This window comes from Vibrio sp. 10N.222.54.A3 (assembly GCF_041474095.1).
GTDB lineage: Bacteria > Pseudomonadota > Gammaproteobacteria > Enterobacterales > Vibrionaceae > Vibrio > Vibrio crassostreae_C.
In genome coordinates this window covers 1-45,578 of record NZ_JBFRTN010000039.1, presented here as the reverse complement: position 1 = coordinate 45,578, position 45,578 = coordinate 1, and the positions used below count along the sequence as shown (strand labels likewise).

General features: G+C 45.4%; 43 protein-coding genes and 1 riboswitch. Of the genes, 12 read left to right on the top strand and 31 right to left on the bottom strand.

The window, feature by feature from the left end:
* Positions 1-44 precede the first annotated feature (44 nt).
* The 23 genes from glmU to AB4507_RS09355 all read right to left on the bottom strand — a co-directional run bounded on the left by glmU (position 45) and on the right by AB4507_RS09355 (position 20,239).
* Entirely contained in the window at positions 45-1,406 is a 1,362-nt protein-coding gene (glmU, locus tag AB4507_RS09465; RefSeq protein WP_065676899.1) for a bifunctional UDP-N-acetylglucosamine diphosphorylase/glucosamine-1-phosphate N-acetyltransferase GlmU, read from the bottom strand.
* 182 nt (positions 1,407-1,588) lie between these two features.
* On the bottom strand, positions 1,589-2,011 hold the full coding sequence (locus tag AB4507_RS09460; protein ID WP_004735742.1) for a F0F1 ATP synthase subunit epsilon: 423 nt from the start codon (positions 2,009-2,011) through the stop codon (positions 1,589-1,591).
* Between the two features lie 18 nt (positions 2,012-2,029).
* Entirely contained in the window at positions 2,030-3,433 is a 1,404-nt protein-coding gene (gene atpD, locus AB4507_RS09455; RefSeq protein ID WP_048610850.1) for a F0F1 ATP synthase subunit beta, read from the bottom strand.
* A gap of 34 nt (positions 3,434-3,467) precedes the next feature.
* Positions 3,468-4,334 carry a F0F1 ATP synthase subunit gamma gene (gene atpG, locus AB4507_RS09450; RefSeq protein ID WP_016794171.1) on the bottom strand — a complete coding sequence of 289 codons (867 nt, stop codon included), beginning with the start codon at positions 4,332-4,334 and terminating at the stop codon, positions 3,468-3,470.
* Between the two features lie 48 nt (positions 4,335-4,382).
* Entirely contained in the window at positions 4,383-5,924 is a 1,542-nt protein-coding gene (atpA, locus tag AB4507_RS09445) for a F0F1 ATP synthase subunit alpha (RefSeq protein ID WP_102321083.1), read from the bottom strand.
* Positions 5,925-5,937: 13 nt separating this feature from the next.
* Entirely contained in the window at positions 5,938-6,471 is a 534-nt protein-coding gene (atpH, locus tag AB4507_RS09440; RefSeq protein ID WP_010433233.1) for a F0F1 ATP synthase subunit delta, read from the bottom strand.
* A 15-nt stretch (positions 6,472-6,486) separates the two neighbouring features.
* Complete coding sequence (gene atpF, locus AB4507_RS09435; protein ID WP_136977451.1) at positions 6,487-6,957, bottom strand: F0F1 ATP synthase subunit B; 471 nt, start codon at positions 6,955-6,957, stop codon at positions 6,487-6,489.
* Positions 6,958-7,016: 59 nt separating this feature from the next.
* A complete protein-coding gene (atpE, locus tag AB4507_RS09430; protein ID WP_004411110.1) occupies positions 7,017-7,274 on the bottom strand; it encodes a F0F1 ATP synthase subunit C in 258 nt (85 codons plus the stop codon).
* A gap of 48 nt (positions 7,275-7,322) precedes the next feature.
* On the bottom strand, positions 7,323-8,120 hold the full coding sequence (gene atpB, locus AB4507_RS09425) for a F0F1 ATP synthase subunit A (protein ID WP_017058797.1): 798 nt from the start codon (positions 8,118-8,120) through the stop codon (positions 7,323-7,325).
* Between the two features lie 8 nt (positions 8,121-8,128).
* Positions 8,129-8,518: a F0F1 ATP synthase subunit I gene (locus AB4507_RS09420; protein WP_010433210.1), complete on the bottom strand. Its 390-nt coding sequence runs from the start codon at positions 8,516-8,518 to the stop codon at positions 8,129-8,131.
* A 191-nt stretch (positions 8,519-8,709) separates the two neighbouring features.
* On the bottom strand, positions 8,710-9,591 hold the full coding sequence (locus AB4507_RS09415; RefSeq protein ID WP_017063024.1) for a ParB/RepB/Spo0J family partition protein: 882 nt from the start codon (positions 9,589-9,591) through the stop codon (positions 8,710-8,712).
* 23 nt (positions 9,592-9,614) lie between these two features.
* Positions 9,615-10,388, bottom strand: coding sequence for a ParA family protein (locus AB4507_RS09410; RefSeq protein WP_029235097.1), 774 nt, complete (start codon positions 10,386-10,388; stop codon positions 9,615-9,617).
* Positions 10,389-10,402: 14 nt separating this feature from the next.
* Complete coding sequence (gene rsmG / locus AB4507_RS09405; protein ID WP_017058801.1) at positions 10,403-11,035, bottom strand: 16S rRNA (guanine(527)-N(7))-methyltransferase RsmG; 633 nt, start codon at positions 11,033-11,035, stop codon at positions 10,403-10,405.
* On the bottom strand, positions 11,035-12,930 hold the full coding sequence (gene mnmG, locus AB4507_RS09400) for a tRNA uridine-5-carboxymethylaminomethyl(34) synthesis enzyme MnmG (RefSeq protein WP_017058802.1): 1,896 nt from the start codon (positions 12,928-12,930) through the stop codon (positions 11,035-11,037). Before mnmG ends, rsmG begins: the two co-directional genes overlap by 1 nt.
* 482 nt (positions 12,931-13,412) lie before the next feature.
* Positions 13,413-13,847, bottom strand: coding sequence for an FMN-binding protein MioC (gene mioC / locus AB4507_RS09395; RefSeq protein WP_017058804.1), 435 nt, complete (start codon positions 13,845-13,847; stop codon positions 13,413-13,415).
* Positions 13,848-13,897: 50 nt separating this feature from the next.
* Positions 13,898-15,259: a tRNA uridine-5-carboxymethylaminomethyl(34) synthesis GTPase MnmE gene (gene mnmE / locus AB4507_RS09390; RefSeq protein ID WP_029235098.1), complete on the bottom strand. Its 1,362-nt coding sequence runs from the start codon at positions 15,257-15,259 to the stop codon at positions 13,898-13,900.
* A 130-nt stretch (positions 15,260-15,389) separates the two neighbouring features.
* On the bottom strand, positions 15,390-17,012 hold the full coding sequence (yidC, locus tag AB4507_RS09385; protein ID WP_017058806.1) for a membrane protein insertase YidC: 1,623 nt from the start codon (positions 17,010-17,012) through the stop codon (positions 15,390-15,392).
* Between the two features lie 2 nt (positions 17,013-17,014).
* The gene (gene yidD, locus AB4507_RS09380; protein WP_004735802.1) at positions 17,015-17,272 is read right to left on the bottom strand and encodes a membrane protein insertion efficiency factor YidD; all 258 of its coding nucleotides are present in this window, start codon (positions 17,270-17,272) and stop codon (positions 17,015-17,017) included.
* The gene (gene rnpA, locus AB4507_RS09375; protein WP_017055478.1) at positions 17,239-17,562 is read right to left on the bottom strand and encodes a ribonuclease P protein component; all 324 of its coding nucleotides are present in this window, start codon (positions 17,560-17,562) and stop codon (positions 17,239-17,241) included. The genes yidD and rnpA overlap by 34 nt, the downstream gene beginning before the upstream one ends.
* Before the next feature lie 45 nt (positions 17,563-17,607).
* Positions 17,608-17,742 carry a 50S ribosomal protein L34 gene (gene rpmH / locus AB4507_RS09370; protein WP_004735800.1) on the bottom strand — a complete coding sequence of 45 codons (135 nt, stop codon included), beginning with the start codon at positions 17,740-17,742 and terminating at the stop codon, positions 17,608-17,610.
* A 206-nt stretch (positions 17,743-17,948) separates the two neighbouring features.
* Positions 17,949-18,686, bottom strand: a complete 738-nt coding sequence (locus AB4507_RS09365; RefSeq protein WP_017063027.1) for an amino acid ABC transporter ATP-binding protein — start codon at positions 18,684-18,686, stop codon at positions 17,949-17,951.
* Complete coding sequence (locus tag AB4507_RS09360) at positions 18,683-19,354, bottom strand: amino acid ABC transporter permease (RefSeq protein WP_372182573.1); 672 nt, start codon at positions 19,352-19,354, stop codon at positions 18,683-18,685. The genes AB4507_RS09365 and AB4507_RS09360 overlap by 4 nt, the downstream gene beginning before the upstream one ends.
* Before the next feature lie 135 nt (positions 19,355-19,489).
* Complete coding sequence (locus tag AB4507_RS09355) at positions 19,490-20,239, bottom strand: amino acid ABC transporter substrate-binding protein (protein ID WP_009848135.1); 750 nt, start codon at positions 20,237-20,239, stop codon at positions 19,490-19,492.
* Positions 20,240-20,550: 311 nt separating this feature from the next.
* Here AB4507_RS09355 and dnaA point away from each other — a divergent pair, with 311 nt between their 5' ends.
* The 5 genes from dnaA (at position 20,551) to AB4507_RS09330 (ending at position 27,661) form a co-directional block, all read left to right on the top strand.
* Positions 20,551-21,972 (top strand): chromosomal replication initiator protein DnaA, encoded by a 1,422-nt coding sequence (dnaA, locus tag AB4507_RS09350; protein WP_017058808.1) that lies wholly within the window; start codon positions 20,551-20,553, stop codon positions 21,970-21,972.
* Positions 21,973-22,053: 81 nt separating this feature from the next.
* Positions 22,054-23,154: a DNA polymerase III subunit beta gene (gene dnaN, locus AB4507_RS09345; protein WP_017058809.1), complete on the top strand. Its 1,101-nt coding sequence runs from the start codon at positions 22,054-22,056 to the stop codon at positions 23,152-23,154.
* A gap of 53 nt (positions 23,155-23,207) precedes the next feature.
* Positions 23,208-24,287 (top strand): DNA replication/repair protein RecF, encoded by a 1,080-nt coding sequence (gene recF / locus AB4507_RS09340; RefSeq protein WP_017058810.1) that lies wholly within the window; start codon positions 23,208-23,210, stop codon positions 24,285-24,287.
* A 17-nt stretch (positions 24,288-24,304) separates the two neighbouring features.
* The gene (gyrB, locus tag AB4507_RS09335) at positions 24,305-26,722 is read left to right on the top strand and encodes a DNA topoisomerase (ATP-hydrolyzing) subunit B (RefSeq protein WP_017058811.1); all 2,418 of its coding nucleotides are present in this window, start codon (positions 24,305-24,307) and stop codon (positions 26,720-26,722) included.
* A gap of 504 nt (positions 26,723-27,226) precedes the next feature.
* Positions 27,227-27,661 (top strand): Hsp20 family protein, encoded by a 435-nt coding sequence (locus AB4507_RS09330; protein ID WP_009848140.1) that lies wholly within the window; start codon positions 27,227-27,229, stop codon positions 27,659-27,661.
* 106 nt (positions 27,662-27,767) lie between these two features.
* Here the strand turns inward: AB4507_RS09330 and AB4507_RS09325 are convergent, their stop codons facing one another.
* The 4 genes from AB4507_RS09325 to glyQ all read right to left on the bottom strand — a co-directional run bounded on the left by AB4507_RS09325 (position 27,768) and on the right by glyQ (position 34,549).
* Positions 27,768-29,018, bottom strand: coding sequence for a valine--pyruvate transaminase (locus AB4507_RS09325; protein WP_017058812.1), 1,251 nt, complete (start codon positions 29,016-29,018; stop codon positions 27,768-27,770).
* 254 nt (positions 29,019-29,272) lie between these two features.
* On the bottom strand, positions 29,273-31,360 hold the full coding sequence (locus tag AB4507_RS09320) for an alpha-amylase (protein WP_372182572.1): 2,088 nt from the start codon (positions 31,358-31,360) through the stop codon (positions 29,273-29,275).
* Positions 31,361-31,562: 202 nt separating this feature from the next.
* Positions 31,563-33,629, bottom strand: coding sequence for a glycine--tRNA ligase subunit beta (gene glyS / locus AB4507_RS09315; RefSeq protein ID WP_017071788.1), 2,067 nt, complete (start codon positions 33,627-33,629; stop codon positions 31,563-31,565).
* A gap of 2 nt (positions 33,630-33,631) precedes the next feature.
* The gene (gene glyQ / locus AB4507_RS09310; RefSeq protein ID WP_017058815.1) at positions 33,632-34,549 is read right to left on the bottom strand and encodes a glycine--tRNA ligase subunit alpha; all 918 of its coding nucleotides are present in this window, start codon (positions 34,547-34,549) and stop codon (positions 33,632-33,634) included.
* 210 nt (positions 34,550-34,759) lie between these two features.
* Positions 34,760-34,876, top strand: a riboswitch (yybP-ykoY riboswitch).
* A 93-nt stretch (positions 34,877-34,969) separates the two neighbouring features.
* Between glyQ and AB4507_RS09305 the strand changes: the two genes are divergently transcribed.
* Positions 34,970-35,527: a TMEM165/GDT1 family protein gene (locus AB4507_RS09305; protein ID WP_004739245.1), complete on the top strand. Its 558-nt coding sequence runs from the start codon at positions 34,970-34,972 to the stop codon at positions 35,525-35,527.
* A gap of 147 nt (positions 35,528-35,674) precedes the next feature.
* Complete coding sequence (locus AB4507_RS09300) at positions 35,675-35,929, top strand: hypothetical protein (protein ID WP_017058818.1); 255 nt, start codon at positions 35,675-35,677, stop codon at positions 35,927-35,929.
* Positions 35,930-36,012: 83 nt separating this feature from the next.
* Here the strand turns inward: AB4507_RS09300 and tusA are convergent, their stop codons facing one another.
* On the bottom strand, positions 36,013-36,264 hold the full coding sequence (gene tusA, locus AB4507_RS09295) for a sulfurtransferase TusA (protein ID WP_004736675.1): 252 nt from the start codon (positions 36,262-36,264) through the stop codon (positions 36,013-36,015).
* 149 nt (positions 36,265-36,413) lie between these two features.
* On the opposite strand from tusA, the gene AB4507_RS09290 reads away from it, so the two are divergent.
* Positions 36,414-36,599, top strand: a complete 186-nt coding sequence (locus AB4507_RS09290; protein WP_004736674.1) for a hypothetical protein — start codon at positions 36,414-36,416, stop codon at positions 36,597-36,599.
* A gap of 156 nt (positions 36,600-36,755) precedes the next feature.
* The gene (locus AB4507_RS09285; protein ID WP_004736673.1) at positions 36,756-37,697 is read left to right on the top strand and encodes a LysR family transcriptional regulator; all 942 of its coding nucleotides are present in this window, start codon (positions 36,756-36,758) and stop codon (positions 37,695-37,697) included.
* A 135-nt stretch (positions 37,698-37,832) separates the two neighbouring features.
* Here AB4507_RS09285 and AB4507_RS09280 read toward each other — a convergent pair whose 3' ends face one another.
* The 3 genes from AB4507_RS09280 to fadB all read right to left on the bottom strand — a co-directional run bounded on the left by AB4507_RS09280 (position 37,833) and on the right by fadB (position 42,417).
* Positions 37,833-38,813: an MDR family oxidoreductase gene (locus tag AB4507_RS09280; protein WP_017058820.1), complete on the bottom strand. Its 981-nt coding sequence runs from the start codon at positions 38,811-38,813 to the stop codon at positions 37,833-37,835.
* Positions 38,814-39,055: 242 nt separating this feature from the next.
* Complete coding sequence (fadA, locus tag AB4507_RS09275; protein ID WP_017058821.1) at positions 39,056-40,219, bottom strand: acetyl-CoA C-acyltransferase FadA; 1,164 nt, start codon at positions 40,217-40,219, stop codon at positions 39,056-39,058.
* Between the two features lie 26 nt (positions 40,220-40,245).
* A complete protein-coding gene (fadB, locus tag AB4507_RS09270) occupies positions 40,246-42,417 on the bottom strand; it encodes a fatty acid oxidation complex subunit alpha FadB (RefSeq protein ID WP_372135609.1) in 2,172 nt (723 codons plus the stop codon).
* A 227-nt stretch (positions 42,418-42,644) separates the two neighbouring features.
* Here fadB and AB4507_RS09265 point away from each other — a divergent pair, with 227 nt between their 5' ends.
* Genes AB4507_RS09265 through hemG form a run of 3 tightly spaced genes read left to right on the top strand, consistent with a single transcriptional unit; the run spans position 42,645 to position 45,298 of the window.
* The gene (locus AB4507_RS09265) at positions 42,645-43,268 is read left to right on the top strand and encodes a YigZ family protein (protein ID WP_372182570.1); all 624 of its coding nucleotides are present in this window, start codon (positions 42,645-42,647) and stop codon (positions 43,266-43,268) included.
* 34 nt (positions 43,269-43,302) lie between these two features.
* Entirely contained in the window at positions 43,303-44,760 is a 1,458-nt protein-coding gene (locus tag AB4507_RS09260) for a TrkH family potassium uptake protein (RefSeq protein ID WP_008223210.1), read from the top strand.
* A 10-nt stretch (positions 44,761-44,770) separates the two neighbouring features.
* Entirely contained in the window at positions 44,771-45,298 is a 528-nt protein-coding gene (hemG, locus tag AB4507_RS09255) for a menaquinone-dependent protoporphyrinogen IX dehydrogenase (RefSeq protein ID WP_017058824.1), read from the top strand.
* Positions 45,299-45,578 lie beyond the last annotated feature (280 nt).

The following is a 45,578-nucleotide window of genomic DNA, read 5'->3' as shown; positions in this document are numbered from 1 at the left end:
CGGTACTACTGACTTTCATTTAAATCATCTTATTTGTTAAGAGACTACTTTTTCTTAGTCGGACGCTGCCAATCTGCAATCTTACGTTCTTTCGCACGGCTGATAACCAGCTCATTTTCAGAAACATCGCGCGTTACTGTAGAACCAGCACCAACGGTAGCACCATTACCAATCGTAACAGGCGCTATTAATTGACTATCTGAACCAACGAATACGTCGTCGCCAATGATGGTCTTGAACTTATTCGCACCATCGTAGTTACAAGTAATTGCACCCGCACCCACGTTTACGCGCTGACCAATTTCAGCATCGCCTAGATACGTTAAGTGGTTCGCTTTAGAACCTTCACCAAGGCGAGTGTTCTTCACTTCGACAAAGTTACCAACGTGCGAGTTATTACGCATATCAGCACCAGGACGTAGACGAGTGAAAGGACCAACCGTACAGTCTTCACCGACCGTTGCACCTTCGATCACGCTGTATGGGCGAACGATGGTGTTGTCATCAATCTCGCAGTCTTTCAATACACAACCAGTGCCGATAATCACGTTGTCGCCAATGCTTACGCTGCCTTCGATGATAACGTTAGTGTCAATCTCAACGTCCATACCGCACTGCAGCTCACCACGTAGATCAAAGCGGCTTGGGTCGCGCAGCATTACGCCTTGCTTCAATAACTTGTCGGCTTGCTCAGCTTGGTAAGCGCGCTCTAGACGAGCCAGTTGAGAGCGGTCGTTTACGCCTTCCACTTCAATTGGGCTTACTGGGTGTACCGCTTCAACTGCACGACCTTCGTCGTGAGCCGCTGCGATAACGTCAGTCAGGTAGTATTCACCCTGTGCGTTGTCGTTACTTAGGCCAGACAACCAGCGCTTCAGATCGCCACCAGTCGCCACCATAACGCCAGTGTTGATCTCTTTGATAAGCTTCTGCTCATCCGTTGCATCTTTCTGTTCAACGATAGCCACAACAGGACCATTACGACGAATAATACGTCCGTAGCCCATTGGGTTGTCTAACACGACAGTAAGTAGCGCGATGCCACCGTTTGGTTGAGCGTCTAATAGGTTTTCAATGGTTTCAGGTGAGATCAGTGGAACATCACCATATAGCACCAATACTTTTTCATCATCAGCGAAATGTGCAGATGCTTGATCCACAGCGTGGCCTGTGCCGAGCTGCTCAGCTTGCAGTGCCCAGTTTACAGATTCTTCAGCTAGAGTAGCCTTCATCTGATCACCACCGTGGCCGTAAACCAGGTTGATGTTTTGAGCGCCTAGACCATTACATGTATCGATAACATGCTTCACCATTGGCTTACCCGCAAGTGTGTGCAGAACCTTTGGTGTGTTTGAATACATGCGAGTGCCTTTGCCCGCCGCGAGAATTACCGCGCTAAACTTCATTGTAAACCTATCCAACGTTATTTTTATTAAGCCGATATTGTAACCGTTTTTGGCCAAAAAATTAAATCGCAATAACCATTTAACCAGTAGTGATACGTAAAAGAAGCATTTTTGAGAATCTAAAAATGCAAAAAGGCGACCCTTAGGTCGCCTTTATCTCAGAGTCTATAATCTTAAAAAGATTAACGACGCTGTTTTGTCAGTTCGATAACTCGTAACTGAGCAATGGCTTTAGCCAGTTCACCGGCCGCTTGTGCGAAGTCTATGTCGCCATGCTGATTTTGGATATTCTCCACAGCCTTGCGTTTAGCTTCTTCCGCCTTTGCTGCGTCTAGCTCTTCACCACGGATAGCTGTATCAGCCAGTACAGTCGCTGTACCAGGCTGAACTTCTACCATACCACCAGAAACATAAATGATTTCTTCGTGGCCGTGCTGCTTAACAATACGCACCATACCAGGCTTGATAGCGGTCAGCAGTGGAGTATGACCATGGAAAATACCAAGCTCACCCTCACTACCGGTCACCTGAAACGTCTCAACAAGGCCTGAGAAAATTTGTTTCTCTGCACTTACAACGTCTAGGTGAAAGGTTATTGCTGCCATATCGCCTCCTAGTTAGCCTTATAGCTTCTTAGCATTCTCGATAGCTTCGTCAATTGCACCACAGTACATGAACGCTTGCTCTGGAATGTCATCGTATTCACCAGATAGAAGACCTTGGAAGCCACGTAGAGTCTCTTTAAGAGGTACGTAAACGCCTGGGTCACCTGTAAATACTTCCGCTACGTGGTAAGGCTGAGTTAGGAACTTCTCAATCTTACGAGCACGAGATACAACTTGCTTATCTTCTTCAGATAGCTCGTCCATACCTAGGATAGCAATGATATCTTTCAGCTCTTTATAGCGCTGAAGAGTAGACTGAACGCCACGAGCGATGTCGTAGTGCTCTTGTCCAACTACCAATGGATCCAGTTGACGTGAAGTAGAATCTAGCGGGTCGATCGCTGGGTATAGACCCATAGATGCGATGTTACGGTTAAGTACAACCGTTGCATCCAAGTGAGCGAACGTTGTTGCTGGAGACGGGTCAGTCAAGTCATCCGCTGGTACGTATACCGCCTGTACAGACGTGATAGAACCAGATTTAGTTGACGTGATACGCTCTTGTAGAACACCCATTTCTTCAGCTAGTGTAGGTTGGTAACCTACCGCAGAAGGCATACGACCTAGAAGTGCTGATACTTCAGTACCTGCTAGTGTGTAACGGTAGATGTTATCAACGAACAGTAGAACGTCACGACCTTCGTCACGGAAGCGCTCTGCCATTGTTAGACCAGTCAGTGCAACACGTAGACGGTTACCTGGTGGCTCGTTCATCTGACCGTAAACCATCGCTACTTTTGATTCTTCAGGTTTTTCGATGTTTACAACACCTGCTTCCTGCATCTCAAAGTAGAAATCGTTACCTTCACGAGTACGCTCACCTACACCTGCAAATACAGATAGGCCTGAGTGTTGAAGTGCGATGTTGTTGATAAGTTCCATCATGTTAACGGTCTTACCTACACCAGCACCACCGAATAGACCGATTTTACCACCCTTAGCGAATGGACAAATCAAGTCGATTACTTTAACACCAGTTTCTAGAAGAGCTGTCTCGTTAGACTGCTCTTCGTAGCTTGGAGCTTCACGGTGAATGGCGTAATGCTCTTCAGCACCAATCTCGCCACACTCATCAATCGCGTCACCTAGGACGTTCATGATACGACCCAATGTCTTAGTACCTACTGGTACTGAGATTGGAGCGCCAGTATTTTCAACTGTCAAACCACGACGTAAACCATCAGAGCTACCCATTACGATTGCGCGAACTACGCCACCGCCAAGTTGTTGCTGAACTTCAAGAACTAGACGTTCTTGTACTTCATTAACATTCAGAGCGTCGTATACACGAGGTACTTCACCCTGTGGGAACTCTACGTCGACTACCGCACCGATGATCTGTACGATCTTACCTGTAGCCATCGTTAATCCTCTAACTATTTAGTTTTACCTAAGCTTAAACCGCAGCTGCGCCTGAAACGATCTCAGAAAGTTCTTGTGTAATCGCCGCTTGACGCGCTTTGTTATACACAAGTTCTAAGTCATCAATAATGTCACCAGCGTTATCTGTTGCTGATTTCATTGCAATCATTCGAGCCGCTTGCTCACAAGCAAGGTTCTCAACCACACCTTGGTACACTTGAGATTCGACATAGCGAACCAATAGTGCATCTAGTAGTGGTTTTGGCTCGGGCTCATAAATGTAGTCCCAAGAATGACTGCGTTTCATTTCTTCGCTGTCTGATTTAGGCAAAGGAAGTAATTGATCGATCGTTGGTTCTTGAACCATAGTGTTTTCAAACTTGTTGAACACTACGAACAGGCGATCTAATTCGCCTTCATCATATTTCTTCAGCATAACGCTTACAGAGCCAATCAAGTCTTCAAGGCTTGGACGATCGCCCAGACCAGAAACTTGAGCTGCTACTTTCGCGCCGCTGTTGTTGAAAAATGCTGTCGCTTTTGAACCTACAATTGCAAGTTCAACGTCAGCACCTTTCTCAGACCAATCTTTCATGTCGTTCATGGCTTTTTTGAACAAGTTAATGTTCAAACCACCACAAAGACCACGGTCTGTAGAAACGATGATGTAACCAACACGTTTGGCTTCACGTTCCTCAAGATAAGGATGCTTATACTCGAGGCTACCATTAGCCAAATGACCGATCACTTTACGCATTGTTTCTGCATATGGACGAGTAGCTTCCATTGCGTCTTGAGAACGACGCATTTTTGAAGCTGCTACCATTTCCATTGCTTTCGTAATCTTCTGTGTGCTTTTAACACTACCGATTTTATTACGTATCTCTTTTGCGCCGGCCATCGTTACTCTCCGTTAATGGTATGAGGTGGCCCTAAGACCACCTACCAATTACCAGGTCTGGGTTGCCTTGAAATCGTCAACAAGCTTCTTCAGCTCAGCTTCGATTTCTTTATTGAAAGCACCCGTTGTGTCGATCTGTGTTGCTAGATCGGCATATTGACCACGAGCAAACGACAGTAAAGCAGCTTCAAAGTCTAGAACTTTAGAAAGTTCAACGTCTTGAAGGTATCCACGCTCTGCAGCGAAGATTACTAGAGCTTGGTCAAATACAGACATAGGAGCGTATTGCTTCTGCTTCATCAGTTCTGTAACTTTTTGACCGTGGTCTAGCTGCTTCTTAGTCGCTTCATCAAGATCCGAAGAGAACTGAGCAAATGCTGCAAGTTCACGGTATTGAGCTAGAGCAGTACGGATACCGCCAGATAGCTTCTTGATGATTTTAGTCTGCGCCGAACCACCTACACGAGAAACTGAGATACCAGGGTCAACAGCTGGACGTACGCCCGCGTTGAATAGCTCAGTTTGTAGGAAGATCTGACCATCGGTAATCGAGATTACGTTCGTCGGTACGAATGCAGATACGTCACCAGCTTGCGTTTCGATGATAGGAAGAGCAGTTAAAGAACCCGTCTTGCCTTTCACTTCGCCTTTAGTGAATTCTTCTACGTAGTGTTCGCTTACACGAGCAGCACGCTCTAGTAGACGAGAGTGAAGGTAGAAAACATCACCAGGGAACGCTTCACGACCTGGTGGACGCTTAAGCAGTAGTGAGATCTGACGGTAAGCGACAGCTTGCTTAGATAGATCATCATAAACAATCAGTGCATCTTCACCGCGATCACGGAAGTATTCACCCATCGCACAACCAGCATACGGTGCAAGGTATTGCAGCGCTGCAGATTCAGAAGCCGATGCAACAACAACAACAGTGTTTGCTAGTGCGCCGTGCTCTTCTAGTTTGCGAACTACGTTAGCGATAGTCGACGCTTTTTGGCCGATTGCAACGTAGATAGAGAAAATACCAGAATTTTTTTGGTTAATAATCGCATCGATCGCCATCGCTGTTTTACCAGTCTGACGGTCACCGATAATAAGTTCACGCTGACCACGACCGATAGGGATCATTGAGTCAACTGACTTGTAACCAGTTTGAACAGGTTGATCTACCGATTTACGGTCGATTACACCTGGTGCGATAATTTCTACAGGCGAAGTCAATTTCGCATCAATAGGACCTTTACCATCAATTGGCTCACCTAGCGTGTTTACCACACGACCAAGCATTTCAGGACCTACTGGTACTTCGAGAATACGACCCGTACCTGTAACTTTCATGCCTTCCTGTAGGTCAGCATATGGGCCCATTACAACAGCACCAACCGAATCACGGTTCAAGTTAAGTGCTAGCGCGTAACGGCCACCCGGTAGTTCAATCATTTCACCTTGCATCACGTCCGCTAGGCCGTGAATGCTAAGGATGCCATCGCTTACCGAAACGATAGTACCTTCATTGCGAGCTTCACTAACAACGTCGAAAGATTCAATACGTTGTTTAATTAGATCGCTAATTTCAGTGGAATTAAGTTGCATGCTCCAATCCCCATTAAGACTGCAATGCATCGCTCAGGCGGTCTAAACGACTGCGCGCTGAGTTATCGATGACTAGGTCTCCGGCTCGAATAATAACTCCACTAAGTAGAGTCTCATCTATACTGCAATTCAGCTGAACTTTGCGCGCAAGGCGCAGTTCCAATTTGCTGATAATGCTTGTGCGTTGTTCTTCAGAAAGTTCAACAGCTGAAGTAACTTCAACGTCGATCTCTTTCTCATACTCTTTTTTGAGTATAAAGAACTCTTTACAAACATCAGGAAAAGCCATTAAGCGGCCATTCTCTGCCATCACTTTAATTAAGTTCTGGCCGAATTCATCAAATTGTTCGCCACAAATTACAATGAATACTTCAGCTAATTTTTCAGCAGTCATAGAACCGCTTAATAAATTGTGAACATCATCATTTTGTGCCACTTCGGCAGCAAAAGTAAGCATTTGACCCCATTGGTCTAGCTCACCTTTATCTACCGCAAAGTCAAACGCTGCTTTAGCATAGGGGCGTGCGATTGTAGTCAAATCAGACATATACAGCCCCTTGCTTTAAAGTTTTGCAGTAATGTTGTTAAGAAGATCATCGTGTACATCTTTATCGATTGTACGCTCAAGGATTTTCTCAGCACCAGCTATAGCCAGAGTTGCGACTTGTTTGCGCAGGTCATCACGGGCACGTGTACGCTCTGCTTCAATTTCTGCTTCCGCTTGCGCTAAGATTTTCTGGCGTTCTGCCTGAGCTTCTTCGCGTGCTTCATCAATAATTTGAGCTTTACGTTTGTTTGCCTGATCAATAACCTCAGTTGCAGTGCGCTTTGCTTCTTTCATTTGCTCAGAAGCGTTGGCTTGTGCCAGGTTCAAGTCTTTAGCAGCGCGTTCAGCGGCTACAAGACCGTCAGCAATTTTTTTCTGACGCTCTTCAATTGCTTGCATGATTGGTGGCCATACATATTTCATGCAGAACCAAACAAACATAGAAAAAGCAATTGCTTGACCTAACAGAGTTGCGTTCATATTCACAACAGCTACCCCTCGTTAAGAATCAACTACAAAAATTTAATTAACTAATTAACAGTTAATTAGCCTGCTAGTTGACCAACAAATGGGTTAGCAAACGTGAATAGTAGTGCGATTACGATACCGATCATTGGAACAGCATCCAGTAGACCAGCGATGATGAACATCTTAACTTGTAGCATTGGAGCCATTTCAGGTTGACGCGCAGCGCCTTCTAGGAATTTACCACCAAGAATAGCAAAACCAATTGCAGTACCTACGGCACAAAGACCAACAATAATAGCAACAGCGATTGCTGAAAAACTTAGTACAGTTTCCATTTACGTTCTCCGATTAACATTAATAGTTAGAATAAAACTTAAAAATTTTTAGTGATCGCCATCTTCATGGGCCATTGATAAATAAACAATTGTTAACATCATGAAAACAAATGCTTGAATCAAAATAACCAAGATATGGAAGATAGCCCAAGGTAGAGAGCCTACCCATTGTAAATACCACGGTAGCATTGCCGCACAAAGAATGAATACAACCTCACCTGCGAACATGTTACCGAATAGACGCATACCAAGTGATAGAGGCTTCGCGAGTAGCGATACCACTTCAATCAGTAGGTTAAACGGGATCATGATTGGGTGATTAAATGGATGTAAAGCAAGTTCTTTGGCGAATCCACCTAAGCCTTTTACTTTGATGCTGTAGTAGATCATCAGAGCAAAAACACCTAAGGCCATTGACATGGTTATATTAACATCAGCTGAAGGAACCACTTTCAAATAAGGGATACCTAGCCAATGCTCCGCAGGATATGGTAAGAAATCGATAGGCACTAAGTCCATCAAGTTCATTAAAATAATCCAGCAGAATATAGTCAGTGCTAATGGAGCAATCAGAGGGTTGCGGCCATGGAAAGTGTCTTTAACGTTGCCATCAACGAATTCAACTACCATTTCAACAAAACACTGAAGCTTACCAGGTACACCTACTGTTGCTTTCTTAGCGACTGAGCGAAAAACCCAAAGGAATAACATCCCTGTCAACACCGAAAAAAACAGACTGTCTATATGTACGTTCCAGAAACTTGTCTCCTCTACAAGACCAAACTTAGCTAAAGAAAGGTTTTGTAAGTGGTGCTCAATGTATCCGGATGCTGTTGGCGCAGCCATAACTCATCCTATTTTTTATTGTTAATGAAAAGCACTGGCGCAAAGATATTAATACCTAGAACCAGTAAATAGGTCAGTTTGAGGGGAATTAATTCCACCTGCATATACATGTAGACAATAGAGAATAGTAGAACTGTGATAAGGATCTTTAGTGCTTCACCTGCATAGAACGACGCCGCAACTAACTTAGTTGCGCGAGCTCCACAAAATAGGAAAGCACACACACAAAAAACCACATTCGCGATGACAAAAATACCGCCACCAACCAATGCAGCAAAACCCCAATCAGGATTAACAGCTAAACCTAACCCTATCGCCACTAATATAACCGCGCTAAGCTCGATCAATAACATTTGCTTTGCAAGCACTCGTCCTGGTCTTGCTAACGCCGCTACCATGTATTCGTTCCTCTTTAAGCCCACTTTACCACTCGCTTAAAAGCGTGCTGAGAAATTGGCGAAAATTATACGTTCAGCCAAATTGATTGCAATAATAATGCAGCAATCATTTACATTTCTGTATACAAACCGACAACTTTTGTAAGAAATTACTTGTTTATTACATAATTGACCTAAATCAATTATCTCATTTAGTACTCTAGTTTAGCAATAAGTTGCTCTAATTTGTGAGGCTCATCAAGAGTAATTGTCACTTTTGACTTACCGCTAACAGAACGAGTAACTGAAACGTTTGCTTGCAATTTTTCCGTGAGTCTTCGTGAAAGTTCGATGGCCTCAGTGTCTTCGGGCTTCGATTCCGCTTCAACGTCTGGTTTTAAGCACTTTTTGACAAGTTGCTCAGTTTGACGCACGGTCATTTTTTTGGTTGCTGCAGTATTCGCTGCCTCAACCTGGGTAACACCTTCAAGCGCAAGCAGTGCTCTAGCATGCCCCATTTCTAGTTGTTTACTGGAAACTAAACCTTTTACTTCATTTTCGAGCTGATTTAGACGTAATAAGTTACTAACGGTAGCTCTGGATTTACCAATCACATCGGCGACCTGCTGATGTGTCAGTGAAAACTCGTTCTGCAAGCGCTCTAGCGCTTGTGATTCTTCGATAACATTCAGATCTTCACGTTGAATGTTCTCGATCAATGCCATCGCAATCGCGGCCTTGTCTTCTACTCTCTTGATCAAGCATGGAACTTGTTTAAGACCAGCTTGACGAGCCGCTCTCCAACGACGTTCACCTGCAATAATCTCAAACTGGTCGTGCGCCAATGGGCGAACTACGATCGGTTGGATAATGCCTTGAGATTGAATTGATGCTGCCAGCTCTTCTAGCGCTTCAGGCGCAATATCCTTACGCGGTTGATATACACCAGGCTTCAAGCAACCAACAGCCAGTTCAATAAGCTCACCATCAGCCGACAACGCCTGACTATGAGAAGCAACTTGCTGTTTTTCACGAGCCAATGAGCTAGTTGCAAGCAATGCATCTAGCCCTTTTCCTAAACCACGCTTAGACATTGAGCGAATTCCTTTGGTTGGACCTATACTGGGACTTCTTCACGACGCAACATTTCGCCAGCAAGAGCAAGGTAAGCCTTAGCTCCTGCGGAATATTTGTCGTAGTACATAGCTGGCTTGCCGTGACTCGGGGCTTCTGCCAGACGCACATTTCTAGGGATCACAGTTCGGTAGACTTTGCTACCAAAGTGTTTTTTGAGTTGATCAGATACTTCGTTCGATAAGCGGTTGCGAGGATCGTACATAGTACGCAGAAGACCTTCGATCTTCAGGTTCTCGTTTACAACAGCCGCTAGCTTACTGATGGTATCCATCAATGCAGTCAAACCTTCCAAAGCAAAGTATTCACATTGCATAGGAACCAATACGGAGTCGGCCGCAGCCATCGCGTTGATTGTAAGAAGGTTTAATGAGGGCGGGCAATCAATAAAGATGAAATCATAGTTATTGCGAATGGGTTCGAGTGCGTTTTTTAAACGAACTTCACGAGCAAACACTTCCATCAGCTTGATTTCTGCCGCAGTAACATCACCGTTCGCGGCGATGAGGTCATAATTGCCAGATGTACTCCGGCAAACCACCTCATCAAATGGGGTGTCTTCAACCAACAAATCGTAAGCTGTTGCTTCAACTTGATACTTGTCGACACCGCTCGCCATAGTGGCATTACCTTGAGGATCGAGGTCAACAACCAATATCTTGCGTTTTGTTGCCGCCATTGATGCTGCTAAATTAATGCAAGTTGTTGTTTTTCCTACGCCACCCTTCTGGTTGGCAATTGCTACGATTCTACCCACTATGGCCTCGCTGATTATCCCTGACGCGATAAAGTAACTAGATGACGCTCTCCATCAAGCTCTGGCACTTGCAAAGCTTTAATGTCTGTCACTGAACACCATTCAGGTAACAGGTCGATTTCGTCTCTAGGATGTTGTCCCTTAAGAGCCAAAAATACACCGGATTGCTCTTTAGGTAAATGGTGACACCACTCTACCATGTCTGTCATTGACGCAAATGCACGACTGAGCACTGCATCAAACTTTTCTTCTGGTTGAAATTCTTCAACGCGACTTTGAACCGGTACCACGTTGTCGATACCCAGCTCATGAATCACCTGTTTGATAAAACGAATACGCTTACCTAGGCTGTCTAGCAAGTAAAACTCGCAGTCTGGATTCATGATTGAGAGCGGAATCCCAGGAAGACCAGGTCCCGTACCCACATCGATAAAGCGCTTACCTTGTAAGTGAGTGCTAACAATGATGCTATCTAAGATATGTTTCACCATCATTTCTTGTGGGTCACGAACTGATGTTAGGTTATAAGCTTTGTTCCACTTGTTCAGTAACTCAACGTAGCCAACCAACTGGCCACGTTGTTTTTCAGATACTTCAAGTTCAGTCTGGCCAATAAGGTGATCCAGTTTTTCGCGTAAAGCGCTCATTATGCTTCCTCACCTTTTTTCAACAGGCCGTGTTTTTTCAAGTAAACCAACAGAATTGAGATTGCTGCAGGTGTGATACCTGAAATTCGCGAAGCAATACCAATTGAGTCAGGCTTAGCTGTCGTTAGTTTAAGAACCACTTCGTTAGAAAGTCCTTTTACCTTGCTGTAATCGATATCAGCAGGCAGTTTGGTGTTTTCATGACGCAGTGATTTTTCAATTTCGTCTTGTTGACGCTGAATGTAACCATCGTACTTCACTTGGATCTCAACTTGCTCAGACGCTTGTTGATCTTCCAGTGCAGGACCAAAACGATCCAATGCGGTTAACTGTGAATAAGTCATTTCAGGGCGACGAAGAAGATCTTCACCGCTCGCTTCACGAGACATTGGTGTTTTCAGAATTTGGTTCAGTTGATCAATATCTTCAGATTTTGGATTAATCCAAGTCTCTTTCAGACGTTGACGCTCCTTCTCCATGTTTTCCATCTTCTCGTTGAAACGAGCCCAACGAGCGTCATCAACAAGGCCAAGTTCACGCGACTTTTCAGTCAAGCGGATATCGGCGTTGTCTTCACGAAGCAGCAGACGGTATTCCGCGCGAGACGTAAACATGCGGTAAGGTTCTTTGGTACCCATGGTAGATAGGTCGTCGATAAGCACGCCCATGTAAGCTTGGTCACGACGTGGACTCCAGCCTTCTTTGCCTTGAGTAAACAAACTTGCATTCAGACCGGCCATCAAGCCTTGTGCAGCCGCTTCTTCATAGCCAGTGGTACCGTTGATTTGACCCGCAAAGAATAGACCTTTGATAAACTTAGTTTCGTAAGTCAGCTTAAGGTCGCGAGGATCAAAGAAATCGTACTCAATCGCATAGCCAGGGCGAACGATATGAGCATTTTCAAAGCCCTTCATCGAACGAACAATTTGAACCTGTACATCAAACGGCAGACTGGTAGAGATACCATTCGGGTATAGCTCGTGAGTCGTTAGACCTTCTGGCTCAATAAAAATTTGGTGACTGTTCTTGTCAGCAAAACGCATTACTTTGTCTTCAATCGAAGGGCAGTAACGAGGGCCAATGCCTTCAATCACACCCGCGTACATAGGGCTGCGATCAAGGTTGGCACGAATTACGTCATGCGTATTTTCATTGGTATGCGTGATGTAACATGGAATTTGACGAGGTTGTTGAGCTCGGCTGCCCATGAACGAGAAAACAGGCGTCGGGTTATCACCGTGCTGAACCTCAAGCTCAGAAAAATCAACGCTACGCGCATCGATACGAGGAGGAGTACCTGTTTTCAGGCGATCAACTCGGAATGGAAGATCACGAAGACGGTCAGCCAGTGCGATCGATGGTGGATCACCAGCACGGCCACCTGAAGAACTTTCCATACCAATATGGATCTTGCCGCCTAGGAATGTGCCCACAGTCAGAACCACAGCGCTTGCGCGGAACTTAAGGCCCATCTGCGTTACCACACCTACCACTTGATCCTGTTCAACGATCAAGTCATCAACCGACTGTTGGAACAAAGTCAGGTTTGGCGTGTTTTCAAGAACGTTACGAACAAAGGCTTTGTACAGTGCGCGGTCAGCTTGTGCACGAGTAGCACGAACCGCAGGGCCTTTTGATGCGTTCAATGTTCTGAACTGAATACCTGCATGATCAATAGCTTGCGCCATTAATCCACCCATTGCATCGACCTCTTTTACCAAGTGGCCCTTACCGATCCCGCCAATGGCTGGGTTACAAGACATTTGTCCTAGTGTATCGATATTATGAGTAAGTAATAACGTACTTTGACCAGTACGTGCAGATGCGAGTGCGGCTTCCGTTCCTGCATGGCCACCACCAACAACGATGACGTCAAATTTTTCGTGATAAAGCATGAACCGACCTCAGGTATTCAAACGTTTTCTAGATTGATAAAAAGGAGCGATATTCTACCTGTTTTCATAGCCTGAGAAAACGTTTTTGGGATTTTTCGAAAAAGCTGTTTTTAATTAATATAGATAAGATCTTTAAGGAGATCTTTTATTAGATCTATTATTAGGATCGAGGGTATCTGTGGATAAGTCGGAAATGATCAACGAGATCATGGATCTTTTTTGGATCAAATGATGTGATCTAACTTTGATCAGGATGAGGATTAGCTGGGATCAAAATGGCTACTTATTCACAGGAGGAAATTAGCCTAAAACTTGTTATTTGGATAACTATAGGTTAATCACCGTATATGTATGATCTTATCCACAGCAGAAATTGAAAATAGATCGCTAATTTTCGATGTTTTTGAAAAAAAGTTATTCACAATCACGATGTTCAGAGACAAAAAAAGCGGCATAAGCCGCTTTTTGAGAGAGGAGAGAGGTTAAAACTGGTCGCTATGATCGTTGAACCAAGCTTCTGCTGCGTCTTCTGGTACCGGAGTTTCCAATACATCGATGGTAAAACAGTCAGAAATAGGCTGAGCACCGAGCTCTTTCATCTGGCTGTGGACTGATTTTCCCGCCAAACAGAAGGTATCGTAACTCGAATCACCAAGCGCCACGACAGCAAAGCGAACCGGGCTTAAATCTGGAGATTGCTGGGTCAATGCGTCGATAAACGGCTTAATATTATCTGGAAATTCACCCGCACCATGAGTTGAAGTCACCAGCAACCAAAAGCCTTGTTGGGGAATATCATCGAATTCAGGCTGATTATGAAGGGTGATCTCGTGGCCTTGCTCTTCAAGAAGATCATTAAGGTGATCGCCAACGTACTCTGCACCACCTAAGGTGCTGCCTGTAATAATGTGGATCATTAAGCTGTCCTTACTAAAGAAAAAGGCCAGCATGAGCCGGCCTTTAAAGGTTATTTACCAATACAGAAAGAGGTGAAGATACGGCCGAGTAGGTCATCGGAACTGAATTCACCAGTAATCTCGTTAAGGTGTTGCTGCGTTATACGCAGTTCTTCTGCCAAGATTTCCCCTGCCATATAGCCTTCGAGCTGTTGCTGGCCAATATCTAGATGCTCAGATGCGCGTTCTAGGGCATCTAAGTGGCGACGACGTGCCATGAAGCCACCTTCATTGCCACCAGCAAAGCCCATGCAATCTTTTAAGTGATTACGTAGTGCATCAACGCCTTGTCCCGTCTTTGCTGATAGTCGAATCAGAGTTGGATCATTAACATGGCAAATCCCGAGATCTTCACCGGTTTGATCGGCTTTGTTACGAATCACGGTCATTCCGATGTTATTCGGCAGACGATCAACGAAATCTGGCCAGATATCTTTCGGGTCGGTTGCATCGGTAGTGGTGCCATCGACCATAAATAAAACGCGATCGGCTTGAGCAATTTCTTCCCAAGCGCGTTCAATACCGATTTTTTCGACTTCATCCGAGGCTTCACGCAGGCCTGCGGTATCAATAATGTGCAGTGGCATACCATCAATATGGATATGTTCACGAAGTACATCACGGGTTGTACCTGCAATATCAGTCACAATCGCGGAGTCTTTACCCGATAATGCATTCAGTAAGCTCGACTTACCGGCATTAGGACGACCTGCAATCACCACCTTCATACCTTCACGCATGATGGCACCTTGATTGGCTTCTTGGCGAACCGCTTCGAGGTTGTCGATGATAGCTTGTAAGTCAGCACTTACTTTACCGTCAGCAAGGAAATCAATCTCTTCTTCTGGGAAGTCGATAGCGGCTTCAACATAGATGCGTAAGTGAATCAGAGAGTCCACCAGCGTATTAATGCGTTTCGAGAACTCACCTTGCAACGATTGCAGAGCTGATTTCGCCGCTTCTTCTGAACTGGCATCAATGAGGTCAGCAATCGCTTCTGCTTGGGTTAAATCCATCTTGTCGTTCAAGAAGGCACGCTCCGAGAACTCACCTGGGCGTGCTGCGCGTAGCCCTGGAATAGCGAGGATGCGCTTGATGAGCATATCCATTACCACAGGACCACCGTGGCCTTGCAGCTCTAAAACGTCTTCACCGGTAAACGAGTGCGGGTTAGGAAAGTAAAGCGCGATGCCTTGGTCTAGCTCTAAACCATCGTGAGATTTAAAAGGGGTGTACTCAGCGTAACGTGGTTTCAGTACTTTGCCGGTAACTTCAAGCGCAACTTGGGCTGCTTGTGGGCCTGAAACGCGAATAATACCGACGCCGCCACGGCCGGGTGCAGTCGCTTGAGCAACAATCGTATCTGTAGTCATAGTTGTGCCTGCTAGCATGTGAAAGCCAAAAAGGGGCGCTCACGATTAATCAATTAGCTGAATTGTAATCAGCTAAAAACAAAAAGGCGACCTTTTGGTCGCCTTTCTTTGTCTCTTTCTATTATCGAACTTACTTAGAATGTAAGCCTTTCTTTTCCAGCGCGCGGTAGATAAGCGTTTGCTGAATCAGAGTTACGATGTTCGATACTAGCCAGTATAGAACCAGACCTGAAGGGAAGAACAGGAAGAAGAATGTGAACATAACCGGCATAAAGGTCATGATCTTCTGCTGCATTGGATCCGTTACAGTTGTCGGGCTCATCTTCTGGATTAGGAACATTGAAGCACCCATCAGAAGTGGCAAGATGTAGTATGGGTCTTGTGCTGAAAGGTCAGTAATCCAACCGAAGAACGGTGAGTGACGCAGTTCAACAGACTCCATTAGTGCCCAGTATAGCGAAATGAAGATAGGCATTTGCAGAAGGATAGGTAAACAGCCACCTAGTGGGTTTACTTTCTCTTTCTTGTAAAGCTCCATCATTTCTTGGCTCATGCGTTGACGGTCGTCGCCGATACGCTCACGCATTGCAGTCAGCTTAGGCTGAAGCATACGCATTTTCGCCATAGACGTGTACTGAGCTTTCGTTAGTGGGTACATAGCACCACGAACGATGAAAGTTAGACAGATGATTGCCAGACCCCAGTTCACAACGATGCCTTGAATGAACGAAAGCAGAGTATGAAGTGGTTTAGCAATGAACCATAACCAACCGTAGTCAACTACTAGGTCTAGGTTAGGTGCAACAGCAGCCATTTGGTCTTGAAGTTTAGGACCAACCCAAAGCGTTGCTTTGAAGTTTGCTTCGTCGCCAGTAGCGATGGTTTTGTTCGGCATGCGAACACCGATGTCGCCAAGGTTACCAATTACACGAGTGTAAAGGTTGCTGCCTGCTTCGTCGCGTGGGATCCATGCACTTGCAAAGTAGTGCTGAATCATCGCTGCCCAACCTTGACCGTTTGCTAGGTTAAGAGACAGGTTGCGATCTTGCATGTCGTCGAAGCTGTATTTTTTGTAACGCGTATCTTCCGTAGAGTAAGCACCACCACGGTAAGTTGGCATTGTTAGGCTACCGCCGTCATCCATTACGTTCTGACGCAGGTGAGCGTACATGCCGAATGTCGCGTTGTTACCAGAGTTGTTGACTACATCGTATTCAACATCCATTGCGTAGCTGCCACGCTTAAGGATGAATGTTTTCGTGTAATCAAGGCCGTTCGCTTGGTAAGTCATCGGGATGCGTAGTTCATCCTGACCATCAGCAAGCGTGAAGCTGTCTGCTGAAACTGTGTAGCTTGGGCGGTTTGTGCTGCTTAAATCGATACCTTGAGGACCCACTAGACCGCTTTGTGCGATAAATTGGTGACCTGGTTCGTTTTTAAGAAGAACAAACGTATCTTCAGAATCGAACTCAGCAGAGTAATCGTTTAGGTTTGCTTTAACGACATCACCACCAACCGTATCAATTGACAGAGTCAGTACATCAGTTGTTACTGTGATAGTTTTAGCAGAAGAAGCAACTTGACCAGGAGCCGGGTCTAGATCATCTGCATAAGATGGCGCTGGTAGGGTGCTGCCAGATTGTGCCTGCTCAACCGCTTGTGGTGCTGGATTCTGAGCTACGTTCCATTGTTGGAACAGTAGGAAAGAAACCAAAGCCAATGCGATTAACAGGATATTACGTTGAGAATCCATCGTTATTTATCTCTGTCTTGTTTTTGGACTGGTGGAACGGGGTCAAAGCCCCCTTCGTTCAAAGGATGGCATTTTAATAGACGTTTGCCTGATAACCAACACCCTTTTACAAAACCGTGAGCTTTCAACGCTTCTATCGCATATAAAGAGCAGGTTGGAGTAAATCGGCAGCGTGGGCCGATGAGTGGACTAATAAACCATCTATAAAAATAGATGGGTATTAGCGCTATCCACGCGAAGGGCGAGACAGGCGAAGCCATAATTTGTCGAGTAGCTTGAACATTTCTTCATTGCTTAAATCTTGCGCGCTCTTCTTAGCGATTACAACAAAATCTTTGTTAGGAAGTTTGTGTTGAGTGTTACGAAAGCTTTCACGAGTAAGACGCTTGAATCGGTTACGACCCACGGCGGTTTTAATCTGCTTTTTCGGAACGGCTAATCCAAGACGAGGATTTGAAAGAGAGTTATTTCGGGCAATGATGGTGAAATGAGGGGAGCCAGCTCGATGAGCTTGCTTGAAGACATTTTGATAATGTTCGGGAGTTAACAAGCGTAACTCCCGACCGAAGGCTAGCTTATTCAAAATAATCAAAGATTACTTAGAAAGACGCTTACGGCCTTTTGCACGACGTGCATTGATTGTTGCGCGACCGTTCTTAGTAGCCATGCGAGCACGGAAACCGTGAGTACGCTTACGCTTTAGAACTGTAGGTTGAAAAGTGCGTTTCATTGTAATTACCTTACTGATCAGTAGTTTTAGGTTTTTGTTAAACCCGGCGTGGGCATTTTTTCTCTTCTTTATATAAGAAAGGAAAACCGACGCCTCTCAACAAAGAGGCGGAATTGTAATCACTGTCACAAAAAGTGTCAATGATTGGGTTAACTAAAATTCCGGTCGGGGGATTATACGTAGAATAACTAAAATCACAAGGATCCTTAGTCGATCCCAACCTTATTTAAGAATTTTTTTAATTTAGGATCCTGTGGATTACCAAAAATATCCTGTGGAGATCCCTGCTCGATAATATGACCGTCAGCCATGAAGATCACTCGGTCTGCGACCTCTCTCGCGAACTGCATTTCATGGGTAACCACCAGCATGGTTTGATGCTGATTTGCCAGTTTTTTCATTAGGTTAAGCACTTCGCCAACCCACTCAGGATCGAGCGCTGAAGTCGGCTCATCAAACAGTAAAAGCTCGGGTTGTAGTGCCATTGCACGGCCAATACCCACCCGTTGTTGCTGGCCACCAGAGAGCGCGGCTGGGTAGCTATCACCTTTGTCACCTAAGCCAATATCATCAAGTATTTGTTGTGCTTTTTCATGGGCTTGCTGTTTTTTCCAACCACGAACGGTAATTAAACCTTCAGCAATATTCTGTCTCGCGGTTTGGTGAGCGAACAGTGCATAGTTTTGGAACACAAAACCGGTCTTACGACGCAGTGCAAGCACCTCTGCCTTAGTGTGTTTCTGAGTATCAACCTTGATATCATCAATCGAAATCGTGCCTTGATCGGCTTGCTCTAGAAAATTCACACAACGCAGTAGGGTAGATTTACCCGTACCACTTGAACCTATGATGACAATTATCTCACCTTGTTTGATTTCTAGGTCGATCCCTTTCAAAACTTCGGTGTCACCAAACTGCTTGTGGATACTTTGTAATTTGATCATCGTACATACGCCTTATTCAGTTTCACTTCGGCCCAAATTTGAATACGAGTGAGGATAACCACCACGCCCCAGTAAATCAGTGCGACTGCTAAGAAAGCCTCGAAGAAGCGGAAACTTGAAGAAGCCTCCATCTGAGCTTTAGCCATGATTTCGGCGACACCTAGGGTGAAGGCAAGTGAAGTCGACTTGATCATATCGATGAAGTAGTTCATCAACGACGGCAGTGCCACGCGAGTTGCTTGCGGTAAGATCACTCGGCGCATCGCTTGGCTGGTTGTCATACCGACCGAAAGGCTGGCTTCCATCTGGCTGCGATCAATACCGATAATCGCGGCACGAATACTTTCTGCCATATACGCGGCAAAGTGCAGGGTTAAGCCAATCACAGCGGCGCTGAAGGCATCCAACCCAACCATCCACGGGAAGACTTGTGGTAAGCCGTAATAAAGGAGGAACAGCTGCACCAACAGTGGTGTGCCTCGGAAGAAGCTAATGTACAGCTGGCTCAGTTGGTCGAGCACTGAGATTTTGAATACACGAATATTCGCCAGTATCAGAGACAGGATCAGAGCAAAGAACAAGCCCCAAATCGCCATCTCCATGGTGGTGCCGAGATACTTTAACAGTATCGGCAACAGCTCTAGCATGTAATTAAAGTCAAATCCCATAATCTATCTCGTATTTTTATTGGCAGTGTTGTTCTATATGTAAGTACTGTTGTATCAGGTTTTTTAATCAGTGCACAAAAGCAAAAAGCCCACCGCTGTATAAAGCAGTGGGCCTTGAATGGAGAAAGTGAGTAATTACTTCTGAGTAATGTCCGCACCAAACCATTTCTGAGAGATACTTTCTAGCGTACCATCTGCGCGCATTGCTGCTAATGCTTCATTTACTTCTGCTTGCAGTTTTTTGCCGTTATCGTTGTCGACGAAAGGCCAAGCGTTTTCAATTGTTTCGAATGGCTGACCTGCTAGTTGTAATGGTAGACCAGTCTTCTTGATAAGCTCTAGTGCTGATAGGCGATCCATTACGAATGCATCGGCACGACCCAGTGCCACGTCATGTTCAATACCTGTATCGTAGGTTTTTACATTGATCTTGCCATCTTTGTCGTAGCTGCGAAGCAGTTGTTCAAAGTTTGAGCCTAGGTTTACCGCAACCGTCTTGCCATCAAGGTCTTCGATGCCTTTAATGCTGTCATTACCTTTACGAACGGTAATTTGTGCGCCGTCTACTACGTATGGGTCTGCGAATAGGTATTTCGCTTTACGTGCATCCGTCATTGTAATTTGGTTTGAAATGGTATCGATGCGACCCGTTTCAAGAAGACCAAACAGACCAGAGAAGTTTGCCGTTACGTATTCAACCTTGTAATCGTTACGCTTACCGATCTCATCCCATAAATCCACTTCAAAACCCTGTAGCTGGTCTTGTTTAACGAACGTAAACGGGAAATAGCGACCAGACATGCCGACTTTAACTTCAGTCGCAGCTTGAACAGTAGCAGCAGAGAGTGCGATAGCCGCAATTGCAGCCTTAATCCAGTTATTCATTTGGTAACTCCTTATATTTATGGGTTTGGATGTTACTGGGAAAATGCTCACTAGAATAAATAACCAGATGTTATTAACCATAACCAGATTGAATTCCCGATTTGGGGATAACTAGCAAGGATCCGGGCATAAGTGGATCATTGTGTGAGTAAATTAGGGGCAAGATGTGTGGATCCACCGATAAATTACAAATTTATTGTGAATAACTTGGATCTTATTCACTGGATCTGTGATCAATTGCTGGTGATCTGACTTATCAACAGGTAAAATTAGCGGTCATTTCATATTACTTTAAATAGAGTGAGGGCACCGTGTCATCTTCGCTTTGGTTGCAGTGTTTGCAACAGCTTCAAGAAGAGTTACCAGCTACAGAATTCAGTATGTGGGTTCGTCCGTTACAAGCGGAACTCAATGACAATACTCTAACTCTATTTGCACCGAACCGTTTCGTACTCGATTGGGTTCGTGATAAGTATCTAAATAGCATTAACCGTCTGCTGCAAGAATATTGCGGTAACGATATCCCACATCTTCATTTTGAAGTGGGAAGCAAGCGTGTGATTGCACCAAAGCCTGCGACACCGACACCAACTCAGACTCGCACTGCAGCTGATGTGGCCGCTGAGTCATCAGCACCTGCGCAATTACAAGCTCGCAAACCTGTCCATAATATCTGGCGTGATGAAGAGCCTGTCGCGGTTGACTTGAATCACCGCTCAAACGTGAACCCAAAACATAAGTTCAATAACTTTGTTGAAGGTAAGTCGAACCAACTCGGTTTGGCTGCGGCACGTCAGGTTTCTGATAACCCAGGTACAGCCTACAACCCGTTGTTCCTATACGGCGGCACTGGTTTAGGTAAAACGCACTTGTTGCATGCGGTGGGTAACGCCATTGTTGATAATAAGCCGAATGCGAAAGTGGTTTACATGCACTCAGAGCGTTTTGTTCAGGATATGGTAAAGGCTCTGCAAAACAACGCGATCGAAGAATTTAAGCGCTACTACCGTAGTGTTGATGCATTGCTTATCGATGACATCCAATTCTTTGCTAATAAAGAGCGTTCTCAAGAAGAGTTCTTCCATACCTTTAACGCGCTGCTTGAAGGCAATCAACAGATCATCCTAACGTCTGACCGTTATCCAAAAGAGATCAACGGGGTAGAAGATCGTCTTAAATCTCGTTTCGGCTGGGGTTTGACGGTAGCGATTGAGCCACCAGAGCTTGAGACACGTGTTGCGATCTTGATGAAGAAAGCCGAAGACCACCAAATTCACCTTGCGGATGAAGTGGCGTTCTTTATTGCCAAGCGTCTACGCTCTAACGTTCGTGAACTGGAAGGCGCATTGAACCGTGTTATTGCGAATGCAAACTTCACTGGCCGCCCGATCACGATCGACTTCGTGCGTGAAGCACTGCGTGACCTACTTGCACTGCAAGAAAAACTGGTCACTATTGATAACATTCAAAAGACAGTAGCCGAGTACTACAAAATCAAAGTCGCTGATCTATTGTCTAAGCGTCGTTCTCGTTCTGTTGCTCGTCCACGTCAATTGGCGATGGCACTGGCGAAAGAGCTAACAAACCACAGCTTGCCTGAGATTGGCGATGCATTCGGTGGTCGTGACCACACGACGGTACTGCATGCTTGTCGTAAGATTGCTCAGCTGCGTGAAGAGAGCCACGACATTAAAGAAGATTATTCGAACTTGATTCGTACCCTTTCTTCTTAATACACAGTATTCTTAACCTTAATAAGCAGAATCTTGGCCACGTACTATTACGCAGTGCCATTTAGACCGTAAGAGCAAGATATGAAATTTACCATTGAACGTAGTCACCTGATTAAGCCATTACAACAAGTATCTGGCGCACTCGGTGGCAGGCCAACGCTTCCAATTCTAGGAAACCTACTGATTAAAGTAGAAGATAACGTGTTGTCGATGACAGCGACGGATCTAGAAGTTGAACTGATCAGCCGTGTAACGCTTGAAGGTGATTTCGAAGCGGGTAGCATTACCGTACCTTCACGTAAATTCCTAGATATCTGCCGTGGATTGCCAGATAACTCAGTGATCACGGTGGTATTGGATGGTGACCGTATTCAGGTTCGCTCTGGTCGTAGCCGCTTCTCTTTAGCAACATTACCTGCGGCAGATTTTCCAAATATTGAAGACTGGAGCAGTGAAGTTGAAGTGTCAGTGACACAAGCTGAACTTCGCGGTCTTATCGAGAAAACACAATTCTCAATGGCGAACCAAGATGTTCGTTACTACCTCAACGGTATGTTGTTTGAGATTGAAGGCTCTATCCTGCGCAGCGTAGCGACCGATGGTCACCGTATGGCAGTATCTCAAGCACAACTGGGTGCGGATTTTGCTCAGAAGCAGATCATTGTTCCTCGTAAAGGTGTTCAAGAGTTAGTGAAGCTATTGGATGCACCTGAACAGCCAGTAACACTGCAAATTGGTAACTCTAACGTGCGAGCTGAAGTGAACAACTATGTCTTCACTTCTAAGCTGGTTGATGGTCGTTTCCCTGATTATCGCCGCGTAATGCCGCAAAATACCACCAAGACACTTGAAGCTGGCTGTGATGAATTACGTTCAGCATTTTCTCGTGCTGCGATTCTATCGAATGAAAAATTCCGTGGTGTTCGCGTTAACCTTGCGGATAGCGAGATGCGCATTACCGCGAACAACCCAGAGCAAGAAGAAGCAGAAGAAGTACTCGATGTTAACTTCGACGGTGACGCGCTAGAGATTGGCTTCAACGTAAGCTACGTATTGGATGTTCTGAACACACTGCGTTGTGAACAAGTTCGCATCTCAATGTCAGACGCCAATGCGAGTGCTCTTATCGAGAACGCGCAAGATGACAGCGCGATGTACGTTGTTATGCCAATTCGCTTATAAGCTGCCCTATGTTGACCTACCGAGTCGTGATTGAAGATTAATATGAAGACGTTATGCCTTTATCGCGCTTAATCGTTAAGCAGTTTAGAAATATTGAAGCCTGTGACATTCAACCGTCATCAGGCTTTAACTTTCTTATAGGGGCTAACGGAAGCGGCAAAACCAGTGTCCTTGAAGCGGTGTATCTGCTCGGACATGGTCGCTCATTCAAGAGTTCACTTACCGGTCGTATCATACAAAACGAGTGTAGTGAGCTGTTTGTACATGGCCGTTTTATGACCTCGGATCAATTTGAGCTGCCAATTGGCATTAATAAGCAGCGCGATGGCACGACAGAGGTTAAAATAAGCGGTCAAACTGGGCAAAAGTTGGCTCAGTTAGCTCAAGTCTTACCTTTGCAGTTGATTCACCCTGAAGGGTTTGATTTACTAACCGATGGACCTAAGCATCGCCGAGCATTCATTGATTGGGGAGTCTTCCACAGTGAGTCGGGCTTTTATGATGCGTGGGGCAGGGTAAAGCGCCTCAATAAGCAGCGAAACGCCTTATTGAAAACGGCAACGCACTATCGAGAGCTGAGCTATTGGGACCAAGAATTGGCCCGTTTAGCAGAAAGCATCAGTCAGTGGCGTGCCACCTACGTTGATCAGCTCAAAGAAGTCGCCGAAGAAATCTGTGCGACCTTCCTTCCTGAGTTTGAGATAAAGATTAACTACTATCGTGGCTGGGACAAAGACACCCCGTACGCCGATATATTAGAAAAGAATTTTGAAAGGGATCAGCAGCTTGGTTACACCTTTAGTGGGCCAAACAAAGCGGATCTGAAGATAAAAGTGAACGGCACTCCAGTGGAAGATGTCTTGTCACGAGGTCAATTGAAGTTGATGGTGTGCGCGCTACGAGTAGCACAAGGGCAACACCTCACTCAAATGACAGGTAAGCAGTGCATCTATTTGATAGATGACTTCGCTTCCGAATTAGATAGCCAACGCCGAGCACGTCTTGCTGAGTGTTTAAAGGCGACCCAGGCTCAAGTTTTTGTAAGCTCTATTACCGCTGATCAGATTGCAGATATGCATGACGAAAATAGCAGGATGTTTCATGTGGAACATGGCAAAATAGAGCAAGGATAATTAGTCAGAGAGTAACTATGTCAGATAATTACGATTCATCGAGTATTAAAGTACTGAAGGGTCTGGATGCGGTACGTAAGCGTCCTGGAATGTACATTGGCGACACGGATGATGGTACCGGTCTGCACCACATGGTTTTTGAGGTGGTAGATAACTCTATTGATGAAGCGCTAGCTGGTCACTGTAATGACATCATTGTAACTATCCATGAAGATAGTTCTGTGTCTGTGAGCGATGACGGCCGTGGTATTCCAACAGAATTGCACCCAGAAGAAAACGTATCTGCAGCCGAAGTAATCATGACGGTTCTTCACGCTGGTGGTAAGTTCGATGATAACTCGTACAAGGTATCTGGTGGTCTGCACGGTGTTGGTGTTTCAGTAGTGAACGCACTTTCTAAGCAAGTTACTCTTACTATCCACCGCGGTGGCAAAATCCACACTCAAACCTACAGCCACGGTGAGCCTCAAGCGCCACTAGCGGTTATCGGTGACACGGATAAAACAGGTACAGAGATTCGTTTCTGGCCGAGTGAAGAAACCTTCACTAACATCGAGTTCCATTACGACATTTTAGCTAAGCGTCTACGTGAGCTATCATTCTTGAACTCAGGTGTATCAATTAAGCTAATTGACGAGCGCGAAGAAGACAAAATGGATCACTTCGAATACGAAGGCGGTATCCAAGCGTTTGTTGAACACCTTAATACTAACAAAACGCCAATCATCCAAAAAATCTTCCACTTTAACTCTGAGCGCGAAGACGGTATTACCGTTGAAGTTGCGATGCAGTGGAATGACGGCTACCAAGAAAACATCTACTGTTTCACCAACAACATCCCTCAACGCGATGGTGGTGCTCACTTAGCAGGTTTCCGTGCGGCGCTAACGCGTACTCTGAACAGCTTCATGGACAAGGAAGGCTTCTCTAAGAAAGCGAAGACTGCGACCTCTGGTGATGATGCTCGTGAAGGTCTGACGGCGATTGTTTCTGTTAAAGTGCCTGATCCTAAGTTCTCAAGCCAAACTAAAGATAAGCTGGTTTCTTCAGAAGTGAAGTCTGCCGTTGAATCTACAATGGGTGAGAAGTTGTCTGAGTTCCTTATTGAGAACCCAGGTGAAGCGAAAACAGTTTGTTCTAAAATTATTGATGCAGCACGTGCTCGTGATGCAGCGCGTAAAGCTCGTGAAATGACTCGTCGTAAAGGCGCATTAGATTTAGCGGGTCTTCCTGGTAAGCTTGCTGACTGTCAGGAAAAAGATCCTGCACTGTCTGAACTATATATTGTGGAAGGAGACTCTGCTGGCGGTTCAGCTAAGCAGGGGCGTAACCGTAAGAACCAAGCAATCCTACCGCTGAAAGGTAAAATCCTTAACGTAGAGAAAGCACGTTTCGATAAAATGCTGTCTTCTCAAGAAGTAGCAACGCTAATCACCGCTCTTGGTTGTGGTATTGGTCGTGACGAATACAACCCAGATAAACTGCGTTACCACAACATCATCATCATGACCGATGCCGATGTCGATGGTTCTCACATCCGTACCCTGCTACTGACGTTCTTCTACCGTCAAATGCCAGAGCTGATTGAACGTGGCTACATCTACATTGCTCAACCGCCACTTTACAAAGTGAAGAAAGGTAAGCAAGAGCAGTACATTAAAGATGAAGATGCGATGAACCAGTATCAAGTATCTTTGGCTTTAGACAACGCAGAACTGCACGTAAACCCTGAAGCGCCAGCATTTGCAGGTGAAGGTTTAGAGAAGCTTGTTCAGCAATACAATGCAGGCATCAAGCTTGTTGATCGTATGAGCCGCCGTTACCCACGCGCATTGGTTCACGAACTGATTTACGTTCCTCGTCTAACGGCCGAGCAGTGTCATGATGACGCGGCAGTTGAAGCTTGGGGTAAGCAGCTTGTTGAACAGCTAAACGCGAAAGAAGTAGGTGCAAGCCAATACAGCCTTGAAGTTGAAAAACACGAAGAGCTAGGCTTAAGCGTTCCTAAGATTGTGGTTCGTACTCATGGTGTGACTCATGAACACCTACTAAGCATCGATCTTATTAACTCTAAAGAGTTTGGTAAGCTAGCGGATCTTTCTGAAGCTCTTGATGGCTTGATTGAAGAAGGCGCTTACATTAAGCGTGGTGAGCGTACTCAAGAAGTTTCTAGCTTCGTTGATGCTCTGAACTGGTTAGTGAAAGAGTCTCGTCGTGGTCTAAGCCTACAGCGATACAAAGGTCTAGGCGAGATGAACCCGGATCAACTTTGGGAAACCACAATGGATCCTGAAACTCGCCGTATGATGCAAGTAACAATTGAAGACGCTGTTGGTGCTGATTTGTTGTTTACGACGCTAATGGGTGACCAAGTTGAACCTCGTCGTAACTTCATCGAAGAGAATGCACTGAAAGTAGCAAACCTAGACGTTTAGTCTCTTTGATACTTCGCTCTTTGGCTTAATTTCTGTGTCAGAGGTGCTCACATACATTCGTATGCTCCGCGCCTCTTCCTTGAACTAAAGCCAAATAGATTCGTCTCAAAAAACTAAAATCATTTTAAAGCACTATCCTTTGGATGGTGCTTTTTTATGTTTGTAAGATATTGAAAAATATTGAGTTGCAAAAATAATTGAAAATAACCCCTTGAAACTATTTTGCTCAATCCATATATCTATTTGTGAAGAGGATGACTGTCTTGCTCTACAAGAGAAGAAACAGAACCTTCATTACCGCTAACGAAGTATCGCTCAATAGAGGATAACTTTGGCAGCACACAACTTAAAAATTGATTCATTGCCATGTCCCAGCGTTGTCGCCAATAGAGGTGAAACCCGAGGAATGCGAATTGAATCTCTTAGCTGTTTACTGGGTCACACACAGGTTAGATCCAAGTAAAATTCGCAGCTAAGACTATTGCTTACTAAAAGGATAGCATTATGAGAACTGTAGATTTCACTCCACTTTACCGCAACGCAATCGGCTTCGATCGTCTATTCAACATGATGGAAGCGAATACATCGAAGAACTCTTCTGGCGGTTACCCTCCATACAACATCGAGCAAAAAGACGAGAACAACTACCGTATTACTATGGCAGTCGCTGGTTTTGCTGATGACCAATTAGATCTGACTCAGAAAGAGAACATGCTAATTGTGAAAGGTGAGCGTAAAGCAGAAGCAGAGAAAACCTTCGTATACCAAGGTATCGCAGAGCGCGATTTCGAGCGTAAATTCCAACTGGCTGACTACGTAAAAGTGGTAGGTGCAAGCATGGAAAATGGTCTTCTTCACATCGACCTCGAACGCGAAATCCCAGAAGCGATGCAACCACGTAAGATTGCTATCAATGGTAATAGTCTACTAGAAGGCTAATTACTGTTAGCTCCTTAGAGCTAAAAAATATCGGGAAGTAAAAGTGAAAGAGCACCTCATTAGGTGCTCTTTTTGTATTTGACCTGCGGTAAGCTAAAAGCTCTTATTACTGCTCTGAGTAAGCCTTTTTCACTTCTTCAGCAATGATAGCAATGCCTTTCTGCATCGCCTCATCATCTTGCACGTAGTTCATACGTAGACATTGATGGGCATGATCCCACTCGTCTTCTTGGCCGATAAAGAAGTATTCACCCGGAACAATCAATACGCCGCGAGCTTTAAGGCGGTCGTACAGTTCCATTGTGGTGATCGGCAGCTCATCAAACCATAGCCATAAGAAGATAGCGCCTTCAGGCTTGTGAATACGGAAGCGAGGGTCGTCGATAGCGTCTTGTAACAGTTCAACTGCACGTAGTGACTTATCTTTATAGAAAGGTTTGATTACCTCGCTACTTAAGCGCAGTAAATCGCCTTTTTCAATCATGTGATTAGCAATTGCAGGGCCAACACTGTTTGGCGCTAAGCTAATGATGCCATTCATGTTGGTCAATGCTTGTGTTACTTCTTCACTCGCAATTACGATACCGCAACGCACACCCGGCAAACCAAGCTTAGAAAGGCTCATGCACAGAATCGTATTTTCATTCCAGAGCGGCTCGACATCTTCAAAGATGATGTTAGGAAACGGCAGGCCGTAAGCATTGTCGATCAGCAGTGGGATGTTGTTTTCACGCGCCAGTTTATCCAGTTTACGCACTTCTTCGTCGGTCAGTACGTTACCCGTTGGGTTGGTTGGACGAGATGCACAGATAGCCGCGACTGAGTCATCAACCTTTAGTTGTTCAAAATCAACGTGGTATTTAAACTGACGGTTTTCTAGCAGTTCGATCTCTGGGTGGTAAGAGATAAAAATATCGTCATCAATACCCGCGTCGCCGTAGCCGATGTATTCCGGTGCGATCGGCAGTAGGATTTTCTTATGTGAGCCGTCAGGCTGTTGGCCTGCTAGCAGGTTGAATAGGTAGAAGAAGCCACTTTGACTGCCATTAGTCAGGCTGATGTTCTTCTCGCTGATGTCCCAACCGTAGGTCTCTTTCAGCATTGCCGCTAACGATTTGATGAAGCTGTCTTTACCCTGCGGACCATCGTAGTTGGCGAGGGCGGCGATGAGTTCTCCACTGGCGAGCATGTCGGCACTGGCTTGGTTAAAGTAATCGAGCATGGCAGGGATAGCGGCTGGGTTGCCACCACCGAGCATGATAGCGCCAGGAGTGCGCAGGCCATCATTCAAATCATCCATTAAACGAGTGATTCCAGAGTATCGATTAAACTTTTCGCCAAACTTAGAGAACTGCATTACTAATTTTACCTAATTCATTGTGATTGCTTGTTACGTGTCATTAAGGCAGACCTTATGTCTGCCATCAGTGTATTCCTTGAACATACCGCAATGTTTTTGCGACGCATAGCGCCAAATGCTCTAACACGTAAAAAACTTCTATAAAGTTTGGTTAATGAGTGACAGCTTGCTTATTGAACGTACCTTTAGCGATAAAAAAAGGAGAAGCCTAAGCTTCCCCTTTAGTTTCTGGTGTATATGTTAATGAAGGTTTAGTTCGAACCGGTATAAACGACTAATACCTTGTCATCTTGGTATTGGCGTTCGAACGCATAGTAGCCCTTGCTGTTACGGATGATGTGCTTACCCTGAGCAACGGCTGGGTGGCGTTGGCGGAATTGGCCAAGCGCTTGCCAGTGTTCTAGCAGCTCTGCACGTTCGCCAGTGATTTGATCCCAAGGCATGTCTGAGCGTGTGCCTTGCATTGGATCAGAACCCGTTGGGCCAAAGTCTCGGGCGATTTCATCGCCGTAATAGATCTGTACCGCACCGGGAGCCAGCATCAACGCGTTTGCAGCTTTGGTTTGTTTTGCAAAGTCACTGCCATGTTGTGTCCAGAATAGCGAGGTGTCGTGAGACGAAAGGTAACTCAGTACGTTGAACTCGCTGTCGTTGTTGATCTTCTCTGCGTATCGAAGGTAATCAGCATCAAGATCGGATAGGCACTTGAGCGCCTTTGGTGCGATATCACTCTGGAATTCAAAGTTGATGATCGAATCAAATCCGTTAGCGAAGTAATCTGATTTGACCACGCTGTGTGCCCATACTTCGCCAGTCATCCAAAATGGCAGGTCATCCAAGGCCTTGTCTGGGTTGTTCTGTTTCCACTCGGCAAGTGCCTGGTTGGTGCTCTCTTTCAGTTCTGCCCATGCTTCGAGTTCAACGTGTTTAGCGGTATCGACCCTGAAACCATCGACACCATATTCGCGCACCCAATCCGATAACCAAGTGATTAAATGGTTACGAGGTGTTTTGAGTTCATCGGTCGCGCTGGTGGACTTATTGCGATAGAAATTAGGCAGCCCGATTGTCTCTGTCGACTCTGTTTTGAAATCGGGCAGATGCGCCAAAGACATGGTGAGGTTATTGTAGCCCGGAGAGTCATAGGCGCCGATATCGCTGCGTAGCCAAGCTTTGCCCCACCACTTTTCCCACGCTTCTTTGTCGCTGTAAGAGATGTAGTTGTTGAAGTAGTGCCAGTTCTGACCTTTGGCAGGTTGCCAATCTGTCCAGTTTTCGCCAAGTGTTTGCTTGGCTTCTTCGTCAGTTAGGTTGAGCTTACCAAAATCAAACTCTTGCATGTCGGCAAGCGTCGCATAGCCGGTGTGGTTCATTACCACATCCCAAACAACACGAATGCCTTTGCTATGCGCGGTATCGATGAAGGTTTTTAGCTCGTCTTCGGTGCCCATGTTGTCATCGAGCTTGGTCCAATCTTGATGGTAGTAGCCGTGGTAGCCGTAGTGTTTGAAGTCACCTCGATCACCGCCGCCAACCCAGCCGTGGATTTGCTCTAACGGAGACGTTATCCAGATAGCATTAGCACCGAGTGATTCTATGTAATCGAGTTTTTCGGTTAAGCCTGCCAAGTCACCACCGTGGAAGGTGCCGATTTCGTCTTGTCCATCTTGGTTGCGACCGTAACTGTTGTCGTTATCAGGATTACCATTGTGGAAACGGTCAGTCATTACGAAGTAAACCGTGGCGTTATCCCAACTAAAGTCAGCTTTGGTTTCTGGTTCTACTTTCTCAAGCAGCAGAACACCTTGGCTATTTTCTGCTGGCTGCATGGTGACGCTGCCATTCGTTATTGTGACTTGTTTGCCTGAAAGAGCGTCTCTAACCACGGTGCCATCATCAAAGGTTTGAGCAACGTCGATGATGGTTGGTTCGTCACTAGGAACCGGACAAGCAAAGCTTTGTACTTGTTGTTGCTTCGGCTTTATCTGAACGGTCAGTTCATTGGTTTGTGGGTTGAGCATAAACTGATAGGTGTTAGCGCGAAAGATCTTGATATCTAATTCAGACTTCTCGGCGCAGTCGTCTAGGCGAAGGGGTTTATTGAATTTGATGCGGTTTTCTTCAGCCAGCGCATAGTTGGTGCCACAGGTATTTTGAGTATCGCTGATAGAGAAGGTATAGCTACCTTTCGCGAGTTCCTGTTCTGCAATCACGGTGCCTTTACCGGATGATTCGAATACGACAGTGTCGTTATCAATTGTCAGTAATAGGTTGTTGTCACTGGTTTGGCTGCATGCGCTGAGTGCGAGTATTGAAAGCGCGAGTACTGTTTTTTTCATTGTTCCCTTCCCCTGAATAAACAGGTCAGTTATAGCAAACAATGCCCTCTACAGTCTGAGTGCTGTTTCATTCAGTTAATCAATAAGACCTCTACAAACAAATGCTTGGTTCACAAAAACAAAAAGGGAAGCTTTCGCTTCCCTTTGGGTGTTTACCGTTAATTACTCAGAGTATGACTTAGAGTAATTGTCTCACTTGTGCTTATTTTTGCAGTAGAGAGATGTCAGCAATCTGTAGGAACAGGTTACGTAGGTTGTTCAGTAGCGTTAGACGGTTCTTCTTAAGCGCTTCGTCATCAGCCATAACCATTACGTTATCGAAGAATGCATCAACTGGTTCACGTAGATCAGCAAGCTTGCTTAGGGCTTCTTGGTAGTTACCTGTTGCGAATGCTGGTTCTAGTGCTTCCGTCATTACTTCAACGTTTTCAGCCAGTGCTTTCTCTGCGTCTTCTTGAAGAAGCGTTAGGTCGATTTCAGCTGGTAGCTCGCCATCGAATTTCGCAAGGATATTACCTACACGCTTGTTCGCTGCTGCTAGTGCTTCTGCTGCTTCCAGTTCACGGAAGTGAGAAACCGCTTTAACACGTTGGTCAAAGTCAGCAGGCTTAGTTGGACGACGTGCTAGTACCGCTTGGATGATATCAACGCTGAAACCAGCATCTTGGTACCATGCGCGGAAACGACCTAGCATGAAGTCGATAACGTCAGCTTCTACGTTTTTGTTAGTCAGCTTGTCGCCTAGTAGCTCTTTCGCTTTGCCGATCAGATCGGTTAGGTCTAGGTTGTAGCCGTTTTCAACGATGATACGTAGCACACCTAGAGACGCACGACGAAGTGCAAATGGGTCAGAACCTTTTGGTGCTTGGCCAATACCGAAGATACCTACGATAGTGTCTAGCTTGTCTGCCATTGCTACTGCTGAAGAGATACCAGTGCTTGGTAGATCGTCACCCGCGAAACGAGGCATGTATTGCTCGTAAAGTGCCAGTGCAACTTGCTCGTCTTCACCGTCGTGAGTCGCGTAGTGCATGCCCATCACACCTTGAGTATCCGTAAATTCGAATACCATAGAGGTCATTAGGTCACACTTAGCCAGTAGGCCAGCACGTTTAGACTTTTCAACGTCAGCATCGATTTGCTCAGCAATGTAGCCTGCAAGCTCTGTGATGCGGTCTGTTTTGTCTTTGATAGTACCCAATTGCTTCTGGAAGATAGCCTGGTCTAGTTCAGCAAGACGGTCGATAAGCGGGCGCTTACGGTCTGTGTTGAAGAAGAATTCAGCATCAGCAAGACGTGGGCGTACCACTTTCTCGTTACCTTCGATAACGTGACGAGGCTCTTTAGACTCGATGTTCGATACGAAGATGAAGTTCGGTAGTAGCTTCTTGTTGTCATCGTAAACAGGGAAGTACTTTTGGTCACCCTTCATGGTGTAAACCAAAGCTTCAGAAGGGACTTTTAGGAACTCTTCTTCAAACTTCGCTGTCAGTACTACTGGCCATTCAACCAGAGACGTTACTTCTTCAACAAGGTCATCTTCTAGGTCAGCTGTACCGCCAACCGCAGCTGCCGCTTTTTTCGAATCAGCAAGGATGATCGCTTTACGCGCTTCGTAATCTGCCATTACTTTACCGCGCTCTTCTAGGATCGCAGGGTATTGGTCAGCAGAGTCGATTGTGAACTCTTGTTCGCCCATGAAACGGTGGCCACGGATAGTACGAGCAGATGCTACGCCTAGGATTTCGCCTTCAACAAGCTCATCACCTAGTAGTACTGTCAGTGTTTTTACTGGACGGATAAATTGAATGTCTGAGTTACCCCAGCGCATTGCTTTAGGAATTGGTAGGCCAGCCAGTGCTTTCGCAGCAATGTCCATCACCAATTCTTGAACTGGTTTGCCAGCTACTTCTTGTTTGAAAAGAAGCCACTCGCCTTTGTCTGTTTTCAGACGGTCAGCTTGCTCAACAGTAATACCGTTACCACGAGCCCAACCTTGTGCCGCTTTGGTCGCGTTGCCTTCAGCATCGAATGCCACAGAAACAGCAGGGCCACGTTTCTCAACCACTTTGTCTGCTTGGCCTTCAGCCAGTGCCGTTACTTTAAGTGCTAGACGACGAGGTGCTGCGTACCACTTGATGCCTTCGTGAGAAAGCTCAGCCGTTTTAAGACCTGCTTCAAAGTTAGAAGCAAACGCTTCTGCTAGAGAACGAAGTGCTGTTGGTGGAAGCTCTTCCGTACCCAGTTCAATTAGAAAATTCTTCGCCATGATTATTTACCTTCCTTCTTACACATTGGGAAGCCAAGCGCTTCACGTGACGCGTAGTACGCTTCAGCAACTGATTTAGTCAGGTTGCGGATACGAAGGATGTAACGTTGACGCTCTGTTACAGAGATAGCTTTGCGCGCATCAAGGATGTTGAATGCGTGACCTGCTTTTAGAATGCGCTCGTAAGCTGGAAGCGGCAGTGGCTTCTCAAGCTCAAGTAGCTCTTTACACTCTTTCTCGCACTGGTCGAAGAAAGTGAATAGGAAATCTACGTCTGCGTGCTCGAAGTTGTACGTCGATTGCTCAACTTCGTTTTGGTGGAAGATGTCACCGTAAGTCACGTTAGAACCGTCTGGTGCTACGTTCCATACTAGGTCGTAAACAGAATCTACTTCCTGGATGTACATTGCTAGACGCTCGATACCGTAAGTGATCTCGCCAGTTACTGGCTTACACTCAAGGCCGCCAACCTGTTGGAAGTAAGTAAACTGAGTTACTTCCATGCCGTTTAGCCATACTTCCCAACCAAGGCCCCATGCGCCTAGTGTTGGGTTTTCCCAGTTATCTTCAACGAAGCGAATGTCGTGAACAAGTGGGTCAACACCAAGAACCTCTAGGGAGCCTAGGTACAACTCTTGGATATTGTCTGGCGATGGTTTTAGCGCTACTTGGAATTGGTAGTAGTGCTGCAGACGGTTCGGGTTTTCACCGTAACGGCCATCGGTCGGACGACGAGAAGGTTGAACGTAAGCTGTAGACATTGGCTCTGGGCCAAGTGCTCGTAGACATGTCATTGGGTGAGAGGTGCCTGCACCTACTTCCATATCTAGAGGTTGAACAATGGTACAACCGTTTTGAGCCCAGTAATCCTGCAGCGCGAGGATCATTCCCTGGAAGGTTTTGATATCGTATTTTTGCATAGTCAGGTTCGCGCGATTCTTTTAAATGAATGAGAAAAATAACCTCTGAGTATACCGAGATATTCGTAAAGCGAGTAGGGGTAATCTTGTTTAATTAGTGGTCTAAAATGTCGTTTAGTGGATTTTTGTGCCTTTAATGTTTGTTTTTCGGCACAAGTGGATATTTTGATAACTTTGACACTTGTGTTTGAAAGCATGGGCTATTAAAATCTCGCGGTCTTTGGGGAGTAGCTTACTTATTCATATCCTATTGAATGAGTTCGTTCGTCAACATAATTGATGCAAAATCATCATGGCGTTCGAGGCAACCACCACCTTGGTGGTGCTTAGCAAGACCATAGACAAGCATCGTGAACCGGGATGGGGCGCGAGGTTTGTCTTTGGTTAAATATAATAATCCCCATCCCAAATGAGCATGTCGTGAGCGTTTTAGCAATTTCAATTACAACTGTCGCCTTAGCCGAGATCGGTGATAAGACTCAGTTGCTATCTCTTTTATTAGCCAGTCGATATCGCAAGCCGATACCTATCATCGCAGCTATCTTCTTTGCCACCATTGCCAATCATGCCCTTGCAGCATGGCTCGGGGTCGTGGTTGCTGATTATCTTTCACCTGAAGTATTAAAGTGGGTGCTGGTGGTCAGTTTCATTGCGATGGCTGGCTGGATTTTGATTCCCGATAAGTTAGATGACGATGAACAGATCTCAAATCGAGGACCGTTTGTCGCCAGTTTTATCGCTTTCTTTATTGCTGAGATCGGCGATAAAACCCAAATTGCGACCTCTATCCTAGGGGCTCAATATGCGGATGCATTAGCGTGGGTGATTCTGGGTACAACCATTGGTATGTTGCTGGCAAATGTGCCTGTGGTGATCATCGGTAAGCTGTCTGCTGATAAGATGCCTCTTGATCTGATTCGTAAGATCACAGCCTTGCTATTCGTGGGTTTAGCTATCGCTGCTGCGTTTTACTCGTAAGTGTTTTGAGTCTTATTATACTCAATCAGTAGAGTAATGTGTTGTAGGTCATACTCTTACAGTATTGTGGGGTTTATCGAGCGAATGGACATATAACTGTCATACTTGTCATGATATTTTAATCTTGTGAGTTAAGAACACGAGGGCATGATTATGTTGACGCGTTATATGGGTATTACTCCACAAAGCCAAAGTTATCTATTTACTTTTGGTCTTGCACTTACACTGTTAGGCATGGTGTTGACGGACATGTGGCTGCCAATGGTCGCGGGTGCCATCATCATGACTGCACTTGCGGTAGAGGCTTGGATTCGGGTCGCGCATATTATTCCGATGCGCAAAGATATCCGAGAAATTCAGCATCAGCTGGAGCATCTGCAAAACAAATCTAGAAGCGAATAAACAAAAAGCCGCTCGTACTCTGAGTTCTGTTTAAGAACATAAGGTACGAGCGGCTTTTTTGATACTTGATAGTCGGTGGGGCGTTACGCCTCCAATCCCTTTCTGATCAAATACTGGTAAGGCAACGTTTCTGTTGCTTGGCCTACCAACTGGTGATCCATGAATCGACAAAAGCTCGGAATATCTCGAGTTGTCGAAGGATCGTCAGCTTTTACCAGTAACACATCGCCATCCTGCATGTTTCTAATTGTCTTCCTGACCATCATTACTGGTTCCGGGCAACGCAGGCCTTCAGCTTCTAAAGTATGGGTTGCCAGTTCAGGTTTGAATGTCATGGTTTGTATCTCTATATCTATCTAACGAGTGAATAATACGTCTGCAGAAAAAATATGCAATAAGTGCTTGGCAAACAGAATCATTTCCTATAACTTAGTTAACAAGTTGATAACAACTTGAAGCAAAGGCAACTAGCTAAGGAGTGGCGATGTTGACAGGATTAGATAGATTAACAATTTATTCGGTTCTCTGTTTTATTTCTTTTTGTGCGTTAGTACTACGCTCATCGACAGAGACCTCACTGATGCCTATTTTTGGCATAGTAGCAACGATTATTGGTATTTGGGTAGAGATGCGCCGTTGGCAAGGCATAGCCGAAGAGCAAGAGCACTAACCCGAATACAGCAAGCGAATTCCGATACGACAACATTCCGACACTATCCCCAAATTTTCTTGGGCTTCCCCGCGTAATTGCGGGATTTTTTTTATCTAAAGCATGCTATAAACAACTTAGTGACTAATGGCAATCGTATACAGCTAGGTAAGTGGCGTGGAATTAGAAGACATCTATCGTAGAGACCTTAATTTATTGGTCGCTTTAAAGGTATTGATTGAAGAGGGCAGCGTAAGCCAGGCCGCGCTTCGTCTTAACTTAAGCCAATCCGCAACCAGTCGAGTATTAGGGCGTTTAAGAGAATTACTAAACGATCCGTTGTTTACACGTCAAGGTCAGCACCTTATTCCTACCAAGAAAGCACTCGAGATCAGTCAGCGTATTGATCAGCCTTTGGAGTCTTTTCGCCAATTGCTGAGTCCGAGTGACTTTGACCCTTACTATTGCAGCGAACGTTTTCTGATCGCTACCACCGATTATGCGATGCAAACCATCTTGCCTTATGCGTTGCCTAAGATTTATGAACAAGCACCCAATATCTCTTTGGAGTTTGCTCCGTTGCAGCATGAGCATTTGTTTAAACAGCTCAGCACCGAACGCGTTGATATGGCGATCTGTCGTCCGAGTGGCAGCATTGCACCACTTCATCAAGAAGTCTTGGGGCCGGTTGGTGTGTCGTGTCTGTTATCTAAAAACCATCCATTAGCCGATCAACCTTTAAGCCTTGAAGACTATGTTTCACTCCCACATGCGATGATTGCGATCAGTGATGGTGTTAAGGCTTTATTAGACAACGCGTTAGCCAATCAACAGCCTCGTAAAATGGTGTTGCGTGCTTATCACCTTGAAGCTGCATTGGCGATTGTTGATAGAATGCCGTTGGTGATTACTGTGCCTGCTGATTTGGCTTATTTGGTAGCAGAGCGTTATGACTTGGTTGTTAAGCCATTACCATTTGAATTTATGCCGTTTGATTACTCACTGATCTGGCACTCGCGTTGCGATTCTTCTGCTTCACAACAATGGTTAAGAAGAGTGGTAAAAGAAGAGTGTGGTGAGTTGATTCAAAAACGGATTGCGGATGTCGGTTTGGGTTAACCGGATCTGAGTCTGAGTTCACTTGACCCGAATGACAAAAACGCAAAAGGGCTGATAAAAATCAGCCCTTTGTTGTTTTGGGTTATCCAAGTCTAAAGCCGTTGCTTAAGGTTTGATAACTTTATGTTTGAGAATCTATAGTTTAATGACTACGCGACCAGTGATTTGACCGTTAGTGATGTCTTCTGCTGCTTGAATTGCACCGTCTAAAGACACTTCTTTGGTTGCTTGAGCGTAGAAAGATTCTGGTAGTAGCTCAGCCAGTTGTTCCCACGCTTTAATACGTTTTTCACGAGGGCACATTACAGAATCAACACCTTGTAGGCGAACGTTACGCAGAATGAATGGCATTACCGTGGTTGGTAAGTCAAAACCGCCTGCTAGACCACACATCGCAACCGCACCGTTGTAATCAATTTGCGCCAATACTTTCGCAAGCACTTTGCTGCCTACCGTATCGATAGCGCCAGCCCACAGTTGTTTTTCTAGTGGCTTAGCTGGTTCTTCTAGTTCAGCACGCTCTACAATACGTGTCGCGCCTAGTGATTTAAGTAGTTCACCGTTTACAGAAGCACGGCCAGTCACTGCTGCCACTTTGTAGCCCAGTTGGTTTAGTAGAGTGATAGATACGCTACCTACACCGCCACTTGCGCCGGTAACTAGGATTTCACCGTCTTCTGGTTTGATGCCTGCATCTACGATAGCTTGCACACAAAGCATTGCCGTGAAGCCTGCTGTACCGATCGCCATGACTTTCTTAGCGTCTAGACCTTTAGGCATTGGCACTAACCAATCACCGTTTAGGCTCGCTTTTTCAGCCATGCCGCCCCAGTGACCTTCACCAACACCCCAACCCGTTAAAACAACTTCGTCGCCTGCTTTGTAGCGTGGGTCATCAGATTGTGAAACCACACCTGAAAGGTCGATACCAGGAACCATAGGGAAGTTACGAACAATGCGCCCTTTACCTGTAATCGCCAAACCATCTTTGTAGTTCAAAGAAGAGTAGCTAACATCAATCTTCACGTTACCTTCTGGTAATTGAGATTCTTCAATTTGAGAAACTGACGCGATAGTTTTTTTGTCTTCTTGGTTTAGTACAAGTGCTTTAAACATGATCTGCTCCGTGGAGGAATATTAGGAAACTGAAGTAACTTTAGTTGAATCATCCGAGAAAAAATAATGAAACATCAACATTGAATATATGCGTTTTGTGCATAGATGTCAGGGTTGGTTTTTCTCTCGTTGAGTTCGCTGAACGCAATCGATGCATTGTTGGATGCCAAGCAATAAAAAGTGCAGCTATATAAATATAGCTGCACAAAAGATTACCCTTCAAATATTACAGTCAGTAAACGCTATGGGCGTTCAAATACCGTTGCAATACCTTGGCCTAAACCAATACACATAGTCGCCAAGCCGTATTTCACGTCTTGTGCTTCCATCAGGTTGATTAGCGTCGTCGAGATACGAGAACCAGAACAGCCTAGTGGGTGACCCAGAGCAATCGCACCGCCGTTAAGGTTTACTTTCTCGTCAACAACATCCAGTAGACCTAAGTCTTTAGCACAAGGTAGAGATTGAGCAGCAAACGCTTCGTTTAACTCAATCACACCCATGTCTTCAATGGTTAGTCCTGCACGTTTAAGTGCTTTTTGGGTTGCTGGTACTGGGCCGTAACCCATGATTGAAGGATCGCAGCCAGCGATAGCCATAGACTTCACGCGAGCGCGAATCTTAAGGCCAAGTGCGTTAGCTTTTTCTTCGCTCATGATAAGCATTGCAGAAGCACCATCAGACAGAGCTGATGAAGTACCTGCTGTTACTGTGCCGTTTGCTGGGTCAAATACCGGACGCAGCTGGGATAAGCCTTCAACTGTTGTCTCTGGGCGAATGACTTCGTCGTAATCCAGAGTGAACAGAGAACCGTCTGCAGCGTGAGCTTCGGTTGGCAGGATTTCATTTTTGAAACGACCTTCAACCGTAGCTGCTTGAGCGCGAGCATGTGAGCGTGCTGCGAATGCATCTTGGTCTTCACGGCTAATACCGTGCATTTTGCCTAACATCTCAGCGGTTAGCCCCATCATGCCGGCCGCTTTTGCTACGTGTTTTGACATGCCTGGGTGAAAATCAACACCATGGTTCATTGGTACGTGGCCCATGTGCTCCACACCACCAATCAGGCAGATTTCAGCATCACCAACCATGATAGAGCGAGTTGCATCATGCAAAGCTTGCATAGATGAACCACATAAACGGTTGACTGTTACAGCACCAATCTCAATCGGTAGACCAGCAAGCAAGGCAGCGTTACGTGCAACGTTGAAGCCTTGCTCTAGTGTTTGTTGTACACAACCCCAGTAAATATCTTCAATTTCGACAGGGTTTACTTCTGGGTTGCGCTCTAAAATGCCTTTCATCAAATGTGCAGACAGATCTTCAGCACGAGTGTGACGGAAAGCTCCACCTTTGGAACGTCCCATTGGGGTGCGAAGGCAATCAACAACAACTACATTTTTCATTTTGCTATTCCTTTTCCAAATGTGGGTTACAGAGAACTGGCTTGTTGGCTGTCGTAAAAGCTTTCGCCCTTCGCTGCCATATCAAGCAATAGCTGAGGAACTTGGTACATTGCACCTAAGTCTTGGTAGCCTTTCGCCATTTCAACGAAGTTACCAATGCCCACACTGTCTAAGTAGCGGAATACGCCGCCTCTAAATGGAGGGAAGCCTAAACCGTAAACCAGTGCCATATCCGCTTCTTGCGGTGTCGCGATAATGCCTTCTTCTAGACAAAGCACCACTTCGTTGATCATTGGAATCATCACGCGCTGGATAATTGTTTGGTCATCAAAATCTTGTGGTGCTTGACATACGTCAGCCAAGATAGGAAGAATGTCTTCAGAGAAGGTCTTCTTCGGACGACCACGCTTGTCTACGCTGTATGTGTAGAAACCGCTGCCGTTCTTCTGGCCGTATTTTTCAGCGACATAAAGCGCGTCGATCGCATCACGACCTTCTTTGCCCATACGCTCTGGGAAACCTTGCGCCATTACGGCTTGTGCGTGGTGTGCTGTATCTAGGCCCACAACGTCTAGCAAGTATGCTGGGCCCATTGGCCAGCCGAACTTACGTTCCATCACTTTATCGATCTTGGTGAAGTCAGCGCCGTCACGTAGCAACATGCTGAAACCGCCAAAGTAAGGGAAAAGTACACGGTTAACGAAGAAGCCTGGGCAGTCGTTAACAACGATAGGGGATTTACCCATCTTCGCTGCGTAAGCAACCACGCGATTGATTGTTTCTTCTGAAGTATGCTCGCCACGGATGATCTCAACCAAAGGCATGCGGTGTACTGGGTTAAAGAAGTGCATGCCACAGAAGTTTTCTGGGCGTTTTAGAGATTTCGCTAACAGGTTGATCGGAATTGTAGAGGTGTTTGATGTTAGAACCGTGTCTTCACCAACCAAACCTTCCACTTCGCTCAGTACTGCTGCTTTTACTTTCGGGTTTTCTACTACTGCTTCAACAATCACATCCGACTGTTCTACACCCGCGTAATGCAGGCTTGGAGTAATAGAAGACAGAATACCTGCCATCTTGAATCCATCTAAGCGACCGCGTGATAAGCGTTTATTCAACAGCTTAGATGCTTCGTTCATACCTAGATCAAGCGATGCTTGTGCGATGTCTTTCATCATCACTGGCACGCCTTTTAGAGCTGATTGGTAAGCAATACCGCCGCCCATGATACCTGCACCAAGTACGGCTGCACGCTCAGTTGCTTTGTTTGCTGACTTACCCGCTTGTTTCGCTAAGCCTTTGATGTACTGGTCATTCAGGAATAAGCCAACTAATGCTTTTGCTTCTTCCGATTTCGCTAGCTTAACGAAGTGCTTACGTTCGATGTCGAGTGCTGCATCGCGATTGCTGCGTGCTGCTTCTTCAATCGCAATCACAGAAGTAATCGGAGCTGGGTAGTGAGGCCCTGCTTTTTGAGCAACTAAGCCCTTCGCCATGGTAAAGCTCATCATCGCTTCGAGTTTGCTTAGTGAAAGCGCTGATGTCTTTTGTTTACGGCGTAGCTGCCAGTCTAATTTTTCATTAGCAGCCAGAGAAACGGTATTGATTGCCGATTCTAGTAACTGGTCTGTTTCAACAATCGCATCTAACAAGCCAACTTTAAGCGCTTCATCTGCACGGCATGCTTTGCCTTGCGTGATAATTTCCATTGCGCTGTCAGCACCGATAACACGAGGTAGGCGTACACAACCACCAAAACCAGGCATGATGCCAAGTTTGGTTTCAGGTAGGCCAATGCTGGTGGTCTTGTCACCGATACGGAAATCGGTAGCGAGTACACATTCACAGCCGCCGCCAAGGGCATGGCCACGCATCATTGAAAGAGTTGGGACAGGAAGGTCTTCGAGCTTGCTGAAGATTGAATTAGCGAATCTTAACCATTCATCAAGTTCTGCTTCTGGCTTAGCAAATAGGCCAAGAAATTCAGTGATGTCTGCGCCTACAATGAACGCGTCTTTGTTTGAAGTTAAGATTAAACCACGTAATCCTGCGTGAGCATTAAGAGCATCTAACGCTTTATCTAGTGATTCTAAAGTAGCAAGGTCGAGTTTGTTTACAGAGGCTGGTGCACAGAAGCTTAATTCCGCAATACCATCTTGTAATTCCTTTACCTGTAGGGTGTTAGCTTGGTAAATCATTGTCTATCTCCATGACATACAATCCACGATTGTTTGAGAGAATCTTGTTATCTTTCTATTATTGTAGAATACCTGGTAAGACCAGTTATCTTAGTCTGTACCTCTGCTTGATTAATTTCAATACATTTTTTAAACAATTGTTTAACATTGTGCGATAGCACAGATCCTCTAACCCTTATTATTCACGCGTGATACACTTCGTCGCTCTTATTAACTAAGTTAACGATATGAATGAACAGCCTTATTTAATACCTTCTGCGTCGGCTCTGTTTGAAGAAGAGATAAAAAAGAGCGTCTTTATTACGCATCTTGCTCATACTCCAAGTGTTGAAGCTGCAAAACAGTTCGTAGAACAGGTGAAAAAAGAGCATTCTTCAGCACGACATAACTGTTGGGGTTTTGTTGCTGGTCGACCTGAAGACTCAATGCTTTGGGGTTTCAGTGATGATGGTGAACCCTCGGGTACAGCGGGTAAGCCTATCTTGGCGCAACTATCGGGCTCTGGTGTCGGTGAATTAACGGCTGTTGTGACGCGCTACTCTGGCGGAATTAAGCTTGGAACCGGCGGTTTGGTTAAGGCTTACGGCGGTGGCGTACAACAAGCTCTCAAGCTGCTTCAAACTATCGAGAAAAAAATAACCACAAAATTACGGCTAGAGTTAGACTATGGCTTTGTGCCGATCGCACAATCCATCATGGCTCAGCATCAGGCTGTTGAGATCCAAGCGGATTATGGTGTTCAAGTTGAGCTTATTATTGAAATAGAGCTCCTTCAGGTAGATTCGTTTACCCAAACCATGATCAATAAAAGCGGTGCTAAGGCACTGGTAACGAAAGTCAAAGACAACTAGGAAGTGTGAAGCATTTCGCTTCGTTCAATAGCTCATGCAATTTCGCTCAATTATTCGAATCGTCGGATTATTATTAGCACTTTTTAGTGTATCAATGCTTGCTCCTGCGCTCGTCGCACTGATCTATCGAGATGGTGCGGGTGTGCCATTTGTGACGACCTTCTTCGTTCTCTTATTCTGTGGAGCAACTTGCTGGTTTCCAAACCGACGTTATAAGCATGAATTGAAAGCGCGTGATGGCTTTTTGATTGTTGTTCTGTTTTGGACGGTAATCGGTAGTGCGGGTGCGCTGCCGTTTTTGATCGCCGATAACCCCAATGTGTCGGTAACCGATGCTTTCTTCGAATCCTTCTCTGCATTAACTACGACAGGTGCGACCGTAATTGTCGGCCTCGATGATCTGCCTAAGGCGATTCTTTTTTATCGTCAGTTCCTACAATGGTTTGGTGGTATGGGTATCATCGTATTAGCGGTAGCTATCCTCCCTGTTCTGGGTATCGGTGGTATGCAGTTATATCGTGCTGAAATCCCGGGTCCAGTAAAAGATAGCAAGATGACTCCGCGTATTGCTGAAACGGCAAAAGCGCTTTGGTACATCTACCTGAGCTTAACCATTGCTTGTGCAGTGGCGTTTTGGCTTGCTGGGATGAGCTTCTTTGATGCCATCAGTCATAGCTTCTCTACTATTGCGATTGGTGGCTTCTCGACTCACGATGCGAGCATGGGGTATTTCAATAGCCCTGCGATCAACATGATTACAGTTGTGTTCCTTCTTATATCCGCATGTAACTATTCGCTTCACTTTGCTGCATTTGCTTCAGGTGGTGTGCATCCTAAGTATTATTGGAAAGATCCTGAGTTCCGCGCCTTTATCTTTATTCAGGCAGTACTGTTCTTGGTTTGTTTCTTATTACTGCTCAATCATCACTCTTATGATTCGTACTACGATGCTTTCGACCAAGCCTTGTTCCAAACCGTGTCTATCTCTACGACCGCGGGTTTTACAACGACGGGTTTCTCAGAGTGGCCATTGTTCTTACCCGTACTGCTTTTGTTCTCTTCTTTTATAGGGGGATGTGCAGGTTCTACGGGTGGTGGTATGAAAGTGATTCGAATCTTACTACTTACTCTGCAAGGTGCTCGTGAAATGAAGCGTCTTGTTCACCCACGGGCTGTCTATACCATCAAGGTTGGCGGTTCTGCACTACCACAACGTGTTGTAGATGCGGTCTGGGGCTTCTTCTCTGCATACGCATTAGTGTTTGTGGTTTGTATGCTGGCTCTTATTGCAACTGGTATGGACGAGTTGAGTGCTTTCTCTGCGGTAGCGGCGACATTAAATAACCTTGGCCCGGGCCTTGGTGAAGTCGCGGTGCACTTTGGCGATGTGAACGACAAAGCAAAATGGGTACTTATCGTATCTATGCTGTTTGGCCGATTAGAAATCTTCACCTTATTAATCTTATTGACCCCTACGTTTTGGCGTAGCTAAGGACAACATTGTGGCAAAAGTTCTATTTTTGTATTCAAGCCGTGAAGGGCAGACCAAGAAAATCTTGAACTATATAAAAGAAGAAATGAGTGAGTTCGAATGTGAGCTTCAAGATCTGCACACTATTGGCAAGGTGGACTTTGCTCAGTACGACAGAGTGTTGATTGGCGCATCGATTCGTTATGGCCACCTTAATAAGAAGCTATATCAATTTATTGATGCCAACCTTACTCAGTTGCAATCAAGCAAGGTTGCGTTCTTCTGTGTTAACTTAACGGCGCGTAAAGAAGACCAAGGCAAAGATACACCAGAAGGCAGTGCGTATATTAAGAAGTTCCTTACCAAGTCTCCATGGCAGCCGACTTTAATCGGTGTATTTGCAGGTGCCCTCTATTACCCACGTTATAACTGGTTCGATAGAACCATGATCCGCTTTATTATGAATATGACAGGTGGTGAAACGGATACAACGAAGGAAGTTGAGTACACAAACTGGGAAAAAGTCTCTTTGTTCACTGAAAAACTGAAGAATATGTAAGATAAAAGCCTGCTTTTGAGGCGTTTTGAGTTCTTTTTAATCGAACGAATAAAAAAACGAAAAAAACTTAAAAAAGGGCTTGCCAGTGTGATCGAAATCTCTATAATGCCACCTCGCTGACACGGGATGGCTTCTTAGGAAACCAAAACGAATCAGCAGGTCAAATTAGCCAAGCTAAGCGCTTGAAAAAAGTTTTGAAAATAGTGGTTGACACTAAAACTTAAATCGCTAAAATGGCCGTCCGATTTGAGCGAAGCTCAAAAAGGAAAAGCTCTTTAAC

Coding starts and splice junctions, on each gene's coding strand:
- fadA (WP_017058821.1), bottom strand. CDS start 40,219: ATGAAAAATGTAGTTGTTGTTGATTGCCTTCGCACCCCAATGGGACGT.
- AB4507_RS09290 (WP_004736674.1), top strand. CDS start 36,414: ATGTTGACAGGATTAGATAGATTAACAATTTATTCGGTTCTCTGTTTT.
- AB4507_RS09360 (WP_372182573.1), bottom strand. CDS start 19,354: ATGGGATTTGACTTTAATTACATGCTAGAGCTGTTGCCGATACTGTTA.
- tusA (WP_004736675.1), bottom strand. CDS start 36,264: ATGACATTCAAACCTGAACTGGCAACCCATACTTTAGAAGCTGAAGGC.
- yidC (WP_017058806.1), bottom strand. CDS start 17,012: ATGGATTCTCAACGTAATATCCTGTTAATCGCATTGGCTTTGGTTTCT.
- glyQ (WP_017058815.1), bottom strand. CDS start 34,549: ATGCAAAAATACGATATCAAAACCTTCCAGGGAATGATCCTCGCGCTG.
- yidD (WP_004735802.1), bottom strand. CDS start 17,272: ATGGCTTCGCCTGTCTCGCCCTTCGCGTGGATAGCGCTAATACCCATC.
- atpB (WP_017058797.1), bottom strand. CDS start 8,120: ATGGCTGCGCCAACAGCATCCGGATACATTGAGCACCACTTACAAAAC.
- gyrB (WP_017058811.1), top strand. CDS start 24,305: ATGTCAGATAATTACGATTCATCGAGTATTAAAGTACTGAAGGGTCTG.
- AB4507_RS09325 (WP_017058812.1), bottom strand. CDS start 29,018: ATGCAGTTCTCTAAGTTTGGCGAAAAGTTTAATCGATACTCTGGAATC.
- AB4507_RS09460 (WP_004735742.1), bottom strand. CDS start 2,011: ATGGCAGCAATAACCTTTCACCTAGACGTTGTAAGTGCAGAGAAACAA.
- atpH (WP_010433233.1), bottom strand. CDS start 6,471: ATGTCTGATTTGACTACAATCGCACGCCCCTATGCTAAAGCAGCGTTT.
- AB4507_RS09260 (WP_008223210.1), top strand. CDS start 43,303: ATGCAATTTCGCTCAATTATTCGAATCGTCGGATTATTATTAGCACTT.
- AB4507_RS09420 (WP_010433210.1), bottom strand. CDS start 8,518: ATGGTAGCGGCGTTAGCAAGACCAGGACGAGTGCTTGCAAAGCAAATG.
- AB4507_RS09330 (WP_009848140.1), top strand. CDS start 27,227: ATGAGAACTGTAGATTTCACTCCACTTTACCGCAACGCAATCGGCTTC.
- fadB (WP_372135609.1), bottom strand. CDS start 42,417: ATGATTTACCAAGCTAACACCCTACAGGTAAAGGAATTACAAGATGGT.
- atpG (WP_016794171.1), bottom strand. CDS start 4,334: ATGGCCGGCGCAAAAGAGATACGTAATAAAATCGGTAGTGTTAAAAGC.
- glyS (WP_017071788.1), bottom strand. CDS start 33,629: ATGGCGAAGAATTTTCTAATTGAACTGGGTACGGAAGAGCTTCCACCA.
- AB4507_RS09320 (WP_372182572.1), bottom strand. CDS start 31,360: ATGAAAAAAACAGTACTCGCGCTTTCAATACTCGCACTCAGCGCATGC.
- dnaN (WP_017058809.1), top strand. CDS start 22,054: ATGAAATTTACCATTGAACGTAGTCACCTGATTAAGCCATTACAACAA.
- AB4507_RS09355 (WP_009848135.1), bottom strand. CDS start 20,239: ATGAATAACTGGATTAAGGCTGCAATTGCGGCTATCGCACTCTCTGCT.
- rpmH (WP_004735800.1), bottom strand. CDS start 17,742: ATGAAACGCACTTTTCAACCTACAGTTCTAAAGCGTAAGCGTACTCAC.
- glmU (WP_065676899.1), bottom strand. CDS start 1,406: ATGAAGTTTAGCGCGGTAATTCTCGCGGCGGGCAAAGGCACTCGCATG.
- mnmG (WP_017058802.1), bottom strand. CDS start 12,930: ATGCTTTATCACGAAAAATTTGACGTCATCGTTGTTGGTGGTGGCCAT.
- AB4507_RS09280 (WP_017058820.1), bottom strand. CDS start 38,813: ATGTTTAAAGCACTTGTACTAAACCAAGAAGACAAAAAAACTATCGCG.
- AB4507_RS09300 (WP_017058818.1), top strand. CDS start 35,675: ATGATTATGTTGACGCGTTATATGGGTATTACTCCACAAAGCCAAAGT.
- mioC (WP_017058804.1), bottom strand. CDS start 13,847: ATGATCCACATTATTACAGGCAGCACCTTAGGTGGTGCAGAGTACGTT.
- AB4507_RS09415 (WP_017063024.1), bottom strand. CDS start 9,591: ATGTCTAAGCGTGGTTTAGGAAAAGGGCTAGATGCATTGCTTGCAACT.
- AB4507_RS09365 (WP_017063027.1), bottom strand. CDS start 18,686: ATGATCAAATTACAAAGTATCCACAAGCAGTTTGGTGACACCGAAGTT.
- rsmG (WP_017058801.1), bottom strand. CDS start 11,035: ATGAGCGCTTTACGCGAAAAACTGGATCACCTTATTGGCCAGACTGAA.
- recF (WP_017058810.1), top strand. CDS start 23,208: ATGCCTTTATCGCGCTTAATCGTTAAGCAGTTTAGAAATATTGAAGCC.
- atpA (WP_102321083.1), bottom strand. CDS start 5,924: ATGCAACTTAATTCCACTGAAATTAGCGATCTAATTAAACAACGTATT.
- atpD (WP_048610850.1), bottom strand. CDS start 3,433: ATGGCTACAGGTAAGATCGTACAGATCATCGGTGCGGTAGTCGACGTA.
- AB4507_RS09265 (WP_372182570.1), top strand. CDS start 42,645: ATGAATGAACAGCCTTATTTAATACCTTCTGCGTCGGCTCTGTTTGAA.
- atpE (WP_004411110.1), bottom strand. CDS start 7,274: ATGGAAACTGTACTAAGTTTTTCAGCAATCGCTGTTGCTATTATTGTT.
- mnmE (WP_029235098.1), bottom strand. CDS start 15,259: ATGACTACAGATACGATTGTTGCTCAAGCGACTGCACCCGGCCGTGGC.